This is a genomic window from Arsukibacterium tuosuense (assembly GCF_900215315.1).
GTDB classification, from domain to species: Bacteria; Pseudomonadota; Gammaproteobacteria; order Enterobacterales; family Alteromonadaceae; genus Alishewanella; species Alishewanella tuosuense.
This window is the reverse complement of sequence record NZ_OBEB01000001.1, coordinates 345,307-402,977: the sequence shown is the minus strand read 5'-3', so window position 1 is coordinate 402,977 and position 57,671 is coordinate 345,307. Positions and strand designations below refer to the sequence as shown.

Here is a 57,671-nt window from a genome sequence, read left to right as displayed (position 1 = left end):
TTGACCGTGCTGCTGCGTGAGGGGGTGTTTGTAATCGGTTTGCTGGTAATGATGTTTATGATGAGCTGGCAGTTGTCGGCTATTTTCCTGTTGATTGCGCCGGTAATTGCCGTGGTGGTCAGTTTTGTCTCGAAACGCTTTCGCTTGCTCAGCCGTAATATTCAGAATGCGATGGGTAATGTCACCACCTGCTCGGAACAAATGCTTAATGGCCATAAGGTCATTTTATCTTTTGGTGGCCAGGAAATAGAAAAACAACGATTTCACAATGTGAATAATTTAACCCGGCAGCAAGATGTTAAGATGGAGGCTACCCGGGCGATCAGTGTGTCAACCATTCAGATTATTGCCTCTTTTGCCCTGGCGTTTGTGGTGTATATGGCCAGTTTCCCGGAAATGCTGGAGAGCCTGTCGGCCGGCACCTTTACCACTATTGTCGCCTCGATGATGATGATGCTCAGGCCGTTAAAGCAATTAACCACGGTAAACAGTGAGTTTCAGCGTGGTCTGGCAGCGGCAAAAAGTGTCTTTGCGGTGCTTGATCAGCCGGTTGAACAGGACACCGGTACGGTGCAGCTGGCCGGGGTAAAAGGTGATATTCGCTTTGACCAGGTCAATTTCAGCTATCCCGGCCATGATAAACAAGTGTTATTTGATATTAGTTTTTCCGCTAACGCCGGGCAGACCATTGCCCTGGTAGGGCGTTCCGGTAGCGGTAAAACCACCATTTCCAGCCTGTTGCCCAGGTTTTATGAATTAACCAGCGGTGATATTACCATTGATGGTCAGAATATTCGCCAGTGCACCTTACCGTCGCTGCGCAATCAGATGGCGATAGTATCCCAATATGTCACCTTGTTTAACGATACCATTGCCAACAATATTTGTTACGGCCTGGCGGAGCAGGTAGACAGAGCGACGTTGCTCGAGGTAGCTGAAAAAGCCCATGTGCTGGAATTTGCTAATCAGTTGCCGGACGGCCTGGACACCATTATTGGTGAGAACGGCGTCAGCTTATCAGGCGGCCAGCGCCAGCGCATTGCTATTGCCCGTGCTTTATTGCGCAAGGCTCCCATTCTGGTGCTGGATGAAGCGACATCGGCACTTGATACCGAGTCGGAGCGGAAAATCCAGGCTGCCCTTGATGAACTGCTTAAAGGCCGCACTAATATTGTTATCGCCCACCGCTTATCGACCATTGAGCAAGCTGATAAAATTATTGTGATGGAGCAGGGGCGGATTATTGAGCAGGGAAGCCACGCTGAACTGCTCGATGCTAATGGCACCTACGCCCAGTTATATAAGTTGCAGTTCGGCACTGAACAATGAATCTGCTGCAACAAAGCTGGTATCAGAAGGGCCACTGGTTATCGATTGTGCTACTGCCTCTGGCGGCGCTTTACTGGTTACTTAGTAGTACCAGAACCGCCCTGTTCCGGCTTGGCATTAAACGTCAGTTTAAGTTGGCCGTGCCGGTTGTAATCGTTGGTAATATCAGTGTTGGCGGTACTGGAAAAACGCCTTTTACGCTCTGGCTGTGCCAGCAACTGCTGGCAAAAGGTCTGCGACCAGGCATTATCAGCCGTGGTTATGGTGCTAAGGTCAACAGGCCGATAGTGGTCACTGCTGATAGCTTGGCCACTGAAGTAGGTGATGAACCTTTGTTACTGGCCAGGCGCAGTGGTTGTCCGGTAGTGGTATGCCCGGACCGGGTTGCTGCTGGCCGGGAGCTGCTGGGCCGCTATCAGGTAGATATTATTATTTGCGATGATGGTTTACAGCATTATCGTTTAGCCCGTGATTTCGAAATAGTGCTGGTAGATGGCCGGCGCGGTTTTGGTAATGGTTTATTATTGCCAGCCGGGCCGTTACGCGAGCGGCGCGATAGACTGGCTAACGTTGATCTGATTATTGCCAACTCTGGTGAGATAACGCAGGCTGATTATCAGATGCAGCTAAGTAGCTCAGTGGCAAAAAGCTTGCTTACTGGTACGGAGCTTGCGCCGTGTTCAGTTACGCTGGTGGCAGGTATAGGCAACCCACAGCGGTTTCAGCTCACGGCACAGCAGGCGGGTTTTAAGGTGGTTAATCAGCGGTTCTTCGCTGATCATCACCATTTTACTGCAGCCGATTTTAACGAAATCAGTGGCCCGGTGCTGATGACCGAAAAAGATGCAGTAAAATGTCAGCATTTTGGCCGCGACAACTGGTATTTTCTGCCGGTTGATGCCAGTTTTACATCGGAAGAAAGCACTGAAATTATTAATAAAATTACCCAATTACTGGAATAATTATGGCTATTAACGTTGCACTGACTGAAATACTGGCCTGCCCGTTGTGCAAAGGCAAACTTAAATACGATAAAACCGCACAGCGTTTGATTTGTCTAGCGGATGCGCTGGCGTATCCGGTTCGCAATAATATTCCGGTATTGATTGCTGATGAGGCAGAACAGTTAGGCCCGGATGAGGTTAAAAAATGGCGTTCGTAGTGGTTATTCCTGCCCGCTATGCCAGTAGCCGGTTGCCCGGGAAACCACTGGCTGATATTGCCGGTAAAACAATGATCGAGCGGGTATATCAGCAGGCGCTGCAAAGTGGCGCCAGCCGGGTGGTTGTCGCAACAGATGACGCCAGGGTAGCCGCTGCGGTTGATGAGTTCAGTGGTGAAGTGTGTATGACCGATCCAAATCATAACTCGGGTACAGAAAGGTTGGCTGAGGTGGTAAACAAACTACAACTTGGCCCAGAAACCATAGTGGTCAACGTGCAGGGAGATGAACCCTTTATTCCGCCATTAATTATTCGCCAGGTTGCTGAGAACCTGGCGGGCCAGCATAGGGCCCGGATGGCAACTCTGGCTGTGCCGCTTCGCCATGCAGCAGAAATTCGTAACCCGAATATCGTTAAAGTGGTCACCGATAAACAGGGCTATGCGCTTTATTTCAGCCGCAGCGTCATACCTTACGACAGAGACGGTATTGTCGCAGATGATTTAGCCAGTCACTACCGGCGCCATATTGGCATTTATGCTTATCGGGCCGGCTTTATTCAGCAATACGTCAACTGGCCGGCGTCGGCTTTAGAGCAAATTGAGAGCCTCGAGCAATTGCGGGTATTATGGCAAGGCGAAGCCATTCACGTGGACACGGCGCTGGAGACGCCGGCTGTTGGGGTGGATACGCCGGCTGATTTGGAGCAAGCCCGCCAGCATGCCCGGAGTTTGGCGCAGTGAGCACTGCCTTTAACCTGGTAGCTGAAACTGCCGATTTTGTGGTGCTGGATAAAGCTGCCGGCGTGAGTTTTCATTCCGAAGATGGCGCCGGTTTAGTGGTGCAGGCAGAACAGGTATTGGGTTTCAAACTGTTTGCGGTGCACCGGCTGGATAAAGTGACGTCGGGCTTGATTATCTTGGCACGCAGCAGTGAGGTCGCAGCGCAACTGACTAGTTTATTTACCCGGCATCAGGTTGAAAAATACTACCTGGCACTGAGTTTAACTAAACCGGCTAAAAAACAGGGTTGGGTAAAAGGCGATATGGCAGCAGCACGCCGCGGTGCCTGGAAGCTGTTAAAATCTCAGAGCAATCCGGCGGTAAGTTACTTTGTCAGTAAGGGCTTCGCTGGCATACCTATACGGGCATTTCTGATTAAGCCATACAGCGGTAAAACTCATCAAATCCGGGTGGCACTAAAAAGCGTCGGCGCCGCCATAGCCGGTGATAGGTTGTATCAGGGTGGTGCTGCTGACAGGGTTTATTTACATGCATTTGCCCTGAGTTTTACCCTCGCCGGCAAGCTATATCAGTATCAGCAAGCGCCGGAACAAGGCACTTACTTTCAACAGCTGACCCATGCCGGAGCATGGCAGCAGTGGGCTGAGCCCTGGCAGTTGACCTGGCCCGATTATCAACAACCACAATCAACAACCGCAACAGGTTAAAAACTAAAGATGTCTGATTACTTACTTCGTTTTGCCGGTATTGGCCGGCTGTATGGCACTGATGCGTTGCGCGCGTTTAGCCGGGCCCATGTTTGTGTAATTGGTATTGGCGGTGTCGGCAGTTGGGCGGCAGAAGCGCTGGCACGCTCCGGGGTTGGTGAAATTACCCTGATAGACCTCGATGATGTCTGTATCAGTAATATAAATCGGCAGCTGCATGCGTTAACCGATACTGTAGGCCAGGATAAAGTCGCCGTAATGGCCCAGCGTATTAAAGCAATTAACCCTGAATGTATCGTTCATCAGGTAGAAGATTTTATCTCCAGTGATAACCTGCGCCAGCTTATTACGCCACAAATGACTTACGTTGTGGACGCTATCGACTCAATCAAGGCTAAAGTGGCGTTACTGGCGCATTGTAAGCGCAATAAAATAAGAGTGATCAGCACTGGCGGGGCCGGTGGACAAACAGATCCAACTCAAATTCAGATCGGTGACTTAACTCAGACCATTAATGATCCGCTGTTGGCCAAAGTACGCAATACCCTGCGTCGCGATTATAACTACAGCCGGAACCCGAAACGCCGCTTTGGTATAGATTGTGTCTATTCTACCGAGCAGCTGGTTTATCCCCAGGCGGATGGTAGTGTTTGTCAGCAAAAAACACCACAAATGACAAGCGACGGTGAAGTGAGCAGCATGCGGTTAGATTGCAGTGGTGGCTTTGGCGCTACCACCGTAGTAACCGCCAGTTTTGGTCTGGCTGCGGTATCAAGGGTATTGCAGAAAATTGCTGCTAAAGCTAATCAGCCAGCAAAGCTTAATGACAGCAGTCTTTAATTCTGGCCATCATGGCATTCAAGCCACTACCGCGTGACTGGCTCAGGTAGGGTTTTAAATTAAGCTTGTCAAAAGCCTGGGCCAACTCAAACTTTTTTAACTCGGTGTTACTCATACCATTTACCAGGCTTAACATGATAGCCATTAACCCTTTAACAATCCGGGCTTCGCTGTCCAGAACAAAGAAGTGTTGGTCCTGATGCTGATTGTAATAATGCATTAACCAGGCCCGGCTTTCGCAGCCTTTAACCAGTAGTGATGGCTGTTTCATTTTTTCAGGAATTGGCGGCAGTTTTCGACCCAATTGCATCAGAATACGATACTTGCTTTGCCAGTCTTTCGCCTGAGTTAATTCTGGCAAGTCTTCGGCATATATCTGACTTAGCGCGGGTTTTGTGTCAGCGAGTAATTGATCCAGGGTCATGCCGTTAGTATCTCCACGGCCTGCGTTAATGCATGCAGGCTGGTTGCTACATCTGCTTCAGTGTTATAGGGCGCGAATGAGAATCTGACTGCACCAGCTAACCCTAACAGGCTGAAAAAGGGCATAGCGCAATGCTGGCCCCCCCTTACTGCTACGGTTTGCTGATTAAGGAGTTCTGCCACATCTGCAGGGTGTTCACCTTGGACATTCAGCGCTACGATACCGGCATTATGCACAGGCGAAGACAAAATATCCAGCCCATCAATTTTATTAAGGCCGGCAAAGAACTGTTTTAATAACATCGATTTATAACTTTTCATCTGTTCGTTGTTAATGCTTTGTAGCCAATTGCAGGCCGCAGCCAGGCCTATAGCGCCTGCTATATCAGGAGTGCCGGCCTCAAGCCGGAATGGCAGAATGTTAAATAAGCTGTGACTAAAGTTAACTTCACTAATCATCTCGCCACCCCCAAAAAGTGGGGTAAGTAACTCCAGGGCTGCTGTTTTGCCGTATAACACCCCAATTCCGGTCGGACCATAAAGTTTATGTCCGGACCAGACGTAAAAATCGGGATCCAGACTTTGCACATCTACTTTGTCGTGCACAATACCCTGCGCCCCATCAATTACGGTAAGCGCGCCTGCGGCTTTTGCCTGGCTGACCATTTGGGTAACGGGTTGAATATGCCCCAGTACATTAGAGATATGACTAAAACTGACTACTTTGGGTTTTAGTGCCAGCAATTCAGTAAATGCCTGTTGGTCAACCTTATAGTCTGCGGTTAACGGCACGATATCCAGAATTACACCGTATTTGCTGCAATGTATCTGCCATGGCACGATATTGGCATGATGTTCCAGCGCGGTAATTAACACTCTGTCACCGGCCTTGAGCACGGTATGCATCAGGCCAAATGCAATCTGGTTCAGTGCTGCAGTGGCACCACTACAAAATATAATTTGCTCGCGGGCACTGGCATTAATAAAAGCGGCGATATCATCGCGGGCTTGTTCAAATGCCCGGGTGGCATGTTGGCTTAAGGTATGGGCACCACGGTGTACATTGCTATTATGACGCTGGTAGAACATAGCCATGGCGTCCACAACAACGTTTGGTTTGTGCATGGTGGCTGCGTTATCCAGATAAACCCAACCCGGGTTATGCTGAAAGAACGCAAATTGACCACGAAAGTTTACAGGGTCGAAAGAATGCATAAGGTCTCAGGGTATTATCAAACTAAGCGAATTGTCGGTGCTGGAGTAACAGATAGCAAGGTTACTGCGCTGTTTTAGACCATAAAAAAAAGCGGCGATAGTCGCCGCTTTAATGCTATGCCTTAGCTGAAAAGGCTTAACGATTATCCAGCTTCTTAAAATCGCGGCTGGCATAACCGGTGTAAAGCTGACGTGGCCGGCCGATTTTGTGACCTTTCTCGCCCAGCATCTCGTCCCAGTGCGAAATCCAGCCTACGGTACGTGACATGGCGAAAATAACGGTAAACATGCTGGTCGGAATACCAATAGCTTTAAGAATAATGCCACTGTAGAAATCGACATTCGGATACAGTTTCTTCTCAATAAAGTACGAATCTTCCAGCGCGATCCGTTCCAGCTCCATTGCCACATCTAACAATGGGTCTTTCACGTTCAGCTCTTTCAGTACTTCATGACAGGTATCGCGCATGACTTTGGCGCGTGGGTCAAAGTTCTTGTAAACCCGGTGACCGAAGCCCATTAAACGGAAACTATCATTTTTATCTTTTGCCCGGGCGACAAACTCCGGAATGCGATCGACAGAACCAATTTGCTGCAACATCTTCAGACAGGCTTCATTGGCGCCGCCATGTGCCGGGCCCCACAGTGATGCAACACCTGCTGCAATACACGCATAAGGGTTAGCACCAGAAGACCCTGCCAGACGCACGGTTGAGGTCGAGGCGTTTTGTTCGTGGTCAGCATGCAACATAAAGATCCGGTCCATCGCTTTGGCCAAGATAGGGCTGACTTTATAATCTTCCGCTGGTACCGAAAACATCATATGCAGGAAGTTTTCAGAGTAACTTAAATCGTTGCGCGGATACACAAACGGCTGGCCAACAGTGTATTTATAAGCCATAGCAGAAATCGTCGGCAACTTAGCAATTAAGCGATGGGCACTGCGCTTGCGTTGCTCCGGGTCGTTAATGTCTAAATCAGAGTGATAGAATGACGATAATGCACCAACCACACCACAAAGCATTGCCATCGGGTGGGCATCTACCCGGAAACCCTGAAAGAATGAGGCGATTTTTTCATGCACCATGGTATGGCGGGTGATAGTGGTGACGAAATCAGTGTATTCTTGTTCCTTAGGTAATTCGCCTTCGAGTAACAAATAGCATAATTCAAGATAATCTGAATGCTCTGCCAGCTGCTCAATCGGGTAACCACGGTGCAACAGCACGCCATTGTCGCCGTCGATGTAGGTGATTTTAGATTCGCAGGAGCCCGTTGACATAAAGCCCGGGTCAAATGTGAAATAACCTTGCTGCCCGAGCGTACGAACGTCGATTACGTCAGTACCAGCCGTGCCAGAATAAATGGGTAACTCAAATAACTTACCATCAATCTGCACGACGGCCTTTTTATCTGCCATTGGATTTCTCCTAATTGTTGTAGTTTCGGATTCTAAGGGTATTGCAGCTATTCTACTCGCAAACTGCCCCTAAAAGTCAATTTTAATGCGTATTTGCTTAATAAGTATTCGACTCTAGTAGTATTGTCAGCAACCCCTAAATGTGTAATGTTTCGCATGCGGAATTTTCCGGCTAAAACCAAACAAAAATTGTAATAAGCGCTTATGAAATATATACTATTGCCGGCGTAAAATCAGTTCACCAGCCAGATAGTTTTTGTTGAACCAGCTTGAGCAAAAACGAGTATATCGCCAGGGCGGGTAGCTGTTTTTGCAGCACCTAAAACAACAACTAAGCTCTGTACGAGCATCGATAGGCAAGAAACTGTGAAAAAGCAAAGACCAGTAAATCTAGATTTATCAACGATCTCTCTACCTGCAGCTGCCAAAGCGTCAATTTTGCACCGTGTTACCGGTGTGGCAATGTTTTTCGCCCTGGTGTTCGTTATCTGGGCATGGGCATATTCATTGCAAAGCCAGGCCAGCTTTGACTATGTGCAATCTCTGATGACCTCGCATCTGGCGAAGTTTATCGCCTGGGGCACTATCACTGTGCTGATTTATCACTTATTAGCAGGTGTCAGGCACCTGGTGATGGATATGGGGCATTGGGAAGAGCTTAAGTCAGGTACCTTAAGTGCCAATATCATCATGGTGTTATGGCTTGTATTAGCAGTTTTAGCAGGAGTATGGTTATGGTTCTGAATCAGGCAAGTCTGAAGCGTGATGGAGTTCAGGATTACGTCTCATTGCGTGCCAGCGCAATTGTGTTGGCATTATATACCTTGTTTATACTCGGTTTCTTTATCGTAACCCCTGAGGTTACTTTTGAAGTGTGGCACGGCTTGTTTGCTAACATGGCAATGAAAGTCTTTACCTTGCTGGCGCTGATCTCTATTGCTGTTCATACCCGTATAGGCTTGTGGCAGGTACTGACTGATTACGTTAAATCAGCCCGGTTACGTGCAGTTTTACAATTCTTCCTTTACGCACTGGCCTTTGGTTATGTCGCGGTCGGCTTATTTGTGTTGTGGGGTGCTTAAGTGAATATTCCAGTAAGAGAGTTTGATGCCATTGTAATTGGTGCAGGTGGCGCGGGTATGCGTGCTGCGTTGCAAATCACTCAGTCAGGTTTAACCTGTGCATTATTATCCAAAGTGTTCCCAACCCGTTCCCACACTGTATCAGCTCAGGGCGGTATTACGGTTGCCTTGGGTAACTCCCATGAAGATAACTGGGAATGGCATATGTTTGACACCGTTAAAGGCTCAGATTATATCGGTGATCAGGACGCTATCGAATACATGTGTAAAACCGGTCCGGAAGCCATTACCGAACTGGAAAATATGGGTTTACCATTTTCACGCTTTGAAAATGGCCGGGTTTACCAGCGGCCATTCGGTGGTCAGTCAAAAAACTTTGGTGGTGAGCAGGCTGCCCGGACTGCCGCCGCAGCTGACCGTACCGGTCACGCTTTGTTGCATTTGCTATATCAGCAAAACGTAAAGAATAAAACACAGGTATTCTCTGAATGGTATGCGCTTGATTTAGTCAAAAATCAGGATGGCGCCATTGTTGGTTGTACTGCCATTGATATTGAAACCGGGGAAGTGGTTTATTTCAAAGCCAAAGCCACCGTATTGGCGACCGGCGGTGCCGGCCGTATTTATGCTTCTACCACTAATGCTCACATCAACACCGGTGACGGTGTAGGCATGGCGCTGCGGGCCGGTGTGCCGCTGCAAGACATGGAAATGTGGCAGTTCCACCCAACCGGTATTGCCGGTGCAGGTACCCTGGTAACAGAAGGTTGTCGCGGTGAAGGCGGTTATCTGCTGAATAAAGATGGCGAGCGCTTTATGGAGCGGTATGCACCTAATGCTAAAGATTTAGCAGGTCGTGACGTTGTTGCCCGTTCCATGATGACAGAAATTCGCGAAGGTCGTGGTTGTGAGGGCCCATGGGGCGTTCATATTAAATTAAAACTCGATCACCTCGGTGAAGAAGTACTGGAAAGTCGCTTACCTGGCGTTTGTGAGTTGTCCCGCACCTTTGCTCATGTTGACCCGGTAAAAGAACCGATTCCGGTTATTCCAACCTGTCACTATATGATGGGTGGTATACCCACTAACGTAAATGGTCAGGTTATCAGCCCGAAAGCTGATGGTTCTGAATCTATCGTCGCCGGTTTATTTGCCTGTGGTGAAATCGCTTGTGTATCTGTACACGGCGCTAACCGTTTAGGTGGTAATTCACTGCTTGATTTAGTGGTATTTGGTCGGGCTACCGGTTTACACCTGGGTGAAGCGTTAGCTGCTACAGCGGAAGCGCGTCCGGCATCACAATCTGATTTAGATGCCGCTTTAGCCCGCACTCAGCGCTGGGAGCAAAGCAAAGCAGGCCAGGGTGAAGACCCGGTGCAAATCAAGAAAGATTTGCAAAAATGCATGCAGCTTAATTTCTCTGTATTCCGCGAAGGTGACGCTATGGCCGAGGGCCTGGCTGAGCTGAAAGAAATTCGCGAACGCTTAAAGTTTGCCCGGTTGGACGATAAGAGTTCAGACTTCAATACTATGCGAATTGAATGTTTAGAACTGGACAATCTGATGGAGACAGCTTACTCGACAGCGGTGTCTGCAAACTTCAGGACAGAAAGCCGTGGTGCGCATTCCCGCTTTGACTTCCCGGAGCGAGATGATGAGAATTGGCTGTGTCATGTGGTATATACACCAGATACCGAGTCGATGTTTAAGCGTAAAGTGAACCTGGAACCTAAGTTCCGTGAAGCCTTTCCGCCAAAAGCGCGTACGTATTAAGAGGCATAGTATGATGAAAACATTGCAATTTTCGATTTATCGTTATAACCCTGAAGTTGATACCGCGCCTCGGATGCAGGAATATACCCTCGATAACCCGGAAGGTCGGGATATGATGGTGTTAGATGCGTTGGTTAAATTAAAGGAGCAAGACCCAAGCTTGTCTTTTCGTCGCAGCTGCCGTGAAGGGGTTTGTGGTTCTGATGGCTTAAATATGAATGGTAAGAATGGCCTTGCCTGTATCACGCCTTTGTCAGTAGCAACGAAAGGTAAAGGTGGAAAAATAGTAGTTCGGCCATTACCAGGCTTGCCGGTAGTGCGGGATCTGGTTGTTGATATGAGCCAGTTTTACACTCAATATGAGAAAGTAAAACCCTATCTGATTAACGATGATAAGTTACCGCCAGCGGGTGAGTTTTTGCAAAGCCCGGAAGAGCGCGCTAAGCTTGATGGCTTGTATGAGTGTATTTTATGTGCATGTTGCTCAACGTCATGCCCATCGTTTTGGTGGAATCCGGACAAGTTTATCGGCCCGGCAGGTTTACTGCATGCCTACCGCTTTTTGGCGGACAGCCGTGATACGGCAACAGAACAGCGTTTAAATGATTTAGACGATGCTTTCAGCGTTTTCCGCTGTCATGGCATCATGAACTGCGTTAATGTTTGTCCGAAAGGGTTAAATCCGACTAAAGCCATTGGCCAGATTAAATCGATGTTGTTAAACCGGGCGCTGTAATGCGCCCTTATTTTAGTTAATGTTTGAAAAACCGGCCATTTCGCGAGCGAAATGACGGTTTTTTTGCTACTTTTTTCCAGGTGCTCAGAAATAAGGGAAACTAAATGCACGAAGGTGTAATGAAGGCGTGGTTAGAGTCTTCACATCTTGGCGGTGGTAACATGGCCTATGTGGATGAACTCTATGAATCCTACCTAGCAGAGCCCACCAGTGTTGGTGACGAATGGCGAGAGTTTTTCGCCGGTCTACCAAAAATCGATGGGGTCGATCTTGAAATTCGACATGCTGATATCCGTCAGCAATTTGCCGATTTAGCCCGTAACAAACATCGCGAAGTGGTGGTTGTTAATACTGGCAATGCTACTGACACACGTCAGGTTAAAGTGTTGCAGCTTATCAATTCTTATCGTTTTCGGGGGCATCAACACGCCAACCTTGACCCGTTAAATCTGTGGCAGCAACCACGGGTTCGCGACCTTGAATTGTCCTATCACGACTTGTCTGAAGCTGATTACGATACCGAGTTCAATGTTGGATCATTCGCCAGTGGTCAGGAAACGATGAAATTAGGCGATTTGCATAAAGCACTGGAAAAAACCTATTGTGGTTCTATCGGTGCTGAATACATGCATATCGTGTCGACTGACGAAAAACGCTGGATCCAGCAACGGCTTGAAGGTACACAGTCAGGTGCAGTATTTGACAAAGAAACCCGGCTACATATCCTGAAAGGTCTGGTTGCAGCCGATGGTTTGGAAAAATATTTAGGCTCTAAATTCCCGGGTGCTAAGCGTTTTGGTCTGGAAGGCGGCGACGCCATGATCCCGATGCTTAAAGCGATGATCCACCGCGCCGGCGAGCAGGGCGCAAAAGATTCTGTAATTGGCATGGCACACCGCGGCCGTCTTAATACCTTAATTAATGTGCTGGGTAAAAATCCCTCTACCTTATTTGACGAATTTGCCGGTAAGTATGAAGTGGTTGGTGCCGGTGATGTGAAATACCATATGGGTTTCTCATCTGATTTTGAAACCAAAGGCGGCAACGTTCATCTGGCATTGGCGTTTAACCCATCGCATCTGGAAATTGTTAATCCGGTAGTGATTGGTTCGGTGCGCGCACGCTTAGACCGTCGTGGTTGTACTGATGGCTCACTGGCGTTGCCGATTACCATTCATGGTGATTCTGCATTTGCCGGTCAGGGTGTGGTTGCTGAAACCTTCAACATTTCACAAACCCGCGCCTTTAAAGTGGGTGGCACAGTACGGGTGGTGATTAACAACCAGGTGGGCTTTACTACCTCAAATCCGGATGATACCCGCTCAACACCCTATTGTACTGATATCGCTAAAATGGTGCAGGCACCTATTTTTCACGTTAATGGTGATGACCCTGAAGCGGTGGTATTTGTCGCCCAATTAGCGGTAGATTATCGTAATACCTTTAAACGCGATGTGGTAATTGATTTGTTCTGTTACCGTCGTAATGGCCATAACGAGTCTGATGAGCCTAATGCAACTCAGCCGTTGATGTACCAGAAAATCAAGAAACATCCGACACCGCGCGAAATTTATGCCAGCAAGCTGGTTGAAGAAGGCGTTTGTACTGAAGATGACGTGAAGGCGTTGATCAGCGACTATCGGGATGCCCTGGATAAAGGCGATTGTGTTGTAGATGAATGGCGGCCGATGACTGAACCTTCTGTCGACTGGACGCCGTTCCTCGGTCATGACTGGGATGCAACCTATGATGCCAGCCTGGCAGTCGAAAAGCTGGTTGCGCTCGGTGAAAAAGCAATCAAGGTGCCTGACAGCATAACATTACAACGCCAGGTTAACCGGGTTTACGAAGACCGGGCGCTGATGCTGACTGGCGAGAAAAAAATTGACTGGGGTATGGCAGAAATTCTGGCTTATGCAGCAACGGTAGCCGAAGGTAGCCGGATCCGCTTTGTTGGTCAGGATTCGGCTCGTGGCACGTTTTTCCATCGTCATGCCGTATTGCACAACCAGCAAGATGGCAGTACTTATACACCACTGAACAAGATCAGCGAAGAGCAGGGGCCATTTCAGATTTTCGACTCTGCGCTGTCCGAAGAAGCGGTGCTGGCTATTGAATATGGCTACGCCACAGCTGAACCGCGGGCACTGGTGATCTGGGAAGCCCAGTTTGGTGATTTTGCTAATGGTGCCCAGGTTGTTATTGATCAATTTTTAAGCTCAGGCGAACAAAAGTGGGGCCGCCTATGTGGCTTAACGCTATTGTTACCTCATGGCTATGAAGGTCAGGGGCCGGAGCACTCCTCTGCGCGATTGGAGCGTTTTCTGCAGTTATGTGCAGACCACAATATGCAGGTGTGTGTGCCGACTACGCCGGCTCAGGTGTTTAACATGTTACGCCGACAGACTGTGCGTCCTATGCGCCGGCCATTAATTGTCATGTCGCCTAAATCGTTGCTGCGTCATCCTCAGGCTACCTCAACTCTGGAAGAGCTGGCCTCTGGTAAGTTCCTGAACGTCATTGGTGAGATTGATGATATTAAGCCTGATGATGTAAAACGGGTCGTGTTCTGCAGTGGTAAGGTGTACTACGAATTGCTGGAAGAGCGGCGTAAGCGCGAACAAACTGACGTTGCAATTGTCCGGGTAGAGCAGTTATACCCATTCCCGCATGACGAAATGCTGGAAGTGCTTGGCCAGTATCAGCATGTTACTGATTTCGTCTGGTGTCAGGAAGAGCCGCAGAACCAGGGAGCCTGGTATTGTAGCCAGCACCATTTCCGCGCTGCAATTCCTAAAGCAGGCTATCTGACTTATGCAGGTCGCGAGGCATCATCATCGCCAGCGGTAGGGTATCTGTCAGTGCACAATAAGCAGCAGCAAGCTTTAGTTAATGACGCCCTGACCATTAAATAACAAATTGTCCGGCTCGTAATACGGGCCGGTTGAACGAAATAAGACTAACCGGTAAAAAGGTGAAAAAGTGGAAATTAAAGTACCCGTACTTCCAGAATCTGTTGCAGATGCAACCATCGCCACCTGGCACGTTAAAGCAGGCGAAGCCGTAACACGCGATCAGGTATTAGTTGATATTGAAACCGATAAAGTTGTACTTGAAGTGGTTGCCCAGGCTGACGGTGTTATGGGTGAGATCATTCATGACACTGGTGCAACGGTAACAGCTGAAGAAGTTATCGGTAAAATGGAAGCTGGTGCGGCACCAGCCGAAAAGAAAGAAGATTCGTCAGCTAAGAAAGATGACAAAGCGGCCAGCAAAGATGACGCAAAGGCAGATGCCAAAGCAGATAGCGGCGCTGATGCTAAATCAGATGATAGCAACGACGACGCGTTAAGTCCGTCAGTGCGCCGGATGATTTCAGAAAAAGGTTTAGATGCCAGCAAAATCAAAGGGTCAGGTAAAAGCGGCCGGGTAACCAAAGAAGACGTTGAAAAATTTGTCGCTGCCGGCAGCAGTAAAGCCAGCTCAGGTAGCGCAGCGCCTGCCGCGGTTAGTGGTGATCGCAGCCAGAAGCGGGTGCCGATGACCCGTTTACGTAAAACCATTGCTAACCGTTTACTGGAAGCAAAGAACTCTACGGCCATGTTAACCACGTTTAACGAAGTGAACATGAAGCCCATTATGGATTTGCGTAAGCAGTATCAGGATGTGTTTGAAAAGCGCCATGGTATCCGCTTAGGCTTTATGTCTTTCTATGTTAAAGCGGTGACTGAAGCGCTGAAACGCTTCCCGGAAGTTAATGCTGCCATCGATGGTGATGACATTGTTTATCATAATTATTTTGATGTCAGTATTGCCGTGTCAACGCCACGGGGTCTGGTAACGCCGGTTCTGCGTGACTGTGACAAGATGAACCTGGCTGAAATTGAAAAATCAATTAAAGAGATTGCGTTAAAAGGCCGTGATGGCAAGTTGTCTATGGATGACTTAACTGGTGGTAACTTTACTATTACTAACGGTGGTGTTTTCGGTTCATTAATGTCTACGCCAATTATCAATCCACCACAGTCTGCCATTCTGGGTATGCATAAAATCCAGGACCGGGTCATGGTAGTCGATGGCAAGATGGAAATACTGCCAATGATGTATCTGGCATTGTCTTATGACCACCGGATTATTGATGGTAAAGAGTCAGTAGGCTTCCTGGTAACTATTAAAGAATTGCTGGAAGATCCAACCCGTATTTTACTGGATATCTAATTATTCAGAAAAAGTGCACAAAAATGCTGTTGTTTTACGACAACAGCATTTTGTATTTCGCCGGTTGGCACTATAATATGCGCCGATCGAAACATCAGGCTGCACCATAACGGGCAGCTTCCATATTCAAATGAACGGAAATTAGCCATGAATTTGCACGAGTATCAGGGTAAGCAACTGTTTGCCCAATATGGTTTGCCTGTATCTAAAGGCATCGCCGCAGCTACTGTAGAAGAAGCGGTAGCAGCTGCAGATAAAATCGGCGGCGATATGTTTGTTGTCAAAGCTCAGGTTCACGCTGGTGGTCGCGGTAAAGCGGGCGGTGTGAAACTGGTTAAGAGCAAAGAAGACATCAAGGCTTTCGCAGAGAAATGGCTTGGCAAGAACCTGGTAACTTATCAGACTGACGAAAAAGGTCAGCCGGTTAGCCGTATCCTGGTTGAACCTTGTACTGACATTGCTCAGGAATTGTATTTAGGTGCAGTAGTCGATCGCGCTTCACGTCGCATCGTGTTTATGGCATCTACTGAAGGTGGCGTGGAAATCGAAACTGTTGCTCACGAAACACCGGAAAAAATTCTGAAAGCAGCTATCGACCCGTTGGTTGGCGCTCAGCCTTACCAGGGCCGTGATCTTGCTTTTAAATTAGGCCTGGAAGGTAAGCAAATTAATCAGTTCGTTAAAATCTTTATGGGTTTAGCGAAACTGTTTCAGGAAAAAGACCTGGCTTTGTTAGAAGTTAACCCACTGGTTATTACCCCGGCTGGCGACTTGCACTGCTTAGATGCCAAACTGGTTATTGATGGCAACGCCCTGTACCGTCACCCTGAATTAAAAGAAATGCAGGATCCATCACAGGAAGATCCACGTGAAGCGCATGCCGCGTCATGGGAACTGAATTATGTTGCTTTAGGTGGTGACATTGGCTGTATGGTAAACGGTGCCGGTCTGGCAATGGGCACCATGGACATCGTTAAACTACACGGTGGCCAACCGGCTAACTTCCTGGACGTTGGCGGCGGCGCAACCAAAGAGCGGGTAGTTGAAGCCTTTAAAATTATCCTGTCTGATGATGCGGTTAAAGCCGTATTTATTAACATCTTCGGCGGTATCGTTCGTTGCGATATGATTGCTGAAGGCGTTATTGGCGCAGTAAAAGAAGTCGGCGTTAAAGTACCTGTCGTTGTTCGTCTGCAAGGTAACAATGCAGAACTGGGCGCGAAAGTACTGTCTGAAAGCGGCTTAAACATCATCGCTGACACAGACTTAACCAGTGCTGCCAAGCAAGTGGTTGCAGCAGCGGCTAAGGCATAAGGGGTAAGTAATGAGCGTATTAATTAATAAAGATACCAAAGTAATTTGTCAGGGTTTCACTGGCGCCCAGGGTACTTTTCACTCTGAACAAGCTATCGCTTACGGTACCAAGATGGTTGGTGGTGTAACGCCGGGTAAAGGCGGTCAGACGCACCTTGGTCTGCCGGTATTTAACACAGTACAAGAAGCAGTTGATGCTACCGGCGCCACGGCATCTGTTATTTATGTACCTGCACCATTTTGTAAAGACTCAATTCTGGAAGCGGCAAATAGCGGTATTCAGTTAATTGTGTGTATTACTGAAGGCATTCCTACCCTGGATATGCTGGACGCTAAAGTTAAGTGTGACGAATTAGGCGTTACCCTGATTGGCCCTAACTGTCCGGGCGTTATTACGCCGGGTGAATGTAAAATTGGTATTATGCCAGGTCACATTCACAAGCCAGGTAAAGTCGGTATAGTGTCACGTTCTGGCACCCTGACGTATGAAGCGGTTAAACAAACTACTGACCACGGCTTCGGCCAGTCTACCTGTGTTGGTATCGGTGGTGACCCGATCCCGGGTTCAAACTTTATCGATATTCTGAAGTTATTCCAGGAAGACCCGAAAACTGAAGCTATTGTGATGATCGGTGAAATCGGTGGTTCTGCAGAAGAAGAAGCGGCTGCTTATATTAAAGAGCACGTGACTAAACCTGTAGTTTCTTACATTGCTGGTGTTACCGCGCCTGCAGGTAAGCGGATGGGCCATGCCGGTGCTATCATCTCTGGTGGTAAAGGTACCGCAGCAGAGAAATTTGCTGCACTGGAAGATGCCGGTGTTAAAACCGTAAAAAGTCTGGCAGATATCGGCCAGGCCCTGAAAGAACTTACTGGTTGGTAACAGCCATTACCTGTTCTGAAAAAACCGCCTGAGGGCGGTTTTTTTATGGGTAATTACCGGTACATCGCAACTTTTACTGTTTGAATGGCCGGCAAAGCTGAATTTTTCGTTGCAATTCGTCTGACAGCCACTAGTATAGATTCAGGTGTCGGTTGAACTTTGGCAAATTTGCGTTGTCCGTCGCCGCCGCAAAATATAATAAAGAATATAATAAGAAAACTATCAGGAAGCCCATATGAAAAATTTTGCTCCATTTACCAGGAAGAAACCACTGTCACTTGCCGTCAGCTGCGTACTGGCATCATCAATGTTCAGTCTGCAAGCGCAGGACCAGACCGATGAGACAGAAAAAGCCGAAGAGAAAACCGAACGCATTCAGGTGGTCGGTTCACGTATTCGTAGCGATGGTCTGGATCAGGCCGCGCCGATTGAAGTTATTAACGCCAGTGTCGCGGCCAGCCAGGGTATCAGCAACCTGGGTGAATTGTTACGTAACTCTACAGTGGCAGCGGGTTCTAACCAGATCACTGCTGCAGCTTCAACTGCTTTCGTAACCGAAGGTGGTACCGGCTCTGAAAGCATTTCATTGCGGGGCTTAGGTGCCAACCGTACTCTTATCTTATTAAATGGTCGTCGGGCAGGCCCTGCCGGTACCCGCGGTCAGGTATCTTCATTTGACCCGAACGTGCTGCCACTATCAGCTATTGACCGGATTGAAATCTTAAAAGATGGTGCTTCATCGTTATACGGTTCTGATGCTGTTGCCGGTGTTATTAATATTATTACCAAAAAAGGCGATGATAGTTCAGTAAACTTCAATACCTCACAACCGAGCGAAAGTGGTGGTGAAAACTACCAGTTGAATGCTACCTATGGCCGGACTTTTGGCCGCGGCTCGTTCCGGGTAGTGGGCGATTATAAAATGCAGGAAGAGCTGGCTCAGGGCCAGCGCAGTTTCTTTAATTGTGCCGAGCGTTATATTTTTGACCCGGCAACAGGTGAGCGGGCAGACCCGATTGATCCGCGTACCGGCAATTATCATTGTAATGATTTATTGTGGGGCCATGTCTGGTTATATGATTACCAGGGAGAGGGAGGCAACGTGCCGGCTGGTGCCAAGGCCCAGTATGATTACGATGGTGATTTAGCTAACTATATTCCGGGTTTTGCGTCAGATCCGACTAATCCGGACTTTATGGTCACGCCGCCAGGCTGGTTCCCTGTCGCCTATGACCGCGCTTCTGACGCGGTAGCCAATGCTGACCATCCATTTCAGGATTTGCAGACGTTAACACCGGAAAATGAGCTGATTACTGCTTATGCTCAGGGTGATTATGAACTAAGCGACAGCGTTATGTTGTACGGTGAAGCCTTGCTAAACCGTCGTACTACCAAGACTAACGGTTACCGCCAGTTCTGGAGCTATAAATATAACGAAGACTTCTTCGCTGGTGACTCACAAAGCGCCGGCTGGACCGGGGCGCAGTGGTTAAGTCCGACGGCCATCACCGATCACTCAGGTGATAAAATCACTGTTGATTATCGTCGCTTTGTCTTAGGCTTAAATGGTGACTTCGGTAACTGGTTCTGGGACCTTTCTTATCAGGACAGCCACAGTGATGGTGATTATCAGTCGGATTTAATTTACGAAGATGCCATTACGCCATATAACTTTGCTTCCGGTTCTTGTGCTGGTGAAGTGACCCCTATTCGTGGTGTGCCTTGTGTCGATGTACCCTGGTTAGACCCGCAGTTCCTGGCCGGTAATATCACCGGTGAAGTACGGGATTTCCTGTTTGGTGAGCAAACAGGTAATACTGTTTATAAACAGCAGACACTGGAAGGTTATATCACCGGTGATGTATTTGAATTACCTGCCGGTCCTGTTGGGGTTGTATTAGGTGGCAGTTACCAGCGCGATTCAATTAAAGATACCCCAGGTGTAGAAACCCTGCGTGCGAATACCTGGGGCCAGACTTCAGCTGGCATTACCGAAGGTAAACATAATACTAAGGCGGTATATACTGAGATCCAAATCCCGGTGCTGCGTGATCTGCCTTTGGTAGAAGCGTTGGATTTCAATGTTTCCGGTCGTTATACCGATGTATCGTCTTATGGCAGTGACAATACTTATAAAGCCGGCTTAAACTGGCAGATTGGTCAGGGCTTCCGCCTGCGGGCATCGCGTGGTACTTCATTCCGTTCACCGGCGTTGTTTGAACTATATCTTAATAACCAAACCAGTTTTGTTGGCCAGCGGGCGATTGACCCTTGTATTAACTGGGGTGATGGCTTAGAAGCAGGGACTACTCTTGAGATAGTGGCAGATAACTGCGCGGCGGATGGTATTCCGGCCGATTTCGGTGGCGGTGCTATTTCTGCTACCGTTACCACAGGTGGTGGTGCGGGCCAGCTGGAAGCTGAAACCTCAGTTGCGAAGACCATTGGCTTAGTCTGGTTACCTGAGTTTGCTGATTTCAGTGCGTCAATTGACTATTTTAATATTGAAATAACTGGTGAGGTGACCAATTTAAGTGCAGGTCAGATTGTCGGTAACTGTTATATTTCAGACACTTTTGGTACTGAACCACTTTGCAGCCAGTTTGATCGTGATCCAACTGATTTAAGAATAACTGATGTGCGTGGTGGTTACCTGAATATTGCCACTCAGGTTAACCGTGGTATCGACTTACAACTAGGTTATACCACAGATACGCCAATAGGCCAGTTAACTGCGACCTATCAGCATACCCGGCAGTTAGAAGCTTCAGAGCAATTATTTGCGACCAGTGAACCAACAGACAGAACCGGTGAGGTTGGTAGTCCAGAAGATGTGGGTAACTTATCAGTTGCGTTGGACTACGAAGACTGGACATTTAACTGGACAGCTCGTTACATAGGCGAAGTGTCAAATGGTGAAAATATTACCACAACCTATCGTGGTGAAGACGTTAGGATCGTTGTTGATGCTGATGCGGTAATTTATCATGCATTCTCGGTGACTAAGGACTTCAGCGATGCAGGTATTGATTTCACCTTTGGTGTGGCTAATGCGTTTGATAAAGAGCCACCTAAAGTAAGTGCTAGCGCGCGGGTTAGCCGTTTAGGTACTTCAGCTTTCTACAGTCAGTATGACTGGTTAGGTCGCCGCTTGTTTATGAATGTGTCATATTCGTTCTAATCCTAGTTCGAGTTAGCTTAAAAAATGCCGACGCAAGTCGGCATTTTTATTTACAGCGCAGGCACAAACGGGGTAAAACCATAGTTCAACCTTTCTGGTTGCTTTACTCTGATTCAATGTGAAAAATAAAGAACAATAAAAGAGAGTGACATGCCTACTATCCGTGCCAAACCCGACACGTTAAATGATATTAATACTAATTATTCGCAATCTGAGCTTAAACAGCCGGTGTTCCTGAATTCCGTACCAAAATGCGGAACCCACTTGCTGAAAAATATATTCAGAATGTTTGTGCCGGTAGTACAACAATATGATCAGCAGTTTATTCAAATTCCTATTTTGCACCAGCATTTAGCCGCATTCAGCGCCGCGCAACCGAAACTTAGCTGGGGCCATTTATTGTTTTCAGACAGCTCAGCTATTGCCCTGAAAAATGTCCGGCAACTGGTTATTGTCCGTGACCCTTACGACTGGGTGCTGGCCCGGGCGCGTTTTTTTCTGTCTGATACTTTTCAGGGCTCGATGGATCATTTAAAAGGCGGCAAAGTATCAATAGAGCAAATGCTGAATATGATGATTTTTGGTATTTACCAGAAAGCACCGACCCTGAATGAAATTTACACGCATAACGCAGTGGCCTGGTTAGGTACTGGCAGCAAGTTAGTGCGCTTTGAGGATGTGATTACTCATCTGAAAAAACTGGACACCCCGCAGGCAGAAGATTTTTTTACGGACTTGTTGCAGCCACTGGGCTTAGCTGAGCTACCAGCAGACTGGCGGGAGCGTGTTTTAGCCGGCGCTGATAAAGAACAAAGCGGTACCTACCGCGAAAATCTGGCCGGACAAAAAGTTGAGTTACCCTCAGTATTGCCCGATATGCAAAAGCAATTGGTTGAATATGCAGCGCCGGGTTTGCGTCGTTTACTGGGTTACTTCTAAACATATAATAATAAGCAACTTGTCGTGGAGCACACAATGCAACAACGAAAAGTACTGATTGTCGGTGGTGGTTCAGCTGGCTGGATGACTGCCGCCTATCTGAATGGGGCGCTTAACAAACAGGGCACCGAACAGAATGTGCTGATTGAACTGCTGGAGTCACCCGATATCCCGAGAATTTCAGTAGGTGAAGCGACGATACCGTCAATGCGCCATTTGCTGGCGGTGGTCGGGGTAGATGAGCGGGAGTTTATGCAGGCGACCGATGCTACCTTTAAACAATCGATAAAGTATTGTAACTGGGTGCATAACGACAACAGCTTTTACCATCACCCTTTTACCAGTATGCGGGTGCAACCCATCGACCGGGCAGGCAGTGACTGGTTGCAAAGCGATCGCAGCATCCCATTTATGGAGACCTGCTCAGCACAGCCAATTATTTGTGAAATGGGCCTTGCCCCGTTGATGCTGGGTAAATGGGATATGGGCTCGCCGCTTAATTATGCCTATCATATGAACGCCCAGAAATTTGCCGACTACCTGCGGGATTTTTCTACCGCGCGTGGCGTAGTGCACACCCTGGCAAACCTGACAGACGTTGAAATGCAGGGGGATGACAAGATCGTTGCGGTTATAACCGATCAGCAGCAGCGGCTTACTGCAGATTTGTTTGTTGATTGCACCGGCTTTAAAGCCAAACTAATTGAAGAAAAGATGGGCGTCGGCTTTGAAGACTGCTCGCAGTGGTTGTTGTGTGACCGTGCTGTTATCATGCATTTACCTTATGATAAATTCTACCCTGGCATGGTCAGGCCTTATACCACAGCGACAGCATTGTCTGCCGGCTGGATTTGGGATATTCCGATGCAAAACCAACGCTCGGTAGGCTATGTCCATTCCAGTCAGTTTATCAGTAAACAGCAAGCGGAGCAGGAAATGCGGGCCTATCAGGGGCCGGGTACCGAGGGTCTGACGGCCCGATTTGTTGATTTTAAGGTCGGCCGGCGCCAGGGCAACTGGCGCGGCAATTGTGTAGCAATCGGCTTGTCGGGCGGCTTTATTGAGCCACTGGAGTCTACCGGTTTGTATCTGAGTGATTTTGGGGCCGTGCTGCTGGCAGAACACTTTCCGTATGACGATGACAGTATGCAGGTACTAGCGGGCCGTTATAACCGGCTGATGGCAAATCGTTTTTATGAAGTTCTTGATTTTATCAATATGCATTACTGCATGACCAAACGCACAGATACCGCATTCTGGCGGGAAGTTCAAAAACCAGAGCGGATAACCGAGCGGTTAAAAGCAAAACTGGCATTCTGGCGGATTAAACCGCCAAGTGCCCATGATTTTCAGGACCAGTGGTACCCGGGGATGGCGACCTCAGGCACAGATACCACATCGTCACAAACAGCAGATAGCCGGGCAGCGGTTGATACCGGCGGTTTATGGAACCATGAAAGCTATGAGTGCATATTATATGGCATGGGCTTTTTAGAGCAGGAGTGTCAGCAGCGCTATGGCCCTGAATTAGCGCCAAGTGGTGTCCATCCAGCCATTATCCAGCGCCTGCAAATGGCCAGACAGAAACTGCCGCCACATGCTATCTGGTTAAACCGGGTGTTGGATATGCCGCAATATCCAACGGCATACCGGCCAAAAGGCTGGGTGTAGCAAGACATTAAGCCGACAATGCTGCTGGCTGGCGGTTTTTTGGCTAACTGGCAATAGCTACTGTCACTGGCAGTGTTATAATGCCGGCCATTGATATCTATTTTATCTGATTTAACAAGGACATTTTATATTATGGCGGACGTTGAACATCGCCCCAGCAATTTTATCCGGCAAATTATTGATACCGATTTGGCCAGTGGCAAACATAACGCGGTACACACCCGTTTTCCGCCTGAGCCAAACGGCTTTTTACATATTGGCCATGCAAAGTCTATTTGCCTGAACTTTGGTATTGCCGACGATTATCAGGGACAATGTAATTTACGGTTTGACGATACCAACCCTGAAAAAGAAAATATCGACTTTGTAAACTCAATTCAGCAGGACGTAAACTGGCTGGGTTTTCAGTGGAGTGGTGAGGTTCGCTATTCATCGGACTATTTTGATGCACTACACGATTTTGCGGTTGAACTCATCAGCAAAGGCCTGGCCTATGTCTGCTTTCTTAACAACGAACAGATGCGCGAGTATCGTGGCAATTTAACCCAGCCCGGTAAAAACAGTCCGACCCGCGATACTTCTGTAGAAGAAAATCTGGCGCTATTTGCGAAAATGCGTGCTGGTGGTTTTAAAGAAGGCGAGTGTTCGTTGCGGGCAAAAATTGACATGAGCTCCAGCTTCATGTGTATGCGCGACCCGGTTATTTACCGGGTAAAGTTTGCCCATCATCATCAAACCGGTGACAAATGGTGCATTTATCCAATGTACGATTTTACTCACTGTATTTCGGATGCGCTGGAAGGGATCACCCATTCCCTTTGTACCCTGGAATTCCAGGATAACCGCCGTTTGTATGACTGGATCCTGGATAACATCAGTATCAAATGCCACCCACAACAGATTGAGTTTTCGCGCTTAAATCTGGAGTATGCAGTTATGAGTAAGCGTAAACTGCAAACGCTGGTAGAGCAAAAAGTGGTTAATGGCTGGGATGACCCAAGAATGCCAACCATTGCCGGTTTACGCCGCCGTGGCTACACGCCGGGTTCCATTCGTGAGTTTGCCAGACGCATCGGTGTAACCAAGCAAGACAATGTCATTGAAATGAGTGCTCTCGAGGCCTGTATCCGCGAAGATTTAGATACAGCAGCGCCAAGGGCAATGGCGGTATTAGATCCGCTGAAAGTAACCATTACTAATTATCCGGCTGACGGCATTGAGTGGCTTGATTCACCCAACCATCCGAAAGATGACAGCATGGGCAGCCGCAAGTTGCCATTTGGGCCGGTTGTGTTTATTGACCGGGCTGATTTTCGGGAAGAAGCGAACAAAAAGTATAAGCGCTTGGTGCTGGGCAGCGATGTGCGGTTACGCAATGCTTACGTTATTCATGCGGACGAAGTGCTGAAAGATGCCGACGGTAATATTGTCGAGCTAAAATGCAGCTATTTGCCGGAAACGCTGGGCGAGAACCCGGCCGATGGCCGCAAAGTACGTGGCGTTATTCACTGGGTAGAGGCTGCGCATGCATTGCCGGCAGAGTTCCGGGTGTATGACCGCTTGTTCAGTGTGGCAAATCCTGCGGCAGCTGAAGATTTCCTGATAGTGATTAACCCTGATTCGCTGGTGGTTAAGCACGGCTATGCTGAGCCCTCGCTGGCCACTGCAAAAGTTGAGCAGGCTTATCAGTTTGAACGGGAAGGGTACTACTGTGCTGACCGTGACTCTGCTGCTGACAAGCTGGTGTTTAACCGCACTGTCGGGCTGCGGGACAGTTGGGGTAAATCTGAAGAGTAAGCGCTACAACGTGTAATTAAGACAAAGGCCACTTAGGTGGCCTTTGTTATTTAATATATTAGCGTAGTGACTTATTTTTTAAGCAGCACACCAATACCAATTATGGCAGCCAGACCACCGGCAACCAGATACCAGACTGCATTGTCTGTCGGGCTGCCTGTTACAAACTCTGTCACTTCAGAGGCAGCAGAGTTATATGCGTTGTAACCAAAATAAAGTAGTACCGCACCCACAACTAATAACGCTAAACCAATAATTTTATTCATAACGTTCTCCTTTGTTATCCACACCAGTCTAGCTAAAAATTTAATGAAAGCAAATCAGTATGTTATTTAAATGAAAAAATCCGGAAATAAAACCAGGCTTCAGACTGGTGCTCTCCGGGCTCTTTGTTACCGGCCCGCCAGCAGGGCGAAGCAGCGAATAGAATGTATTAAATATCATTGTTTTGTCACAGTTTAGTTGGGCAGTATGATCTAATCATTGTTACACTTTGTACCTTCATATTATCCAACAACACCATTGCTGCTGAAGTCAGTACAGGAACCCGGAGAGAACACTGTGGCAAAAATGTCTGGTCTTATACTGTTTGGATTACTGATAGCAACTGGCTTTTATGCAAAAGCAGAATCAGTGCGTTACCCTGCGATAGCCAATCAACAGGATCCGCGTTCCGTATACCCGCTGGCTTTGTTAGAGCAGGCATTATCTTACGCTGACACCCGTTATCAGTTACAAAGCTCGGATGAACCGATGTCAAAATCGCGCGCTATGGTTTTCTTGCGTGAAGGCCAGGAAATTGAAGTACTCTGGACCATGACCTCAATTGAACGGGAGCTGGAGCTATTACCTATCCGCATCCCAATCTTCAGAGGGTTAAGTGGCTACCGGGTGTCATTAATTCATCAGGATAACCACGACGCTTTTGCTGCCAGGCATGCGGCTGTCACAATCCGACGTTTACTGTACGCTCAGGGGCACGACTGGGTAGACACTAAAATTCTGCGTTTAAACGGTTTTAAAGTAATGGATGCGGCCCGGTATGAAAATCTGTTTTCGATGTTGCAGCGGCGCCGGGTTGATGCGGTACCGCGCAATGTGCTGGAGATAACCGATGAAGCTGTGATACTGGCGCCACAAAGTATCGTGATTGAACAGAACTGGTTAATTCATTACCCTGCAGCCAGCTATTTTTTTGTCAGATCAGACAATGAAAAACTGGCAGGGGATATCAGGCAAGGGCTGGAGAAAATGCTGGCCGATGGCGCCTTTGAACAATTGTTTCAGCATTTTTTTGCAGGCCAGCTGGCAGAACTAAAACTGCAACAACGGCAACTTATCGAATTGGAAAATCCGTTATTACCGGCACAAACTCCGTTGCAAGACCATCGACTCTGGTATCATCCTCCAAAGTGAGTTAATGCTTATCAGAGGTCAGGTATGGAATTGTTTTTTGCCGTGTTGTTTTTTGCATTTTCTACCACAATAACGCCCGGACCCAATAACGTGATGATCATGTCTTCCGGCGTTAATTACGGAATTAAACAAAGTGTGCCGCACTGGTTAGGTATATGCCTCGGTTTTCCGCTGATGGTGTTGCTGGTCGGGTTAGGCTTCGGTGTGATTTTTGACCGTTATCCTCATTTACATCAGTTGATTAAAATTGCCGGCACAGTTTATTTAATCTGGCTGGCGTGGCGCATTGCCAGTGCCCGGCCCGAGACTATTGCTACCGGTAAAAGTAAACCTTTTAGTTTTTTACAGGCAGCCTTGTTCCAGTGGGTTAATGGTAAGGCCTGGGTTATGGCATCTGGTGCGGTGGCAGCATTTACTTCAGTAACCGGAGTGTACTGGTATCAGGTAATGATGATTACCCTGGCTTTTTTACTGGTAGCGTTTCCATGTGTTGGTATTTGGCTGGTATTTGGTGCCGGCTTACGTAAGGTGTTGACACAGCCACTATTTCAGCGAATGTTTAACATTTTTATGGGGTTGATTCTGCTGCTGTCGGTGATTCCGGTGATTATTGAGATTTGGCGTTACTACTTCACAGCAGTGAGTTAAGCCTGCTAAGGTAACGCTTATGAAGGGTACTGAAGAAAAAATAAAGCTGGAACATGAGGCAGCCCGGATTTTCATGCGGCTATATCAACAGCGTTTCGGCATTAAAATGCGTCATATCTGGCACAATGAACCGGCAAGGCCAGATGTCTCCTGTTATTACGAGAACAATAAACTGGATTTAGAAATTGCCCACTTGTACGGTAGCGAAGTCGAAGCCATGCATATTCTGGGCAGGGCTATCAGTGCTGAAACCCACCGCGAGCTGATGGCATTACTAAGAACGCCGCCAGAGCACAGGCTACTAACTGCGTTAAACCGGATTATCAGTAGTAAAGCTCAGAAACACTACCAAAGTGACAATGTCTGGCTGGTTATCCGCAATGCTAATCCGTTGTGGAGCCGGCAGGATATGCTGTCGCACTGCAGCAAGCTACATATGCCGAAGTCTCATCCTTTTAACGAAATCTGGCTGGTAGGTGATATGGCTGGGGAGTCTGGCATATTGCCATTATATCCGCCAATACTACGACAACAGGAAAGCGCACAATGCTAAGCTTCTATCGGGCTATTGCCAGCAAGTTACAGCCGTTACAACCACTGTGGTTACTACTGGCATTGGCCAGTTTGTGTTGGCTGGGTTATTTATTGCTGCTGGCACCGGTTGAGGTAAGTCAGCGTTGGCAGTTAACCGCATTAGTCAGTTTCGCCTTTGTGCTTAATATGTTGCTAATGACGCTGTTATTTGCGCATCCGTCACCCCCTGCAGTAGCCTCAGATTTTTGGGGAAGACTGCAAAATCGTTTACGGCATATTCTGCAGTACAGCCTCGCCTGGCTGGTAACGATTTTATTTCTGATTATTATATGGCTGTTCCTGCGCATTGCACTGGGTATAATAGCGCCGTTACTATTTTAAGCATAAGACAGGCAGCCCATTGCGACAACTAAACCAAACTGATGAACGCCGGTTATGGCGAGTATTCTGTTCAGTAGTGGATAACTTTGGTGACATTGGCATTTGCTGGCGCTTAAGCCGGCAGCTGGTGGCTGAGCACGGTATCAGGGTGCAACTGCTGGTTGATGATTTACACAGCTTTCAACGAATTTGCCCGCAAATATCTCCGGCACTCAGTGGGCAGGTAGCAGAGGGAGTGGAGGTATTGTATTGGCCACCCGAACACAGCACACAGTTGAACTGGCAGCAGTTACCACCAGCTGCAGTGGTGATTGAAGCACTGGCATGTACTATTCCTGAGGCATACAAACAGCAAATGGCCAGGCAACTACCCGCGCCGTTATGGCTAAACCTGGAATATCTGTCAGCAGAGCTTTGGGTTGAGGGCTGTCATGCGCTCAGCTCGCCCCAGGGCCAGCATGCCCTTAACAAATACTTTTTTTTCCCGGGCTTTAGCAATAAAACCGGTGGTCTGTTATATGAGCAGCACTTACCACAGAAACTCGACCAATTTATCGCTGATAAAGCTGCTCAGCAGGCATTCTGGCAGAAATCAGACATTGTGGCTGACGCGTTTCAGCTTAAAATTTCGCTATTTGCTTATAGTCATAGCCAGCTGAATAGCCTGTTGCAACAATGGCAGCAGTTGCCGGACAACGTATTGTGCATTATTCCGCACGGCGAGCTGGCCGACGAGTTGAGTAAGCAGTATCCGCAGCTGCAGCGTGCAGGGCAGCTGCAACTGGGTAATCTTTGTTTGAAGCTAATGCCGTTTCTGGCCCAGCCAGACTATGATTTGCTGCTGGCTGCCTGTGATGTAAATTTTGTCAGAGGTGAAGACTCCATTATCCGGGCGCACTGGGCGGGCCGGCCCTTTGTCTGGCAAATATACCGTCAGCAGGAAAATGCCCACCTGGTTAAGCTGCAGGCTTTCCTTGACCGTTATTGTCAGCAAATGCCGGCGCAGTTGGCTGACGCCATCCGGCAATTTTATCTGGCCTGGAATACAGATAGTGAACTGACAGTAAGCTGGCAAAAAATTTATCCATTACTGCCGCAAATTGAAGAGTATAACCGGCTGTGGCGCCAGCAATTACTGGCAAATGGAGATCTTGCCAGCAACCTCGTGCACTTTGCCGAAAAAAAATTTATAATAACGCCCAATTTTTCCCAACAATGAAGATATTTCAATAATGATGAAAACAGCCCAAGAACTGCGCGCTGGCCAGGTAATTATGGTTGGCACCGAACCGATGGTAATTTTAAAGGCCGAGTTTAATAAATCAGGTCGTAACTCTGCTGTCGTTAAGATGAAAATGAAAAACCTGCTTAACGCCCAGGGTATGGAAACGGTATACCGCGCCGATGACAAGTTTGAGCAGGTATTACTGGAAACCAAGGAAGTAACTTACTCTTATTTCTCTGATCCGATGTACGTGTTTATGGATTCTGAGTATAACCAATACGAAATTGAAGCTGAGAACATGACTGAAGCGTTGAAATACCTGACCGACGGTATGGAATGTTCAGTGGTATTCTATAACGAGCGGGCAATTTCTGTAGACCTGCCAACCGTCGTCGTACGGGAAGTGGTTTATACCGAACCTGCTGCCAAAGGCGATACGACCGGTAAAGTAATGAAGCCAGCGAAGCTGGATACCGGCTTTGAGTTAATGGTTCCGGCCTTTGTCGATATTGGTGATAAGATTGAAATTGACACCCGTACTGACGAATATCGCAGCCGCGCGAAGTAATTTCGTTCGTTAACGATAACAAAGGGCGCGTTCTGCGCCTTTTGTTGTTTTACAGCCCATAACAGGATTGCACTGTGACCAATAATGACGTGTTACGCCGCTTGCGGTATGCCTTTGAATACAATAACAGCACCATGAGCGATATTATGGCTCTCGGTGGTCAGACACCCAGCCGCGAACAAATGATTAGCTGGCTGAGTAAAGATGACGATAGTGAATTCGGGGCGATGGCCGATGTTGATCTTGCCCGTTTTTTAAATGGCCTTATTGTTCACAGGCGGGGCCGAAAAGATGGGCCACAACCAGAGCCTGAGCAACGGCTTAATAATAATATTATTTTGCGCAAGCTGAAAATTGCCCTCGATTTTAAAGATGACGATATTCTAGAGGTGATGACATTGGCAGATTTCCGGCTGAGTAAACCGGAATTAAGTGCTTTTTTCCGCCGGGCCGATCATAAGCATTTCCGGGCATGTCAGGATCAGGTGCTGCGGAATTTTATTAAAGGTTTACAGCTAAAATACCGGCCTGGTATCGATGCTGAATCACAGGAGTAAGCTGATGAGCACTGAGGGCGTTTTTAGTAACACCCAATTGTTAAGTGAGCAGCTCACCCCGCTGCAGGCCCTGCAACCAGAGCCGTTGGCCAGACGCTACCGCTTGTTGCGTCAGGGCGTTAATGCTGTTTTTTTCAGCCTGTTGTGGCTGCTGGTGTTTGGCAGCTGGCTGCAACCCTGGTGGGCGCTGCCAGCTGATATGGCGCCGCTGGTATTCCACGCACTTTGGTTTATTCCCTTACTGGGCTTGCTACGGGCAGCTTATCGCTGGCAGGCCGACAAACATAAGCACTTTGCGCTGCGCGAACATGATATTAGTTACAGTTCGGGCATTTTTTTTCGCAAAATGATTACTCAGCCGGTCGTCAGGGTGCAGCATATCGAATTAAAACAGGGGCCGCTGGAGCGTAAAACGGCGCTGGCCCGTCTGCAGTTATTCAGCGCCGGTGGGGCGTTACACACCTTTGAAATTCCCGGGTTAGATCTTACCCAGGCGCAGCAAATCCGTCAGTTTGTATTGCAGCACAAGGATGCATTGCAAGATGAACAACAACAATGAGCCCGCTGCAGTACCCTTAGCTGAGCTGAACCAGACAGTCAGCCAGGCAGAGTGGCACAGGGTATCACCCATTGCTATTTTATATTTTGCGGTGGCAGTGCTGCGTTTTTTTGTTGGCCAGTTTGTTTACCTTATTCCACCTTTTATTCTGTTATTTAACCGGATTAAAGAAAATCCCGGCCTGGCCATTGGTTTGTTAAGTGGGTTGTTGTTACTGATAATCACTGCTGCGGTTTTGAAGTATTATTACTTCCAGTACCGGTTGTCGGCGGGTACGGTAGAGATCCGCTCCGGGGTCGTCAGTAAAAAATACCTGAATTTACCGTTTAACCGGATCCAGAACATTAAACTGGAGCAGCCACTTTTTTATCGGCCGGCAGATTATGTTTGCCTGCAACTGGATACTGCGGGCTCAGTGCATCAGGAAGCCAGGTTAGTGGCGCTAAGCAGGCCTTTCGCTGAGTCACTAAAGCAACACATTCTGGATTTACGGCAAACTGAGGCAAATGCGCCCGAGCACACCCGTCCTGAACATGCTGCAGCTGTATCCGCGAGTGAGCCCGAGCAGCTATTGAATCAGCGCAGTCTGGCTGATTTGGTTATTCATGGAATTAGCAATAACCGGATCTGGTTATTTTTAGGCTTAGCGGCGCCTTTTTATAATCAGCTTGCTGATAAAGTGCTCGACGTGTTACTACAGGCCGGCATCGACTTGCCTGCGATGTTCGACCCCACCCAGCAGTCCTGGTTTGTTATCGGCCTGTATGCAGTATCGTTAACCATGTTTATTATGCTGCTGTTAACCCTGTTCTCAATACTGGGTTCGGTATTATCGTTTTACGGTTATACCCTGCATAAAAAGCAGGATAACTATATCCGACGCAGTGGTTTGCTGACCCGACATGAAGTCAGTATGAAGTTTTCCCGTCTACAATGGGTTGCGCTGAAGCGTGACTGGCTGGATATGCTGCTTGGCAGAGTTAACCTGAGTTTTGAACAGATTAACGGTCAGCAACAATTTGCTACTGAACAGAAAATTATGGTGCCGTCAGTAACCCCGGCTGAAGCCACCACCTTGCTTGCTGATGCTTATCCGGATAATCAACTGCGCCAAATAGCATTTAATCCGGTAAGCAAGCGTTTTATCTGGCGCTATTTACTGTTGTACTGGTTGCCTGCGGGCGTAGTTGGTACGCTGCTATTGTGGCTGCAGCAACAACAGACACTGGCATTACTCAGTATCGTGCCTCTGGTATTCTGGGCACTGCTTATCGTAATGCGTTGGTACCGTTATGGTTATGCACAGGACAATAACTATTGTTATATTCGCCGCGGCTATTTTGGTGTTGATTATTACTGTTTTGCCAAATACAAGTTGCAGCAGGTCCAGTTTAAGCAAAGTTGGTTGATGCGTCGTGCCGGTTTATGCTCGGTAAAACTGGTGATGGCATCCGGTGCGCTGGAAATTCCTTTTATGGCTGAAACTGACGGTCGGGCGATACTAGAACAGGGGCTGTATCAGTTGGAGCGCAGTAACAAAGCCTGGATGTAGCAAAGCCTGGACGTAACAAAGCAGGAAGGTAATGCCGGAAGCTAAAGCTGGCGGGTCCGGGCGGTGACGTCAGCGGCTTTGCAGCTGCAAATCCGCCAGGGTGATATCAGCATGACTGTGTTTCAGCTGGCTAAGCAGCAGTAAAGCACAACTGTAGGCGTCGGCCAGAGCATGGTGCTGAGTACTTTGTGGCAGTTTATGCCGGCTTAAGCATTGCGGCAGGCGTAATGCATCTTTTTTCATTACGATACCCTGTTTCTGCATCCGGTAGAGCTCAATGTTCAGGGTATCGATAAAACTGAACTTAGCCGCCTTGCCGAAAATACGCTGACTGGCGACTTCTAAAAACCGACAATCAAGCTGGCAATGATGAGCAACAAAAATGTAGCCGGCATAGCGTTGCAGCAGTTCCGTCAGTACTTCAGCCAAATCCAGTGCTTTGTCAAAGTCCTTGTCATGCAGGCCATGAAAAACCGCACTCTGGCCCACGCTTACCGGACTATGGACCAAATAGTGTCTGGCTTCACTCAGCACAATTTCATGCTGACGCACCGGCAGCCAGCCAAGGCTGACGATATGATCCTGCTTTGCGTTCAGCCCTGTCAGTTCCAAATCGATAACCAGAAAAGGGCAGTCGGCTGCGCGGACGCCCCCGGCAGGCAGTGCAGTCTGGTTAAATGTCTGCACGATATGGCTGAGCGGTGTTGTTTTGTTTGATAGCCAAGCCAGCATATTATAAATCCCGGCAAAAGCGGTGCTTTAATGACGACTGGGCATCATTAATTACCGTCAGGCTGTCCTTCAACTGATGCCGCTGTAAACCCGATAACACATTGGGGTCGAGTAGGTTGCTGACATCATGACCCTGAGTCAGATCATGCTGATGTTTGTCCCAGCGCAACTGTGCCAGGACATCGAAGGCATCTGACAGGTTCTGAGTGTCTTTACTGTCCATTACGCCCTGGTTGGCCAACTGGACTAAACGCTGACGGGTATTAATTTCGCTGATCCCGGCTGACAGCGCATATACTCTGACAATATCAGTAATTAAACTGATACCGCGTTTTTTTAAGTCGAGGCCTTTTTTTTGTTTACCGTCATGTTCCAGAATAAAATTACGTAAAAAACTTAACGGCGCAGTGCGTTGCAAGGCGGTTTGGGCCAGATGATATAAGAACAACGCATTGTCAGTGGTTTTGGCCAGAATATCCTGTTGTAGCGCATTAAACAGACCTTTACTGCCTTCAATAACCCGTAAATCGAAGAAGATACTGGATTTAAGCAGGGCATCAGGAGTAGGGCTGGTGACCCACTTGGCGAATTGGCCTGACCAGCCTTTTAAGCTTAACCGTAGTGCACTGTTGGACGCCATAATATTGCCCGGGCACAAAATAATGCCGCAGCGGGCTAACCCCTGACAGACAAAGTCAGCTAATGCTGCAAAGTACTCAGCGACCTCGCCAACCGGCTCTTTTTCCAGTAATAAGGCGTTATCCTGATCAGCATTTAAGCTTTGATCCATCCGGCCTTGTGAACCGAAAGCCAGCCAGCTGAACACACAAGGCGGGGGGCCCAGTTCATGTTGCGCCAGGGCAATTAAGCGTTGGGTCAGCGCATCGGTAATAGTGGTAATAATATGTCCTGCCTCATGCGCAGGTACCTGTTGTTTGCCAAGGGTTAGCGCCAGGCTGCTGACCTGACTGGCACAATGCTCCAGGCCATCGACACTGGTCTGACGGTGTATTTCACCAATCAGGTATACCGGATGGTCTTGCTGCGAGCGGATGATGTCAGTGGCTGTAATCATTGAATAGCTTTGTTGTTTGTCCAGCACCGGTAAATGGTGAACATTGTGGCGGCTCATCAGCTGCACGGCTTCAAACAAATAAGCATGTTTGTCGATAGTATGTGGCTTGGCTGTCATTACCTGCTTGACCGGGGTTTGCGCCGGCAAGTCAGCTGCCAGCACCCGGCTGCGCAGATCCCGGTCGGTGATAATGCCAACCAGCCGCTCTTCCTGTTCTACCAGCAGTGATGACACCCGTTTTTCGGTCATTAATGCGGCGGCTTGCTGCACGCTGTGCTCGCCACTGATCGCAATTTTGCGTGCCTGGACAATGTCACTGATTTTGAGGGTAAAACGGGAATTTTGTTGCTGAGCTTTATATTGATGTAGTCGTCTGCTGAATAATCGCTGAAAGAAAATATCAATATTTTTATACTGATAACGTAACTGATGAAAGGCGTCGGCGCTTAACCAGTAAACCAGACCATCTTCTTCACACAGCAGCTTATCATCATCGCTTAAGCCGGTTAATAATAACTGATAACCGTAAAAATCCCCTTCTTCCAGTTTGGTCAGCAAGGTTTGCTGGTCACTGTACAACGCGAATATGCCGGTGCGGACGATCATCAAGCGCTCTGCACTCAGTTGCACTGTTTCGCCGTTCTGGCAGTAGTAAACACTGATATTGCCGGCCAGGCTGGCCAGCTGGGCATGATCTAGCTGATCAAATGGCGTGGTGCCAGCTAAAAAAGTAGTTACCTCAGCAACTTCCATAGGACCTCAGTGTATAGTGTCGGTTAAGTTACACTGCCTGACGTTGACATAACGCCAACAGTAGCGGGTCATTGTTTTCCAGTTTATGCCAGGCGTTACCCACTGCTTCACCGGGGGCAGGAATATGCAATTTCTCAGTAAAATCGGCACGGGCCTGTTGCTGGCAATGTACCACCTGGGGTACCCGTTTGGCTGACAGCCGGCGTTCAAAAAAGTATAAGTCGACCAGCCAGATTGCTTCATTGCGCTGATTAGGGGCGGCATTGGCAATATCCGCTGCAATAAAGCGTAATGTTTGCGGATAAACATAACTCCAGGGCCGCCAAACCGCTTGTTGTTGAACGGTTCGCACCACCACCACACCGTCTGGCAATAAACCCGCCTGATGCGGATACCAGTTGTATTCACTTTGCACCTGAAAACTCAGCATGCCCAGACCGGCAAAGGCGGGGATCAGCCAGCGTGGTGCTTTTTTCTTGCTGATAAAGCGGATGGCCAGCGCTATGCCCGCTGCACCCAACCCGGCAACAATGGTCGCGATTAATTCCCACAACATAGGGTATTCCTGCTTAGTATCTTGCTTTAAAAAGGCGGGCTTTCAATTGAAAGCCCGCTACTACTTCAACATCTTATTACTGACACTATAGCTTAGTGTTAGCTTAGTGGTCTACGGCCTGACCAGCGCCCCGTGGGAAGCGGACACTCTCTACCAGTTCCTGAATGCGCACTGGTGGTGGAGCGGTTAATGCTGACACAGTAAAGGCCACAGCAAAGTTAATCATTGCACCCACTGCACCAAATGACAGCGGTGAAATGCCATAACCTGTGCCACCAAACAGCCAGTTATCCGGGGTATTGGCGAAGGTTGCCGTACCTGGGATAAAGAACCAGCCAAGATACAGGAAGATATAGACACAGGTTGAAATTAACCCTGCCAGCATCCCTGCAATAGCGCCTTTGTTATTTACCCGCTTGGAGAAGATACCCATCATCAGCGCCGGGAAAATAGACGCCGCGGCGATACCGAAGGCCAGAGCAACCGTTTGCGCAGCGAAGCCGGGCGGGTTCATGCCGAGCCAGGTTGCGACAATGATTGCTACCCCCATCGAAATACGGGCTGCCAGTAACTCTCCTTTTTCGCTGATATCAGGCTTGAGCGAGCCTTTTATCAAGTCATGACTAATGGCTGACGAAATCGCCAACAGTAATCCGGCCGCAGTTGACAGTGCTGCAGCTAAACCACCAGCAGCAATTAAACCAATAACCCAGCCTGGTAAGTTGGCAATTTCCGGATTAGCCAGTACCAGGATATCGTTATTTACCACCAGCTCGTTGCCATTCCAGCCGCGATCGCTTGCGGTAGCAGCAAATGCCGGCGTATCGTTATATACCTGGATCCGCCCATCACCGTTTTTATCTTCAAACTTAATTAAACCGGTGGTTTCCCAGGTTTTCATCCAGTCTGGCCGTTCGGCATGTAAAATAGAATCAGCTGTAGGGCCGTCCGGATAAATGGTGTTCATCAGGTTTAAACGGGCCATTGAAGCCACAGCAGGTGCAGTTAAATACAGCAGGGCAATAAACACTAACGCCCAGCCGGCTGACCAGCGGGCATCAGCAACTTTGGGTACGGTGAAAAACCGAATAATAACGTGAGGTAAACCGGCAGTACCAATCATCAGTGACAGGGTAAACAACACCATGTTCAGTTTATTATCGACATCTGCAGTGTAGTCACGGAATCCCAGCTCACGTACAATTTCATCCAGCTTGGCCAGTAGCGGCATGCCTGATTCGGTATGCTCAGAGAACAAGCCCAGTGGTGGTAAGAAGTTACCGGTTAGCTGCAGTGAAATAAATACCGCAGGAATGGTGTAGGCGATAATTAACACTACATATTGTGCCACCTGAGTATAAGTAATACCTTTCATACCACCCATAACGGCGTATAAAAATACGATAACCGCGGCGATAATCAAGCCCATGTCACTGCTGACTTCCAGGAAGCGTGAGAAAGCCACACCGGCACCGGTCATCTGACCGATAACATAAGTTACCGAGGCAATGATTAAACAGGCTACGGCAACCAGCCGGGCGCCAGTGCTGTAAAAGCGGTCACCGATAAAGTCTGGCACAGTGAACTTGCCGAACTTACGCAAATACGGCGCCAGTAACATCGCCAGCAACACATAACCACCGGTCCAGCCCATTAAAAAGGTTGAGTTGGCATAGCCGCCAGCGGCGATTAAGCCGGCCATTGAAATAAATGACGCTGCTGACATCCAGTCGGCAGCCGTAGCCATACCATTCATTACCGGGTTAACCCCACCGCCAGCCACATAGAACTCTTTGGTGGTGCCAGCCCGGGCCCAGATTGCGATTGCGATATAGAGGGCGAAGGAGCCGCCGACAAATATCAGGTTTATTGCAAATTGACTCATCCTGCTTACTCCTCGTCCACGCCGAATTCCTTATCGAGTTTGTTCATTCTCCAGGCGTAGAAGAAGATCAAAGCGATAAAGGTTAAAATTGAACCCTGTTGCGCAAACCAGAAACCCAGGTCTGTGCCACCCACCGGAATGCCTGCCAACATTGGCCGCAGCAAAATGCCAAAGCCATAGGACACTAATGCCCATATCGCCAGACTGATAATGATCAAGCGAAGGTTCGCTCGCCAATAAGCCTGGGCGTTCTTTGTATGGTCCGCCATCATATTTCTCCTTTAGTTATTTTTATCGAGCATTGTTAATCTAGCAGCAGTTACCTTGCGCGCCAGCCCGACTTTAGTCGAAGCCTGATGGCCAGAGATTGACAGCGGGGATGTTGCGGCTCAAAGTATCGCTATTCAGAACGTAGGAGAAAGCAGTGACGGCATGGACTGTCGCCTTATTGGCGCTGATTTACGTCGGGGGTTTATTCTGGATTGCCAACTGGGGTGAACGCCACGCGGATGACCGGCTTATACGAAAGTATGGTGGGCTGATTTATAGCCTGGCACTGGCGGTCTACTGCACTTCCTGGACCTATTACGGTGCGGTTGGCACCGCTGTAACCCGCGGTTGGGACTATATTCCTATTTATCTCGGGCCCATTTTACTGTTTGTTTTCGGCCAGCCGTTCTTATTCAAACTGTTATATGTTTCGAAAAAACAAAATGTTACCTCGATAGCCGATTTTATTGCTGCCCGTTATGGCAAGCGCAAAAACATTGCGATGTTTTCCGCGATTATCTGCCTGATTGTGGTAGTGCCTTATATTTCGTTGCAGTTAAAAGCGGTGGCCAGCTCGTATCAGGTGTTACTGGGGGGCGATTTTACTGATATTGCCGATAACTGGTATCAGGACAGCGCCTTACTCAGTGCCATTGCCATGGCGTTTTTTGCGATTTTATTTGGTACCCGCAAGCTGCATTTAACCGAGCAAAACCGTGGCGTAATGGTAGCGATAGCATTTGAATCTGTGGTGAAACTGTTTGCGCTGTTAACCCTGGCTATTGCGGTATATGTTTTTATTCTGGACAAAGAGCAAAATGTGCTGCGGGCGTTTGCAGCGCATGCCAGTAGCCAGCAGGCTAATTACAGCACCTCCGGCATCGTTGAATTTATTACCAAAACCCTGCTGGCGATGGCCGCGGTATTTTTATTACCGCGGCAATTTCATGTCGCTTTTGTTGAAAATGTCTCTCACCATCATCTTCGTCATGCCAGACGCTGGTTTTCCGGTTACCTGCTGCTGGTTACCATAGTAGTAGTGCCGCTCGCGGTCGCTGGTATGCAGATGTTTCCGGCAATGCTGTCACAGGCCGACAGCTTTGTGCTGCTGATCCCGGCGCAGTCTGGCTGGAACAGTTTAAGTGTGCTGGTTTTTATTGGTGGTTTTTCTGCCGGCACTTCAATGATTATTATTGCGACGTTAGCCCTGAGTACCATGATCAGTAATGACGTGGTCATGCCCAGTTTACTGCAATCTAATCGCCGTAAAGGCATGCCACATGATTACAGTTTACTGATTTTGCTGGTGCGCCGGGCCATGATTTTGCTGGTGATGGGCTTATCCTATTTTTACTATCAGATATTTGCCCGCAACTATGAGCTGGCTGAAACCGGTTTGCTGGCGTTTGCATTAGCAATACAACTGGCGCCAGCGGTTCTGGGTGGTTTGTACTGGCGGCGCGGTAATGCCTGGGGCGTATACGCCGGCCTTAGTTTAGGCCTGGTATTGTGGTTCTATACCCTGATGCTACCGCAGCTGGTTAATGCAGGGGTGATTAACAGCGACATTATGCAGCAGGGGCTACTGGGCATGCATTGGCTGTCACCTACCGGGATGTTTGGTATTACCCTGGATAGCCTTAGTCATGGTGTGCTGTTGTCACTCGGTTTTAATATTCTGGCTTATATTATCGTTTCGCTGCTGAGCAACGTTAACCTGCAGGACCGGTTGCAGGCGGTGGCTTTTGTTAAGCCTAACCTGCCCATTAATCATCAGGATACACCAGCCCGGCGGATCCGCATTCACAATGCGGATTTAAAAATATTGCTGGAACGTTTTGTCGGTACCAGCCGGGCTATTGAGTGTCTGGCCGAATTTGGTCGGAAAAACAAACTCAATCTGCAACTGGATGACCTGCCAACAGTGGGCCTGGTAGAGCATGTTGAGCGGGAGCTGGCAGGGGTTATTGGTGCGTCATCTGCCTCGGCCATGGTCAACGCAGTGCTGGAGGGGCGGCAGCTTGGTTTTGAAGATGTGGTCACCTTATTTGATGATACAACCCAGGCTATTCAGTTCTCCCGTAAAATATTGTTCTCGACCCTGGAGCATTTAAGCCAGGGGGTCAGTGTGGTCGACCGGGAACTGAAACTGGTTGCCTGGAATAAAGCTTATCTGGAAATGTTCAGCTACCCTGAGGGCATGGTCAGAGTAGGCCGGCCGGTCGCTGATATTGTCAGACTGAACGCAGAGCGGGGACTTTGCGGCCCTGGCGATCCGGATGAGCACGTTGAAAAGCGCATCACCCATATGCAAAAAGGTACCGCCCATGTGTTTCAGCGGGTACGCCCCGATGGCCGGGTCATTGAAATGCGCGGTAATCCCATTCCGGGTGGGGGTTTCGTAACCAGCTTTACTGATATTTCTGAGCATGTAAAAGCAGTGCAGGCTCTGGCAGAGGCCAAGCAACATCTGGAAGAACGGGTACAGGAACGCACCCAGACTATCTCAGATATAAACCACGAACTGTTGGCAGAAGTAGGGCGGAGACGTGCAACCGAGCAGCAACTTTTACAGGCAAAAGCTGAAGCTGAGGCGGCTAATGCCTCCAAAACCCGGTTCCTGGCGTTGGCCAGCCACGATATTCTGCAACCATTAAACGCCGCCCGGTTGTTTACCGCTGCCCTGAGTGGCGCTCAGGAAAAACAGCAGCAAAAATCGATCCTGGCTCAGCTCGATAATTCTTTAAAAGCTTCTGAAGAGCTGATTTCTACCTTACTGGAAATTGCCAAACTGGATGATGGTAAGTTACAACCTGATGTACAGCCTGTAGCACTGAAAGAGTTGCTGTCGCAGCTGGCAGACGAGTACAGTCTGGTAGCCAGCCAGAAAGGCCTGGCGTTGAAAGTACGGATGGCCGAGTACAATGTCCAGACAGACTCGACCTACTTACGGCGAATTTTACAGAATCTGTTATCAAATGCGCTTAAATATACGGTAAAAGGGCGAATTTTACTTGGTTGCCGAAAAAGAAAGGACCGGATAATTGTTCAGGTATGGGATACCGGCCCTGGCATTTCACCCTATGATTTAGAACGGATTTTTGAAGACTTTTACCGGATAGATGCAACAGCGAAAGGCCAGCAGGGCGTAGGTCTGGGGCTGGGGGTAGTGCACCGGATGGCAAAATTACTGGATCATCCGTTAGCTGTCCGCTCCTGGCCCGGCAAGGGGACGTTGTTCAGTATCAGTTTACCTTTGGCGCTGCAGCAGCGCACAGTATTGCCATTACCGGGACCGCAGGCGCAACAACGGCCTTTACCAGGCTTAACGGTGGTGTGTATCGATGATGATGCTGCTAACCTTGCGGCATTAAAGGTATTACTGGAGCAGTGGCAAATAGCTGAGGTAAATTGTTTTTACGATGAACAGGAGCTGCTTGATTACGCCCGCACGGCAGCAGCACCCGACGTGATGTTAATAGACTATCAGTTAGGCCAGCAAGCTAATGGCCTGGATTTATATCAGCAAATAAAACCGTTGTGGGGCGAAGTCGGCGGCATTCTGGTGTCGGCATCACCTCAGGCAGATTTAGCTGCGCAGGCGAAGGCAGCAGGCCTGATGTATCTGGCCAAGCCAATTAAACCAGGTGCACTCAGAGCCAGCCTCAATCACTTTAAAATGCTTAAACGCAGCAAACAGTTGCCGTAACGATGATTATCATCCGGCAACAATTGTAATTTGCTGACAGGCTTTTGCTTAGCTCAGCGTTGCTGCGCCATGGCTCGGTCTACCGGCGGTTCTAAGGTCAGACGCTGGGCCTGAATAACCACCTGAGTCCGGTTGGTGCAGCCAAGCTTGCGAAAAATAGCAGTAATATGCGCTTTAACTGTCGCTTCCGAAATATGCAAATCGTAGGCAATTTGTTTATTCAGCCAGCCTTCGGTTAAGTAATACAATACCTTGTATTGTTGCTGGGTAAGCTGGGCCACTTTGGCTGCTAAGTCTAAATCCTCGCCGGCACTTTGTTCCTGAAATACCGCTTTGTGCAGGCTGGCTGGTACCCAAAGCTCGCCGGCCAGCACTGCATTTAATGCCGTACTGATATCTACCGGGTTGGCAGACTTGGGAATGTAAGCTGAGGCACCAAAAGCGATCACCCGCCGGATCACGTCTAACTCTTCACTGGCGGATATGACCACTATCGGCAGGCTGGGGTAGTTTTTACGTAACTGGATTAAACCCAGAAAGCCACAATTGCCGGGCATATGTAAGTCCAGTAACAGCAGATCAGTGTCGGGGTGTTGTTCCAATGCAGTGCAGGTGGTCTCGAAACTATCAGTTTCGATGGTCGCCTTAGTGACAAAGGTACTGCTTATCGCATTAATCAGCGCATTGCGAAACAACGGATGGTCGTCAGCAACGATAAGCTTTGCCATATAAATCCTCCGGTAAGGTCCAGAATTGTAATTATTATAAAGGCCGCAATAGCGGCCTTTTTGCTGCAACTGGAACAACGTAAGCTTACGCTGTTTTTGCCTTACTTACGATTTAAACGGTTATTCACTAAAATTTCAACTACAGATGGGTCTGCCAGAGTAGAAATATCACCTAACTGGTCATGTTCGTTCGCCGCAATTTTGCGCAGAATGCGCCGCATTATTTTACCCGAGCGGGTTTTGGGTAAGCCAGACGGCGCCCATTGCACTAAATCCGGGGTGGCAATCGGTGATATTTCTTCCCGAACCCAGGCTCTGATCGCTTTAGTCAGCTCTTCGCTGGGTTCAACGCCAACTCTGGGAGTGACATAAACATAAATACCCTGGCCTTTAATATCGTGCGGGTAACCGACCACGGCAGCTTCGGCAATGGCATCGTGGGCGACCAGACAACTTTCAATTTCTGCGGTGCCCAGCCGATGACCAGAAATATTCAGCACATCGTCTACCCGACCGGTAAGCCAGTAGTAGCCGTCTTCATCGCGTCTGGCACCATCACCGGTAAAGTACATGCCGGCATAGGTACTGAAGTAAGTTTGCTCAAATCTGTCATGATCACCGTATAGCGTGCGCATCTGACCAGGCCAGCTGTCCAGGATAACCAGATTACCTTCTGCGACACCGTCCAGAAGTTTACCTTCGTTGTCGACAATTGCCGGTTTAACCCCGAAGAATGGCCGGGTGGCAGAGCCTGGCTTTAATGCCGTGGCACCCGGTAATGGCGTAATTAAAATGCCACCGGTTTCAGTTTGCCACCAGGTATCAACAATGGGGCACTGACTGCTACCAACTTTCTCGTAATACCAGTTCCAGGCTTCCGGATTTATCGGTTCGCCAACGCTACCCAGTATCTTCAGTGAGCTTAAGTTGGCCCCTTCAACCGGGCTGTCGCCATGGGCCATTAAGGCCCGGATCGCAGTAGGGGCAGTGTAAAGGATATTAACCTGATACTTATCGACTATCTGGGCAATACGTTTAACGCTCGGGTAGGTAGGCACGCCTTCAAACATGACGCTGCTGGCGCCATTAGCCAGCGGCCCGTAAATGATGTAACTGTGGCCGGTAACCCAGCCAACGTCCGCTGCACACCAGTAGATGTCACCATCATGATAATCAAATACATACTGATGGGTCATCGCAGCATAAACCAGATAACCACCAGTAGTATGTAATACGCCTTTTGGTTTACCGGTCGACCCCGACGTATACAAAATAAACAGTGGGTCTTCGGCGTTCATTGGCTCTGGTTCACAGGTTTTACTCTGGTTGGCGACCAGCTCGTGGTACCAGACATCCCGTGCCGGGTGAAAATCGATATTTTTGCCAACGTGTTTTACTACGATAACATTTTGCACCGGACTGTCGCTGCCCAGGTGGCCCAGCGCCGCATCGGTGTTGTCTTTTAAATGGGTTGCTCTGTTACCACGCAGTGCCTGATCTGAGGTAATAACCAATTTGGAATCGCAATCGACAATTCTGTTACCTAGGGCGTCGGGAGAGAAACCGGCAAACACAACTGAGTGCACGGCACCAATTCTGGCACAGGCCAGCAAGGCAACGGCAGCTTCCGGGATCATCGGCAGATAAATAGTTACCCGATCACCTTTTTTAATCCCTAATGACTTCATACCGTTGGCCAGGGCGCATACCTGATCATACAACTGCTGGTAGCTCACAGTTTTCTGGACGCCTGGTTCATCACCTTCCCAGTAAAATGCGACCTGATCGGCGCGGCTTGCCAGGTGGCGATCCAGACAGTTATAACTGGCGTTTAAGATGCCATCGCTGAACCAGTTAACTTTAACCTTACCTAATTCAAAACTGGTATCTTTAATCTTGCTGTACGGCGTGATCCAATCAAGACGCTTACCCTGTTCAGCCCAGAATTGTTCAGGTTGCTCAACCGACTGGCGGTACATCTCCTGATAAATATCATCTGTTATATGTGTTCTGGCTTTGGCCGTCGCACTTACCGGATAAAGGCTTGGATGTGACATAGTTTCCCCTGTGGATCTGCAGTATTAATATAAGAATTTATAACTGGTTACTTTCTATCGAAATGACACTACAAATGAAATTAGACCATAGTCTAGCCAAGTATTAGCCATTGCGCTAACTGCGACTAAAGGCTAATTGCGAAGATACAGACTGTCACCCAAAGTTGTACCGTCAAAATCCAAATAACGCAAACCAGATGTTATTACAATAATAAAGATGGAGAACTTCAGATGAGACAGAGAAAGACCCTAAGCGCCCTGACGACAGCTATTGCGCTGGCGTTATCTGCCGGCAGTGTCCAGGCCAACGGCTTTAATATTGGTGATACTGATGTAACCTTTGGTGGCTACGTTAAACTTGATGCAATGTATACCGACAGCTCAGATGGCCAGATAGCAACTGGTATTGGCAGAGATTTTTATATTCCCAGCCTGACACCGGTTGGTGGCGCTGATGAGGGCGGAACCTTTGACTTTCATGCCCGTCAGTCGCGCTTTTTCTTTAAAACCACCACCCAACTTGAAAACGGCAAAACCCTTGGTGGCCATATTGAGCTTGATTTCCTGGCAACGGCCGGGGGCGATGAGCGGATCACCAACAGTTATTCTCCAAGGCTCCGCCAGGCATTTATTACTTACGACGGTTGGTTGTTCGGCCAAACCTGGTCAACCTTTATGGATTTAAGCGCATTGCCGGATACGCTCGACTTTATCGGTAATACTGATGCTATGCCGTTTGCCCGTCAGGCGCAAATTCGCTATACCAGCGGCAACTTCCAGGTCGCAATTGAAAACCCTGAAACCACGGTAACACCTTTTGGTGGCGGCGGCCGCATTACTACAGATGATAATGCAACGCCGGATCTGGTGTTTAAATATGGCAAGAAGACAGAGTGGGGTAACTGGTCTGTATCGGCGCTGGTTCGGCAACTGGCCTATGAAACCGCCACTATTGACACAACAACTTCAGCTTTTGGGTTAAGTGCGACCGCCAAAATTTTGTTGGCCAATAATAATGACATCCGGATCACAGCCACTACCGGTTCTGGTGTAGGCCGCTATATTGGCTTAAATACTGCTAACGGTGCTGTGCTTGATGGCACAAACGAGTTGGATGCCATCGATTCTACCGCGTTTGCTATCGCCTATCGTCACAACTGGAACAGTCAGTGGCGCAGTAATCTGGTGTATTCGATGTTAAGCGTTGATAACGACATTGCGTTAACCGGTGCTGGCGTAACGAAGACAACCAGTAGCTGGACAACGAACCTGATTTATCAGGCCGCGAAGAAACTGATGTTTGGAGTTGAATACAAACTTGCTAACCGCGAAGTTGAATCAGGTTTAGATGGCGATATGCATCGCTTGCAGTTCAGTGCCAAATACGACTTCTAAATAAAAAAAACCAGCTGTCAGGCTGGTTTTTTTTATTAAACGAATGTTACAGAACCGCCCCCGCAACCGGGGGCTTTTTTTATTCTGCTTTTTCTGGTTTAGTCATTGGTGCACTGGCTGCTTGTCTGGCAAAAGCAGAACCTGCTGGCCGGTTAGAGCTGCTTACCGCAGGCCGTTCTGCTGCGCTGGCCGCTGTCGTCGGGCTGGCAGTCTCAGCAACAGGGGCTGTACTACTGGTTGCAGGTTTGGCCATATCCGCCACTACCATATTTCCAAAGCGGCTACCTGCTTTTGCCGGGGCAGCTTTGGTAGTTGCGGCTTTCGGTTCAGTTTTTTGCTCCGGTTTCTGCTGTGCCGGTTGCGTAGCAGGAGCTTGTTCAGCCGCTGCGGTAGTCGTTGTCAGTTCGGCCGGAGCCAGGTTCAGCTCCGATTGCTCTGGTGCGCTTTTTTCAACGTTAACTGCTGGTGCAGCTTGCTCTGCTGCAGCTACTGCGGTTTTGGCAGCAGTTTCAGCGGCTGGTTCCGCGGCGGTTTCAGTTGTTTTACGCTTACCGCGTGGCCGGCCCGGTTTGGCTCTGGCCTTAGTGCTTTTTGGCTTACTCTCTTTTGCTTCAGCATTATCTTCAGCAGTAGCTTCGGTACTAACACTGGTATCAGCATCAGCCGTTGCTTTTTCTGCAGGTTCAGCAATGTCTGCTGCTTTCGTCGCTTCTGCAGCTACATCGGCTGCCGGCTTAGCGGCTGCTTCAGCTGATGCATCGGCTGATACAGCAGCGGCCTCGCTGTCGTCTACTGCGACATTTTCGGTGCCTGCAGCGAGTTCCTGCTGATCTTTTTTCCGCTTCTGGCCAGCGGCACGTAAATGCCGTGGCGAACGACGATTACGGCTACGCGGCTCGGTCGCTTCACCATCTTCCTGCTCAGGTGCTGCAACGCTTTCAGTTGGTTCACTTGCTGTAGCTTCCGTAGTTTGCTGTTCAGTTACCGTCTTGTCAGCTATTGATGTTGCCGCTTCATCTGCAATATCAGTTGCCTTGGTATTGGTCACTGTTTCAACATTTGCCGGGGCAGCACTTGTTTGCTCAGTCTGGCTATCTGTTACCTGCGCATCCGCAACTACCATTTTTTCAGCTGATACTTTTTCATCTGAAAGTGGAGCTGTAGTAGCTTGCTCCGGGTCCGTCGGCAGTTCGGTTGCTGCAGTATCGGTGTTAGTATTATCAGCAGTCTGATTCAGACGCACTGACTTACGCATATTACGGCGTTGACGTCTTTCTGCAGCAACACTGCGCTCTTTCGGTTCGTCAGATTGCTCAGTGGCAGGTGCGTCAACTACACGCTCAGCTTGCGGTTTGCGACCGTCTTGCTGACGACTGCGGTCCTGAGCAGGGCGCGCAGCCCGTTCCTGTTTGGCCGGTGCGGCAACGGTGCTGCTAACTGCATCATCTTTCTCTACGGCGCGATCGGCCTGGTCCGGACGGCGGCGCTTATTATTGCGCCGACGGTTATTATCATTTTTGCCATCTGCGCGACTGCCATCACGAGCTGCATCACGGCCGCCATCACGATTAGTATCGCGACTGCCTTCACGACCCGCATCCCGGCCAGATCGTGCACCATCACGGTTAGTCCGGCTATCTTCTTTGCGGGCAGTATGTTGCTGACTTGGTGTTTTACTATGTTCAGTTGTCGGTTCACTGCCGGTAATTAAACCTTTAAACCACTTGCTCAGTTTGCTGAATAAATCAGGTTGAGCTGCAGTTGCCGCTGTTGTTGAAGCCGAAGCCGCAGCTGGAGCAGTGCGGGCCGGTGCTGACTGTGCAATATTGATAGCCGATACTGCCGGTTTCTCTTTTACCACTTCAACACTTGGCTGATAGGGCTTGCTGATAACCTCTGGTGCTTTAACCATGTTGTAGCTTACGTCATCCAGTTCTTCATCAATCCGGATCCGTGATACTTCATAGTTAGGCGTTTCCAGGTGTTCATTTGGAATAATGAAAATCTGGATACCGTTGCGTTTCTCAATGCGACGTACTGATTCACGTTTCTCATTCATCAGATAAGTAGCAACGGATACCGGGACCTGAGCGTGGATCTGGCTGGTGTTATCTTTAATCGCTTCTTCTTCAATCAGACGCAGAATAGATAACGCTGAGCTCTCGGTACCACGAATAGTGCCGCGGCCATGACAGCGCGGACAGACATGGCCGGCAGATTCACCCAGTGACGGGCGCAGCCGTTGGCGTGACATTTCCAATAAACCAAAACGGGAAATGCGGCCAATCTGCACCCGGGCCCGGTCGTGTTTTACCGCATCTTTTAAGCGGTTTTCCACTTCACGCTGGTGGCGTACCGGCGTCATATCAATAAAGTCGATAACGATTAAGCCGCCCAAATCGCGCAAGCGCAATTGACGGGCAATTTCATCGGCTGCTTCCAGGTTGGTATTAAAGGCGGTTTCTTCGATATCACCACCCTTGGTGGCCTTTGACGAGTTGATATCGACAGCTGTCAGGGCTTCTGTACCATCAATAACAATAGAACCCCCTGAAGGCAAGCGCACTTCACGCCGGAAAGCCGTCTCAATCTGGGTTTCAATCTGGTAGTGCATAAACAGCGGTACTTCGCCATCATACATTTTTACCCGGTGAGCAAAATCAGGCCGGAACTGCTGAATATAAACTTTAGCTTCTTCAAAAATTTTCGGGTTGTCGATCAGTATTTCACCGACATCACGGCGCAGGTAGTCACGAATAGCGCGAAACACTACGTTACTTTCCTGATGGATTAAAAACGGAGAAGGGCGCTTAGCGGCTTCGTCGGTAATAGCCGACCAGTGCTTCAGCAGAGCTTTTAAATCGTAGTCCAGCTCTTCATATGACTTGCCAACGCCGGCAGTACGAACAATCAAACCCATACCGTCAGGCATTGCTAACTGACCCAGAGAGTCTTTCAGATCCTGACGCTCATCGCCCTCAATCCGGCGGGAAATACCACCAGCTCGTGGGTTATTTGGCATTAACACCAGGTAAGATCCAGCTAAACTGATAAAAGTGGTTAACGCTGCGCCTTTCTGACCGCGTTCTTCTTTATCAATCTGAATAATGACTTCCTGACCTTCTTTAACCACCTCTTTAATGTTTGGGCGGCCATCGAAGCTATAACCTTTCGGGAAATATTCACGGGAAATTTCTTTTAGCGGTAAAAAGCCATGACGGTCAGCGCCGTAGTCAACAAAAGCGGCTTCCAGGCTAGGCTCAACCCGGGTAATTTTACCTTTGTAAATGTTAGCTTTTTTCTGTTCATGGCCCGGGCTTTCTATGTCCAGGTCGTAAAGTTTTTGGCCATCGACCAAAGCAACGCGGATTTCTTCTTCCTGCGTCGCGTTTATTAGCATTCTTTTCATTGTTGGGTGACTCTGTTATGCAGCCACAACGCAACCTTACTGGGCACCTGGGTGTTCAGATGTTATCAGGCATCAAATGATGCAGTCTCCCGACTGGGATACCTGAGGGAACCAAATTGTCACTATTTACAGTATAGTTATCTGTTTTCGTTTGAATCTGAAACACACCGCCGTTCGGCGTTGCGTTATAGCAAATTATTCTTGTTGCTCAGGTTACTGGAAACTGTGTTTTGCCGTTGTTGGTAACAGATTACGCAACATTACCTCAGGCAAATGGCGTTATTTAAACGCCGGGGCTATAAAAACGTTGGTTTTCACCACGATTTCGGTATGATCACATCCCCTGACGGTGCCGCACAATTTCTCTTATGTCACTTTGAGCGCCCTAATTGCCACGTTTTGGCATAATTAGCCGGATGATTATCCCACTAATATGCATCGGATAGCAACTTAAAAGTAATTTTAGCAGAGTATTTAAAGCACATGGCGGATGAAATCAAATTACCGATACAAATGATTGAAATCGAAGATGATTTTATCGGTCAGCGAATAGACAATTTTTTGCTGGCGCGCCTGCGGGGTGTGCCAAAAAGTGTAATTTACCGGGTTTTACGAAAAGGTGAGGTTCGAGTTAATAAAAAGCGGATCAAACCTGAGTACAAGCTGCAACACGCCGATATTGTAAGGGTACCGCCATTAACCGTCGCTGCTGAGCCTGATCGGGTATCGGTAAAGCTGAGTCTGGTCAGCGAACTGGAAAGCCATATTCTGTTTGAAGATAATGACCTTATTGTGCTGAATAAGCCCTCTGGCATGGCGGTGCATGGTGGCAGTGGTTTGCAGTTCGGGGTAATTGAAGCGATGCGGGCGTTACGTCCCCAGGCGAAGTTGCTGGAGTTGGTGCACCGGCTGGACCGGGATACCTCAGGCTGTTTACTGATTGCTAAGAAGCGCTCGGTATTAACCCATTTGCATGCGCAACTGCGTGATAAAATGGTTGAGAAAAAATACTGGGCACTGGTCAGTGGTGACTGGGACAACAAAGTGCGCAAGGTGACCGATGCACTGCGCAAAAACACCCTGCAATCGGGCGAACGGGTAGTAAAAGTTGACGAAGTAAATGGTAAGCCATCGGAAACGCGCTTTCGGATCCTGCAACGATATCAGCAGGGCACCTTAGTAGAGGCATTTCCGGTTACCGGGCGTACTCATCAAATCCGGGTGCATACTGCCTGCAAAGGGCATCCTATAGCCTGCGATGATAAATATGGTGATAACGCTTTCAGCGGTCAAATGAACCAACTGGGTTTAAACCGGTTATTTTTGCATGCGAAAAGCCTGAGTTTTACCCACCCGAACAGCCTTACCACTATGCGAATTGAAGCGCCACTTGATTCCCAGTTGGAAAACGCCCTGACCAGATTAACGAGAAAATAGTTTAGGTAAGCGTCATATGGCAGAAGTAAAGTTAGTCATTTTTGATTGGGACGGCACGGTCATGGACTCGATTGGTCGTATTGTGTCATCAATGCAGGCCGCAGCCGGCTTAACCGGTTTAGTGGTGCCGACCAGTCACGCAGTAAAGCAGATTATTGGTTTAAGTCTCGATCCGGCGTTTGCTGTGTTGTTCCCTGAGACTAACCCGGAGCAGCGTAGCCAGTTGTTTGAACATTATCGGGATCATTACACAATTTATGACACCACACCAACACCATTATTTACTGGTGCAGAGCAGGTGTTAAAAACCCTGGCTGAACAAAATATTCTGCTGGCGGTGGCAACGGGCAAAGCCAGAAAGGGTCTGGACAGAATGTTTGCCGAAACCGGGCTTGGTCATTATTTTGTAACCAGCCGCTGTGCCGATGAAGCCCAGTCGAAACCCCACCCGGACATGCTGTTACAAATAAGCCAGCAATTAGGGGTGACGCCGGCCAATGCGATTATGGTGGGCGATACCAGCCATGACATGAAAATGGCGCAGGCCATTGCGATGCCGCGAGTGGGAGTGACCCATGGTGTGCATGATGCTGAGGTATTGCGGCAGTTTCAGCCAAAAGCCATCATTGATGATTTACCGGCGCTACTGCCACATATTTAGCGCCCTTTATCGCAGCCGCGGCGGCGCTGCGTTATTCAGCCGCCGCAAGTTAACAGATTGACGCCTTCGTTGCGGAGTAACTGCAGTAACTTTATCAGTGGCAGACCAATCAGGCTGTTTGGGTCGTCGCCACGCATGGCGCTGAATAAACTGATGCCAAGTCCCTCGCTCTTAAAGCTGCCGGCGCAATCCAGCGGCTGCTCCCGTTCCACATAAGCAACAATTTCTGCTTCAGTCAGCTTCCTGAAACAAACAGTAAAAGGCTCAACGATCAGCTGGCAGTTACCCGTTGCTGCATTGAGCAGAGCCAGCCCGGTTAAGAATGTTACACTGTGACCACTAAACTGGCGTAACTGCGCAACAGCATTGTCGTGGGTATGTGGCTTACCAATAATCTGAGCATTGAAAACTGCTACCTGATCAGAGCCTATAACCAGCCCTTCATCCAATGTCGCCGCAACAGCCTGTGCTTTTGCTCTTGCCAGCCGGCGAACCAGAGCGGTTGCATCTTCATCTGGCAGCGGTGATTCATCTGTTTGCGGTTTGACAGCAATAAAATGTGGGGTTAGTTTTGCCAGTAATTGCCGGCGATAGGGCGAGGTGGATGCGAGGTAGAGCTTAGGCAGGGTAGATTGTGTCATTACAACCTCATTAAAGGCGGAAAAAAAGCTATTATGCCAACTGGGACAAGCTTTAACAAAGCTTGGTTTTTTAACAGCTGATAAAAAGCTGAAAAAACTGCCGGAACCCTTTGACAGCAGGGGGTGGGTTCTATATGATGCGCGCCTTATGCAAAAAGTGAAAATACCTGTTACGCTTGACCCGGTTAAAGCTGCGCAAAAGCGGTCGATATTCGACGGCATAGTGCCGCTGCAAACCTTAACCCGGTTAACTGAAAGCCTGGTTGAAAAACAAGGTGAAGTAGCAGTAAGAATTGAGTGCGGAACCGATGAGCAAGGCCTTGCTGTATTAAAAGGCGGGGCGGTTTGTCAGGTTACTGTATGTTGTGAGCGTTGTGGCGAACCCATGATGCTGGCGTTAGACAGCGAATTTGTCTATACCCCGGTTAAAGGCGATGATGACGCCGCTCTGGCATTAATACCCGAGCGTTACGATGTTATCGTTCGCAACGAGCACGGCGAAATAAATTTACGGCAGTTGGTTGAGGATGAACTTATTCTGGCATTACCACTGTTTCCGATGCATGATGCAGCAGATTGCAATATCAGCGCTGATGCGATGAGTTTCGGAGACATAGGGCCAGAACCAGAAAAACCAAACCCCTTTGCCATACTGCAAGAACTGAAAAAAAAGTGATTTAGGAGAAAAACAATGGCTGTTCAGCAAAACAAAAAATCTCGTGCACGTCGTGACATGCGCCGTTCACACGATGCGTTAACTGGCCCTACGCTGTCAGTTGACTCAACTACTGGTGAGACACACCGTCGTCACCACATTACTGCCGATGGTTTTTATAAAGGCCGTAAAGTAAAGTAAGCCTGGATGCACCTGGTGCAGCCAATCAAGATTAAGCTTGCTTTAGATATGATGGGGGGCGACCATGGCCCCCTAACTACTATTCCTGCCGCCCTGGCAGCGATTAGCGAATTCCCCCAATTAAACCTTGTGTTGTGTGGCGACATTGACATGTTGCAGCAGCAGTTACTTTTTCATAATAATTTTCCTCATCCACAGCTTAGCCTGGTTGCTAGCAACAATGATGTTGGCATGGCCGATAAGCCGTCCGTTGCCCTGCGCAATAAACGTGAGTCATCGATGCGTCGGGCCCTCGACCTGGTTGAGCAAGAGCAGGTGCAGGCGTGTGTCAGTGCCGGTAATACCGGGGCTTTAATTGCCATGGCCCATTATGTGCTTAAAATGCTGAATGGCGTGGAACGACCTGCTTTGATTAGTGGCTTACCCAGTTGTAAAGGTAACCCGGTGTATATGCTGGATTTAGGCGCTACCGTAAATAGTGATGCTGATACCTTGTTTCAGTTTGCCGTAATGGGGGCGGTAATGGCTGAAGAAGTTGTTGGTATCAACAACCCAAAAGTAGCGTTACTGAACATGGGCGAAGAAGAAATTAAAGGCTCTGACCAGATTAAGCGCGCGTCACAATTACTCACCAGTTGCAATGACATTAATTATATCGGTTATATTGAAGGTGATGATATTTTTTCCGGGAAGGCTGACGTGATAGTTTGTGATGGTTTTGTCGGCAATGTCGCGCTTAAAACCTGTGAAGGCGTGGCCAAGCTCATTTTACGCCGGTTTGAAACCAGTTTACGCCAGAAAGTCAGTGCCCAGTTTTTTGGCTGGTTACTGAAACCTTTTATAAAAAGTCTTTATCAGGGGGTGAACCCCGACCACTATAACGGGGCAAGTCTGATAGGATTGCGCGGAATTGTAGTGAAAAGTCATGGAAATGCGACAAAAGACGCATTTTTAAGTGCCATCCGACAAGCAGTGCGCGAGGTTGAACGCCAGGTGCCTGCCAAGATTAAAGATCGGCTGGAACACGTATTAATTGATAAAGCATAGGTTCGCATGTACTCACGCATTATTGGCACCGGGAGTTATTTCCCGTCACAAGTTCGCACCAACTCAGATTTAGAAACCATGGTGGAAACCACCGATGAATGGATTATCGAACGAACCGGTATAAAAGAGCGACGGATTATCGGCGCCGACGAATCTGTTGCCACTATGGGCGCTCAGGCGGCGCTGCAAGCGATTGACGCGGCGGGTATTGATAAGAACAGCATTGATATGATTATCTGCGCCACAACCAGTGCTGCCCGGGCCTTACCCAGCGCCGCTTGTGAAATTCAGCGCGAATTAGCCATCCCTGCCATTCCTGCTTTTGATATTGCTGCCGCATGTGCCGGCTTTTGCTATGGCTTAAGTGTGGCAGACCAATATATTAAAACCGGCATTGCCAAACGTATTCTGGTAATTGGTTCAGATTGCCTGTCGCAGCTAATCAGCCCGGAAGACCGCTCCATGGTGATTTTATTCGGTGATGCAGCAGGGGCTGTGTTGCTGGAGGCCTCTGAGCAGCCGGGTATTTTATCTACCCATATTCATGCCGACGGCAAATATTCAGAATTATTGTATGTAGACAACCCGATCCGTGGTGATGAAAACTCAGTGCATAATTCCTGGGGCAGCATGAAAGGCAACGACGTTTTCAAAGTCGCTGTGACTAAGTTGTCGCAGGTCGTTGAGCAAACCCTCAGTGCCAATAACATGGATAAGTCAGAAATTGACTGGCTGGTACCGCATCAGGCTAATTTACGCATTATTTCTGCGGTAGCCCGTAAGCTGGATATGTCGATGGACCAGGTGGTGATTAACCTTGACCGCTACGGTAACACCTCTGCAGCAACTGTTCCCACCGCGCTGGATGAAGCTATCCGGGATGGTCGGATTAAACGGGGGCAGACCCTGCTGCTGGAAGCCTTTGGTGGTGGTTTCGCCTGGGCATCTGCTTTAGTCCGTTATTGATGTAATATTCTTGTTTTATGTTTAGATTTTATTGTATTGACTACCGTATTGGTTAAAAGTGCAGGACTAAAAATGACTCAAAAACTTGCAATAGTCTTTCCCGGTCAGGGTTCCCAGAGTGTTGGTATGCTGAGCGAGCTATACCAGCATGACATCGTTAAAAACACCTTTGCTGAGGCTTCTGCCGCGCTGGGTTACGACTTATTAACGCTGGTCGCCAATGGCCCGGAAGCTGATTTAAATGAAACACATCGTACCCAGCCGGCGTTGTTGACGGCATCGGTGGCAATCTGGCGCTTATGGCAACAACAGGGTGGTACCACGCCGGCTTATTTTGCAGGCCATTCACTGGGCGAGTATTCAGCACTGGTATGTGCAGATGTACTAAGCCTTGGCGCTGCGGTAAAACTGGTTGAACAGCGCGGTAACTATATGCAGCAGGCTGTGCCGGCCGGAGTGGGTGGTATGTCGGCGATTATTGGCCTGGACGATGCTCTGATTGCCAAAGCCTGTGCAGAAGCGGCGCAGGGCGAAGTTGTGGCGCCGGTTAATTACAACTCACCTGGCCAGGTGGTTATTGCCGGTCATAAGGCGGCAGTTGAGCGGGCCGGTGAACTTTGTAAAGCAGCCGGTGCCAAGCGCGCCTTGCCGCTGCCTGTTAGTGTGCCGTCGCATTGTGCACTGATGCATCCGGCCGCTGAGCAACTTTCTGTAGATTTAGCTGCGCTGAACTTTAATACGCCACGCGTGCCGGTGGTGAACAATGTTGATGTTAGTGTTGCGATTGACAGCGGTGCAGTTAAAGATGCCCTGGTACGCCAGTTATACAGCCCGGTACGCTGGACTGAAACTATAGAATGGCTGGCAAGCAATGGCGTCACTGATGTCATTGAACTTGGTGCCGGCAAAGTGCTTAGTGGTCTGATTAAACGGATTGATAAAAATCTTAATAGTAGTTCAGTTAATGATCAGGCAACGTTACAGTCTGCATTGACCCAGCTTACACAGGAATAACGATGACAAACTTACTCTCTTTAGAAGGCAAAGTTGCCCTGGTTACCGGCGCCAGTCGCGGTATTGGCCGTGCTATTGCTGAGCAATTGGCCGCGTTGGGTGCCAAGGTAATTGGAACTGCAACCACAGAAAAAGGCGCTGCTGCTATTTCAGCTTACCTGGCAGATAATAATGGTCAGGGTCTGGTATTAAATGTTACTGATGCGGCTTCCATTGAACAATGTTTATCCGAAATCAAAAACCAGTTTGGCGAAATTGATATTTTGATTAATAATGCCGGTATTACCCGCGACAATTTATTGATGCGGATGAAAGACGACGAGTGGTTTGACATCATTCAGACCAACCTGACGTCGGTATTCCGCTTAAGTAAAGCGGTCTTGCGCAGCATGATGAAAAAACGTTATGGTCGCATTGTTACTATCGGGTCTGTTGTTGGCTCCATGGGTAATGCGGGTCAGACCAATTATGCAGCGGCGAAAGCCGGAGTATTGGGTTTCACCAAGTCTCTGGCGCGCGAAGTGGCATCACGCGGTATTACGGTTAATGCGGTAGCACCCGGTTTTATTGACACAGATATGACTAAAGAGCTGTCTGACGAGCAAAAAGAAGCAATATTTTCTCAGGTTCCAGCCAACCGGCTGGGCCAGCCAGAAGAAATTGCAGCGACAGTCGCTTTTCTGGTTTCGGCGCCGGCAGCGTACATTACCGGTGAAACAATTCACGTTAACGGCGGGATGTATATGCAGTAAGCAAAGCAGGTTTGACCAGCAAAAAATGCTGGTAAGCATGCTTGCAACAGTTGCAGCTTACGCATAAACTAGCGCCACACAAAATTGCACGAATTGTTGCGATTTATATGAGAAAAAGGAAGAAAAGATGAGCAACATCGAAGAACGCGTTAAAAAAATTATCATTGAGCAACTGGGTGTTAAAGAAGACGAAGTGAAAAACGAAGCGTCTTTTGTTGACGACCTGGGTGCTGACTCACTGGATACTGTTGAGCTGGTAATGGCGCTGGAAGAAGAATTCGATACTGAAATCCCTGACGAAGAAGCTGAGAAAATCACTACTGTTCAGTCAGCGATTGACTACATTAAAGCCCACGCTGAGTAAGCTGAAGGCTTGTAAAACGGGTAGCTTAGCTACCCGTTTTCGTTTCAAGACAGATATAATTTGCTAAGACGGAGGACACGATGGCAAAACGTCGTGTGGTAGTGACCGGTCTGGGAATGTTAACGCCGTTGGGCAATGACGTAACCAGCAGCTGGCAGGCTATGCAGCAGGCCCAAAGTGGTATTGGTTTTATCGAGCATTTCGATACCAGTGCTTACACTACAAAATTTGCAGGTCTGGTTAAAAATTTTGATATAGAGCCTTATTTTCCGGCTAAAGACGCCAAGAAAATGGACTTGTTTATTCAATACGGTGTGGCCGCTGGCATTCAGGCTTTTCGTGATTCCGGCCTGGAAATTACTGAACAAAATGCCCCGCGCATTGGTGCGGCTATTGGCTCAGGCATTGGCGGTCTGGGATTAATCGAAGAAAACCATACAAAATTAATTAACAGTGGCCCCAAACGCTTGTCTCCGTTTTTTGTGCCCTCT

The 57,671-nt window shown here is 48.6% G+C and carries 52 protein-coding genes (2 of these 52 only partly in view); 39 read left to right on the top strand and 13 right to left on the bottom strand.

Going from position 1 to position 57,671, the window contains the following annotated elements; all coding sequences use genetic code 11:
- The 6 genes in view from msbA to tcdA are tightly spaced (at most 9 nt apart) and all read left to right on the top strand, a layout consistent with a single transcriptional unit that may run on beyond the window.
- Window positions 1–1,329, top strand: the 3' portion of a protein-coding gene (gene msbA / locus CRO03_RS01865) for a lipid A export permease/ATP-binding protein MsbA (RefSeq protein ID WP_097110363.1). It extends 417 nt beyond the left edge of the window; the window shows 1,329 of its 1,746 coding nt (coding positions 418–1,746); its start codon lies off the left edge, out of view; the stop codon is at window positions 1,327–1,329.
- On the top strand, window positions 1,326–2,291 hold the full coding sequence (lpxK, locus tag CRO03_RS01860) for a tetraacyldisaccharide 4'-kinase (RefSeq protein ID WP_097109862.1): 966 nt from the start codon (window positions 1,326–1,328) through the stop codon (window positions 2,289–2,291). The genes msbA and lpxK overlap by 4 nt, the downstream gene beginning before the upstream one ends.
- 8 nt (window positions 2,292–2,299) lie before the next feature.
- Complete coding sequence (locus CRO03_RS01855) at window positions 2,300–2,491, top strand: Trm112 family protein (protein ID WP_170948942.1); 192 nt, start codon at window positions 2,300–2,302, stop codon at window positions 2,489–2,491.
- Window positions 2,479–3,234 (top strand): 3-deoxy-manno-octulosonate cytidylyltransferase, encoded by a 756-nt coding sequence (gene kdsB / locus CRO03_RS01850; RefSeq protein ID WP_097109860.1) that lies wholly within the window; start codon window positions 2,479–2,481, stop codon window positions 3,232–3,234. The genes CRO03_RS01855 and kdsB overlap by 13 nt, the downstream gene beginning before the upstream one ends.
- Entirely contained in the window at window positions 3,231–3,941 is a 711-nt protein-coding gene (locus CRO03_RS01845; RefSeq protein ID WP_097109859.1) for a pseudouridine synthase, read from the top strand. Before kdsB ends, CRO03_RS01845 begins: the two co-directional genes overlap by 4 nt.
- Before the next feature lie 9 nt (window positions 3,942–3,950).
- Window positions 3,951–4,781: a tRNA cyclic N6-threonylcarbamoyladenosine(37) synthase TcdA gene (gene tcdA / locus CRO03_RS01840; RefSeq protein WP_097109858.1), complete on the top strand. Its 831-nt coding sequence runs from the start codon at window positions 3,951–3,953 to the stop codon at window positions 4,779–4,781.
- On the opposite strand, the gene CRO03_RS01835 is transcribed toward tcdA, so the two are convergent.
- The 3 genes from CRO03_RS01835 to gltA all read right to left on the bottom strand — a co-directional run bounded on the left by CRO03_RS01835 (window position 4,762) and on the right by gltA (window position 7,839).
- Window positions 4,762–5,205: a SufE family protein gene (locus CRO03_RS01835; protein ID WP_097109857.1), complete on the bottom strand. Its 444-nt coding sequence runs from the start codon at window positions 5,203–5,205 to the stop codon at window positions 4,762–4,764. The two genes, tcdA and CRO03_RS01835, sit on opposite strands and share 20 nt — an antisense overlap.
- Window positions 5,202–6,419 (bottom strand): aminotransferase class V-fold PLP-dependent enzyme, encoded by a 1,218-nt coding sequence (locus CRO03_RS01830; RefSeq protein WP_097109856.1) that lies wholly within the window; start codon window positions 6,417–6,419, stop codon window positions 5,202–5,204. Before CRO03_RS01830 ends, CRO03_RS01835 begins: the two co-directional genes overlap by 4 nt.
- Window positions 6,420–6,555: 136 nt before the next feature.
- Window positions 6,556–7,839, bottom strand: a complete 1,284-nt coding sequence (gene gltA / locus CRO03_RS01825; RefSeq protein ID WP_097109855.1) for a citrate synthase — start codon at window positions 7,837–7,839, stop codon at window positions 6,556–6,558.
- A gap of 366 nt (window positions 7,840–8,205) precedes the next feature.
- Here gltA and sdhC point away from each other — a divergent pair, with 366 nt between their 5' ends.
- The 12 genes from sdhC (at window position 8,206) to glnS (ending at window position 25,433) form a co-directional block, all read left to right on the top strand.
- Window positions 8,206–8,583, top strand: a complete 378-nt coding sequence (sdhC, locus tag CRO03_RS01820; RefSeq protein WP_141397718.1) for a succinate dehydrogenase, cytochrome b556 subunit — start codon at window positions 8,206–8,208, stop codon at window positions 8,581–8,583.
- Window positions 8,574–8,921 carry a succinate dehydrogenase, hydrophobic membrane anchor protein gene (gene sdhD, locus CRO03_RS01815; RefSeq protein ID WP_097109853.1) on the top strand — a complete coding sequence of 116 codons (348 nt, stop codon included), beginning with the start codon at window positions 8,574–8,576 and terminating at the stop codon, window positions 8,919–8,921. The genes sdhC and sdhD overlap by 10 nt, the downstream gene beginning before the upstream one ends.
- Window positions 8,922–10,694 (top strand): succinate dehydrogenase flavoprotein subunit, encoded by a 1,773-nt coding sequence (gene sdhA / locus CRO03_RS01810; RefSeq protein WP_097109852.1) that lies wholly within the window; start codon window positions 8,922–8,924, stop codon window positions 10,692–10,694. It begins immediately after the preceding gene.
- Between the two features lie 13 nt (window positions 10,695–10,707).
- Window positions 10,708–11,430: a succinate dehydrogenase iron-sulfur subunit gene (locus CRO03_RS01805; RefSeq protein ID WP_097109851.1), complete on the top strand. Its 723-nt coding sequence runs from the start codon at window positions 10,708–10,710 to the stop codon at window positions 11,428–11,430.
- Window positions 11,431–11,534: 104 nt separating this feature from the next.
- Window positions 11,535–14,345 carry a 2-oxoglutarate dehydrogenase E1 component gene (locus CRO03_RS01800; RefSeq protein ID WP_097109850.1) on the top strand — a complete coding sequence of 937 codons (2,811 nt, stop codon included), beginning with the start codon at window positions 11,535–11,537 and terminating at the stop codon, window positions 14,343–14,345.
- A 67-nt stretch (window positions 14,346–14,412) separates the two neighbouring features.
- Window positions 14,413–15,648 (top strand): 2-oxoglutarate dehydrogenase complex dihydrolipoyllysine-residue succinyltransferase, encoded by a 1,236-nt coding sequence (gene odhB, locus CRO03_RS01795; RefSeq protein WP_097109849.1) that lies wholly within the window; start codon window positions 14,413–14,415, stop codon window positions 15,646–15,648.
- A 147-nt stretch (window positions 15,649–15,795) separates the two neighbouring features.
- Window positions 15,796–16,962 (top strand): ADP-forming succinate--CoA ligase subunit beta, encoded by a 1,167-nt coding sequence (gene sucC, locus CRO03_RS01790; RefSeq protein WP_019675590.1) that lies wholly within the window; start codon window positions 15,796–15,798, stop codon window positions 16,960–16,962.
- A 10-nt stretch (window positions 16,963–16,972) separates the two neighbouring features.
- On the top strand, window positions 16,973–17,845 hold the full coding sequence (gene sucD, locus CRO03_RS01785; protein WP_097109848.1) for a succinate--CoA ligase subunit alpha: 873 nt from the start codon (window positions 16,973–16,975) through the stop codon (window positions 17,843–17,845).
- A 235-nt stretch (window positions 17,846–18,080) separates the two neighbouring features.
- Window positions 18,081–21,026, top strand: a complete 2,946-nt coding sequence (locus tag CRO03_RS01780) for a TonB-dependent receptor domain-containing protein (protein ID WP_097109847.1) — start codon at window positions 18,081–18,083, stop codon at window positions 21,024–21,026.
- Window positions 21,027–21,176: 150 nt separating this feature from the next.
- A complete protein-coding gene (locus CRO03_RS01775; protein WP_097109846.1) occupies window positions 21,177–21,965 on the top strand; it encodes a hypothetical protein in 789 nt (262 codons plus the stop codon).
- Between the two features lie 36 nt (window positions 21,966–22,001).
- Window positions 22,002–23,636: a tryptophan halogenase family protein gene (locus CRO03_RS01770; protein ID WP_097109845.1), complete on the top strand. Its 1,635-nt coding sequence runs from the start codon at window positions 22,002–22,004 to the stop codon at window positions 23,634–23,636.
- Window positions 23,637–23,768: 132 nt separating this feature from the next.
- Window positions 23,769–25,433 (top strand): glutamine--tRNA ligase, encoded by a 1,665-nt coding sequence (gene glnS / locus CRO03_RS01765; RefSeq protein ID WP_097109844.1) that lies wholly within the window; start codon window positions 23,769–23,771, stop codon window positions 25,431–25,433.
- 71 nt (window positions 25,434–25,504) lie between these two features.
- Here the strand turns inward: glnS and CRO03_RS01760 are convergent, their stop codons facing one another.
- Window positions 25,505–25,699, bottom strand: coding sequence for a DUF3185 family protein (locus CRO03_RS01760; RefSeq protein WP_097109843.1), 195 nt, complete (start codon window positions 25,697–25,699; stop codon window positions 25,505–25,507).
- 295 nt (window positions 25,700–25,994) lie between these two features.
- On the opposite strand from CRO03_RS01760, the gene CRO03_RS01755 reads away from it, so the two are divergent.
- From CRO03_RS01755 to CRO03_RS01715, 9 genes are all read left to right on the top strand, one after another.
- A complete protein-coding gene (locus CRO03_RS01755; protein WP_170948911.1) occupies window positions 25,995–26,849 on the top strand; it encodes a type 2 periplasmic-binding domain-containing protein in 855 nt (284 codons plus the stop codon).
- A gap of 24 nt (window positions 26,850–26,873) precedes the next feature.
- Window positions 26,874–27,497 carry a LysE family translocator gene (locus CRO03_RS01750; RefSeq protein WP_097109841.1) on the top strand — a complete coding sequence of 208 codons (624 nt, stop codon included), beginning with the start codon at window positions 26,874–26,876 and terminating at the stop codon, window positions 27,495–27,497.
- 19 nt (window positions 27,498–27,516) lie between these two features.
- On the top strand, window positions 27,517–28,050 hold the full coding sequence (locus CRO03_RS01745; RefSeq protein ID WP_097109840.1) for a hypothetical protein: 534 nt from the start codon (window positions 27,517–27,519) through the stop codon (window positions 28,048–28,050).
- Window positions 28,044–28,412, top strand: a complete 369-nt coding sequence (locus CRO03_RS01740) for a hypothetical protein (RefSeq protein ID WP_097109839.1) — start codon at window positions 28,044–28,046, stop codon at window positions 28,410–28,412. Before CRO03_RS01745 ends, CRO03_RS01740 begins: the two co-directional genes overlap by 7 nt.
- Before the next feature lie 19 nt (window positions 28,413–28,431).
- Window positions 28,432–29,631, top strand: coding sequence for an elongation factor P maturation arginine rhamnosyltransferase EarP (gene earP / locus CRO03_RS01735; RefSeq protein WP_097109838.1), 1,200 nt, complete (start codon window positions 28,432–28,434; stop codon window positions 29,629–29,631).
- A 13-nt stretch (window positions 29,632–29,644) separates the two neighbouring features.
- Entirely contained in the window at window positions 29,645–30,205 is a 561-nt protein-coding gene (gene efp / locus CRO03_RS01730; protein WP_425426969.1) for an elongation factor P, read from the top strand.
- A 74-nt stretch (window positions 30,206–30,279) separates the two neighbouring features.
- A complete protein-coding gene (locus CRO03_RS01725) occupies window positions 30,280–30,762 on the top strand; it encodes a YehS family protein (protein ID WP_097109837.1) in 483 nt (160 codons plus the stop codon).
- Window positions 30,763–30,766: 4 nt separating this feature from the next.
- A complete protein-coding gene (locus CRO03_RS18440) occupies window positions 30,767–31,321 on the top strand; it encodes a PH domain-containing protein (protein ID WP_212682309.1) in 555 nt (184 codons plus the stop codon).
- Window positions 31,305–32,873 carry a PH domain-containing protein gene (locus tag CRO03_RS01715; RefSeq protein ID WP_170948910.1) on the top strand — a complete coding sequence of 523 codons (1,569 nt, stop codon included), beginning with the start codon at window positions 31,305–31,307 and terminating at the stop codon, window positions 32,871–32,873. The genes CRO03_RS18440 and CRO03_RS01715 overlap by 17 nt, the downstream gene beginning before the upstream one ends.
- 69 nt (window positions 32,874–32,942) lie before the next feature.
- Here the strand turns inward: CRO03_RS01715 and CRO03_RS01710 are convergent, their stop codons facing one another.
- The 5 genes from CRO03_RS01710 to CRO03_RS01690 all read right to left on the bottom strand — a co-directional run bounded on the left by CRO03_RS01710 (window position 32,943) and on the right by CRO03_RS01690 (window position 38,143).
- Complete coding sequence (locus tag CRO03_RS01710) at window positions 32,943–33,605, bottom strand: exonuclease domain-containing protein (RefSeq protein ID WP_097109835.1); 663 nt, start codon at window positions 33,603–33,605, stop codon at window positions 32,943–32,945.
- A 1-nt stretch (window position 33,606) separates the two neighbouring features.
- The gene (locus tag CRO03_RS01705) at window positions 33,607–35,433 is read right to left on the bottom strand and encodes a DUF294 nucleotidyltransferase-like domain-containing protein (protein WP_097109834.1); all 1,827 of its coding nucleotides are present in this window, start codon (window positions 35,431–35,433) and stop codon (window positions 33,607–33,609) included.
- 28 nt (window positions 35,434–35,461) lie between these two features.
- Window positions 35,462–35,989 (bottom strand): hypothetical protein, encoded by a 528-nt coding sequence (locus CRO03_RS01700; protein ID WP_097109833.1) that lies wholly within the window; start codon window positions 35,987–35,989, stop codon window positions 35,462–35,464.
- Between the two features lie 103 nt (window positions 35,990–36,092).
- Entirely contained in the window at window positions 36,093–37,874 is a 1,782-nt protein-coding gene (locus CRO03_RS01695; RefSeq protein ID WP_097109832.1) for a sodium:solute symporter family protein, read from the bottom strand.
- A gap of 5 nt (window positions 37,875–37,879) precedes the next feature.
- A complete protein-coding gene (locus CRO03_RS01690) occupies window positions 37,880–38,143 on the bottom strand; it encodes a DUF4212 domain-containing protein (RefSeq protein WP_097110358.1) in 264 nt (87 codons plus the stop codon).
- Window positions 38,144–38,298: 155 nt separating this feature from the next.
- On the opposite strand from CRO03_RS01690, the gene CRO03_RS01685 reads away from it, so the two are divergent.
- Window positions 38,299–41,853 (top strand): PAS domain-containing hybrid sensor histidine kinase/response regulator, encoded by a 3,555-nt coding sequence (locus CRO03_RS01685; protein WP_097109831.1) that lies wholly within the window; start codon window positions 38,299–38,301, stop codon window positions 41,851–41,853.
- A 53-nt stretch (window positions 41,854–41,906) separates the two neighbouring features.
- Here CRO03_RS01685 and CRO03_RS01680 read toward each other — a convergent pair whose 3' ends face one another.
- A complete protein-coding gene (locus CRO03_RS01680; protein WP_097109830.1) occupies window positions 41,907–42,581 on the bottom strand; it encodes a LuxR C-terminal-related transcriptional regulator in 675 nt (224 codons plus the stop codon).
- Between the two features lie 101 nt (window positions 42,582–42,682).
- Window positions 42,683–44,638, bottom strand: coding sequence for an acetate--CoA ligase (gene acs / locus CRO03_RS01675; RefSeq protein WP_097109829.1), 1,956 nt, complete (start codon window positions 44,636–44,638; stop codon window positions 42,683–42,685).
- A 231-nt stretch (window positions 44,639–44,869) separates the two neighbouring features.
- On the opposite strand from acs, the gene CRO03_RS01670 reads away from it, so the two are divergent.
- The gene (locus CRO03_RS01670; RefSeq protein ID WP_097109828.1) at window positions 44,870–46,033 is read left to right on the top strand and encodes a DcaP family trimeric outer membrane transporter; all 1,164 of its coding nucleotides are present in this window, start codon (window positions 44,870–44,872) and stop codon (window positions 46,031–46,033) included.
- Between the two features lie 79 nt (window positions 46,034–46,112).
- Here the strand turns inward: CRO03_RS01670 and rne are convergent, their stop codons facing one another.
- On the bottom strand, window positions 46,113–49,442 hold the full coding sequence (gene rne / locus CRO03_RS01665; protein WP_245861385.1) for a ribonuclease E: 3,330 nt from the start codon (window positions 49,440–49,442) through the stop codon (window positions 46,113–46,115).
- Window positions 49,443–49,925: 483 nt separating this feature from the next.
- Between rne and rluC the strand changes: the two genes are divergently transcribed.
- Window positions 49,926–50,879, top strand: coding sequence for a 23S rRNA pseudouridine(955/2504/2580) synthase RluC (rluC, locus tag CRO03_RS01660; protein ID WP_097109827.1), 954 nt, complete (start codon window positions 49,926–49,928; stop codon window positions 50,877–50,879).
- A gap of 16 nt (window positions 50,880–50,895) precedes the next feature.
- A complete protein-coding gene (locus CRO03_RS01655; RefSeq protein ID WP_097109826.1) occupies window positions 50,896–51,540 on the top strand; it encodes an HAD-IA family hydrolase in 645 nt (214 codons plus the stop codon).
- Window positions 51,541–51,575: 35 nt separating this feature from the next.
- Here CRO03_RS01655 and CRO03_RS01650 read toward each other — a convergent pair whose 3' ends face one another.
- Window positions 51,576–52,181 (bottom strand): Maf family protein, encoded by a 606-nt coding sequence (locus CRO03_RS01650; RefSeq protein WP_097109825.1) that lies wholly within the window; start codon window positions 52,179–52,181, stop codon window positions 51,576–51,578.
- Between the two features lie 148 nt (window positions 52,182–52,329).
- Here CRO03_RS01650 and yceD point away from each other — a divergent pair, with 148 nt between their 5' ends.
- The 8 genes from yceD to fabF form a co-directional block, all read left to right on the top strand.
- Window positions 52,330–52,857, top strand: a complete 528-nt coding sequence (gene yceD / locus CRO03_RS01645; RefSeq protein ID WP_097109824.1) for a 23S rRNA accumulation protein YceD — start codon at window positions 52,330–52,332, stop codon at window positions 52,855–52,857.
- 15 nt (window positions 52,858–52,872) lie between these two features.
- Complete coding sequence (gene rpmF / locus CRO03_RS01640) at window positions 52,873–53,037, top strand: 50S ribosomal protein L32 (RefSeq protein ID WP_019675618.1); 165 nt, start codon at window positions 52,873–52,875, stop codon at window positions 53,035–53,037.
- A gap of 6 nt (window positions 53,038–53,043) precedes the next feature.
- Window positions 53,044–54,084: a phosphate acyltransferase PlsX gene (gene plsX / locus CRO03_RS01635; protein WP_170948909.1), complete on the top strand. Its 1,041-nt coding sequence runs from the start codon at window positions 53,044–53,046 to the stop codon at window positions 54,082–54,084.
- Window positions 54,085–54,090: 6 nt separating this feature from the next.
- Window positions 54,091–55,050, top strand: a complete 960-nt coding sequence (locus CRO03_RS01630; protein ID WP_019675620.1) for a beta-ketoacyl-ACP synthase III — start codon at window positions 54,091–54,093, stop codon at window positions 55,048–55,050.
- A gap of 72 nt (window positions 55,051–55,122) precedes the next feature.
- A complete protein-coding gene (fabD, locus tag CRO03_RS01625) occupies window positions 55,123–56,064 on the top strand; it encodes an ACP S-malonyltransferase (protein WP_097109823.1) in 942 nt (313 codons plus the stop codon).
- A 2-nt stretch (window positions 56,065–56,066) separates the two neighbouring features.
- The gene (gene fabG / locus CRO03_RS01620; RefSeq protein ID WP_097109822.1) at window positions 56,067–56,816 is read left to right on the top strand and encodes a 3-oxoacyl-ACP reductase FabG; all 750 of its coding nucleotides are present in this window, start codon (window positions 56,067–56,069) and stop codon (window positions 56,814–56,816) included.
- 127 nt (window positions 56,817–56,943) lie between these two features.
- Window positions 56,944–57,180 carry an acyl carrier protein gene (gene acpP / locus CRO03_RS01615; protein WP_008223041.1) on the top strand — a complete coding sequence of 79 codons (237 nt, stop codon included), beginning with the start codon at window positions 56,944–56,946 and terminating at the stop codon, window positions 57,178–57,180.
- Between the two features lie 80 nt (window positions 57,181–57,260).
- Window positions 57,261–57,671 carry the start of a beta-ketoacyl-ACP synthase II gene (fabF, locus tag CRO03_RS01610; RefSeq protein ID WP_097109821.1) on the top strand. Its footprint extends 828 nt past the window's final position, so the window shows 411 of its 1,239 coding nt (coding positions 1–411); its start codon is at window positions 57,261–57,263; its stop codon lies off the right edge, out of view.

Coding starts and splice junctions, on each gene's coding strand:
- CRO03_RS01740 (WP_097109839.1), top strand. CDS start 28,044: ATGCTAAGCTTCTATCGGGCTATTGCCAGCAAGTTACAGCCGTTACAA.
- CRO03_RS01715 (WP_170948910.1), top strand. CDS start 31,305: ATGAACAACAACAATGAGCCCGCTGCAGTACCCTTAGCTGAGCTGAAC.
- CRO03_RS01630 (WP_019675620.1), top strand. CDS start 54,091: ATGTACTCACGCATTATTGGCACCGGGAGTTATTTCCCGTCACAAGTT.
- glnS (WP_097109844.1), top strand. CDS start 23,769: ATGGCGGACGTTGAACATCGCCCCAGCAATTTTATCCGGCAAATTATT.
- fabG (WP_097109822.1), top strand. CDS start 56,067: ATGACAAACTTACTCTCTTTAGAAGGCAAAGTTGCCCTGGTTACCGGC.
- gltA (WP_097109855.1), bottom strand. CDS start 7,839: ATGGCAGATAAAAAGGCCGTCGTGCAGATTGATGGTAAGTTATTTGAG.
- CRO03_RS01650 (WP_097109825.1), bottom strand. CDS start 52,181: ATGACACAATCTACCCTGCCTAAGCTCTACCTCGCATCCACCTCGCCC.
- tcdA (WP_097109858.1), top strand. CDS start 3,951: ATGTCTGATTACTTACTTCGTTTTGCCGGTATTGGCCGGCTGTATGGC.
- CRO03_RS01700 (WP_097109833.1), bottom strand. CDS start 35,989: ATGTTGTGGGAATTAATCGCGACCATTGTTGCCGGGTTGGGTGCAGCG.
- CRO03_RS01805 (WP_097109851.1), top strand. CDS start 10,708: ATGAAAACATTGCAATTTTCGATTTATCGTTATAACCCTGAAGTTGAT.
- CRO03_RS01780 (WP_097109847.1), top strand. CDS start 18,081: ATGAAAAATTTTGCTCCATTTACCAGGAAGAAACCACTGTCACTTGCC.
- CRO03_RS01750 (WP_097109841.1), top strand. CDS start 26,874: ATGGAATTGTTTTTTGCCGTGTTGTTTTTTGCATTTTCTACCACAATA.
- CRO03_RS01745 (WP_097109840.1), top strand. CDS start 27,517: ATGAAGGGTACTGAAGAAAAAATAAAGCTGGAACATGAGGCAGCCCGG.
- CRO03_RS01835 (WP_097109857.1), bottom strand. CDS start 5,205: ATGACCCTGGATCAATTACTCGCTGACACAAAACCCGCGCTAAGTCAG.
- rpmF (WP_019675618.1), top strand. CDS start 52,873: ATGGCTGTTCAGCAAAACAAAAAATCTCGTGCACGTCGTGACATGCGC.
- CRO03_RS01710 (WP_097109835.1), bottom strand. CDS start 33,605: ATGCTGGCTTGGCTATCAAACAAAACAACACCGCTCAGCCATATCGTG.
- CRO03_RS01690 (WP_097110358.1), bottom strand. CDS start 38,143: ATGGCGGACCATACAAAGAACGCCCAGGCTTATTGGCGAGCGAACCTT.
- rluC (WP_097109827.1), top strand. CDS start 49,926: ATGGCGGATGAAATCAAATTACCGATACAAATGATTGAAATCGAAGAT.
- CRO03_RS01655 (WP_097109826.1), top strand. CDS start 50,896: ATGGCAGAAGTAAAGTTAGTCATTTTTGATTGGGACGGCACGGTCATG.
- CRO03_RS01680 (WP_097109830.1), bottom strand. CDS start 42,581: ATGGCAAAGCTTATCGTTGCTGACGACCATCCGTTGTTTCGCAATGCG.
- sucC (WP_019675590.1), top strand. CDS start 15,796: ATGAATTTGCACGAGTATCAGGGTAAGCAACTGTTTGCCCAATATGGT.
- CRO03_RS01760 (WP_097109843.1), bottom strand. CDS start 25,699: ATGAATAAAATTATTGGTTTAGCGTTATTAGTTGTGGGTGCGGTACTA.
- plsX (WP_170948909.1), top strand. CDS start 53,044: ATGCACCTGGTGCAGCCAATCAAGATTAAGCTTGCTTTAGATATGATG.
- CRO03_RS18440 (WP_212682309.1), top strand. CDS start 30,767: ATGAGCACTGAGGGCGTTTTTAGTAACACCCAATTGTTAAGTGAGCAG.
- sdhD (WP_097109853.1), top strand. CDS start 8,574: ATGGTTCTGAATCAGGCAAGTCTGAAGCGTGATGGAGTTCAGGATTAC.
- CRO03_RS01770 (WP_097109845.1), top strand. CDS start 22,002: ATGCAACAACGAAAAGTACTGATTGTCGGTGGTGGTTCAGCTGGCTGG.
- CRO03_RS01695 (WP_097109832.1), bottom strand. CDS start 37,874: ATGAGTCAATTTGCAATAAACCTGATATTTGTCGGCGGCTCCTTCGCC.
- efp (WP_425426969.1), top strand. CDS start 29,645: ATGATGAAAACAGCCCAAGAACTGCGCGCTGGCCAGGTAATTATGGTT.
- CRO03_RS01830 (WP_097109856.1), bottom strand. CDS start 6,419: ATGCATTCTTTCGACCCTGTAAACTTTCGTGGTCAATTTGCGTTCTTT.
- lpxK (WP_097109862.1), top strand. CDS start 1,326: ATGAATCTGCTGCAACAAAGCTGGTATCAGAAGGGCCACTGGTTATCG.
- acpP (WP_008223041.1), top strand. CDS start 56,944: ATGAGCAACATCGAAGAACGCGTTAAAAAAATTATCATTGAGCAACTG.
- yceD (WP_097109824.1), top strand. CDS start 52,330: ATGCAAAAAGTGAAAATACCTGTTACGCTTGACCCGGTTAAAGCTGCG.
- acs (WP_097109829.1), bottom strand. CDS start 44,638: ATGTCACATCCAAGCCTTTATCCGGTAAGTGCGACGGCCAAAGCCAGA.
- CRO03_RS01705 (WP_097109834.1), bottom strand. CDS start 35,433: ATGGAAGTTGCTGAGGTAACTACTTTTTTAGCTGGCACCACGCCATTT.
- CRO03_RS01670 (WP_097109828.1), top strand. CDS start 44,870: ATGAGACAGAGAAAGACCCTAAGCGCCCTGACGACAGCTATTGCGCTG.
- fabD (WP_097109823.1), top strand. CDS start 55,123: ATGACTCAAAAACTTGCAATAGTCTTTCCCGGTCAGGGTTCCCAGAGT.
- rne (WP_245861385.1), bottom strand. CDS start 49,442: ATGAAAAGAATGCTAATAAACGCGACGCAGGAAGAAGAAATCCGCGTT.
- kdsB (WP_097109860.1), top strand. CDS start 2,479: ATGGCGTTCGTAGTGGTTATTCCTGCCCGCTATGCCAGTAGCCGGTTG.
- CRO03_RS01775 (WP_097109846.1), top strand. CDS start 21,177: ATGCCTACTATCCGTGCCAAACCCGACACGTTAAATGATATTAATACT.
- sucD (WP_097109848.1), top strand. CDS start 16,973: ATGAGCGTATTAATTAATAAAGATACCAAAGTAATTTGTCAGGGTTTC.
- CRO03_RS01800 (WP_097109850.1), top strand. CDS start 11,535: ATGCACGAAGGTGTAATGAAGGCGTGGTTAGAGTCTTCACATCTTGGC.